Below are 57,671 nucleotides of genomic sequence, written 5' to 3' on the forward strand. Positions count from 1 at the left end.
GACATTAAGCCTGCCCTCCCGGCAGGCTTAATGGCAAAAAACTTTAGGGGCGTAGCTCAGTTGGTAGAGCACCGGTCTCCAAAACCGGGTGTCGCGAGTTCGAGTCTCTCCGCCCCTGCCATATAGAATCCTTTGCTTCGGCAAAGGATTTTTTTTGCCTGCAAAACGGCTGAAAGCCCTTCTGAAGACTAAGCAGCCTGCGTCTCCGCAGGCTTTTGCGTTAATCCAGTATACTGGTTTTTAACAGATCTTTTATCTGCGATTGCTTATCGCTGTTTTGCAGCCAAATGGCATACAGCGGCCTGGAGAGCGTCGTCGAATCGGTAACAACGTGGAGTGCAGATTTATTATCCGCCCAGCGAACAGGTAGCCACGTGCAACCCTTCAGTGCAGGAAGTTGCTGGCAGGCGATCTCCGCAGAGCTTGTCGTAAGCTGCGGGATATCATCGCTGGCAATTAACCCCGTCTCATGCTGCTGAAAGTCAGGTCCCCATTCCAGGCGTAAATAATTAAGGTCGGCCTTCATCATTGCAGGCTCAGATGCATAGAGCGCCAGACTGAACTGCCCAACAATCTGGCTGCTAAATTCGTCCATCTTGGGGGCTTCTGTGGTGATCAGCAGGTCCAGCTGACGTTCATGGAGTTGCTTAACCAGCGACTGACGTTGCGCAATCCTCGCCTCAAATTGCAGATGATTATGTGTACGATATAGCCGCATAAGCCACTGGCTGAGCATGCATTCCCACAGTGATGCGCTGGCACCGATCGAGAATTCATTGTGCCGGGAAGTGTGCGCAACCTCCTTTCGCGCCGCCTGCCAGGTATTCATCAGGGTTTCTGCATACGGCAGCAGTTTTTCACCGGCTGGCGTTAAGCGGATATTGTTGCGATGACGGGTAAAAAGGTTCACACCCAGTTGATTCTCCAGTTGTCGAATACGAAAACTGACTGCTGACTGCGTCAGGTAGAGGGCTTCAGCTGCTCGCCCAAAGTGTCGCGTTCTGCTCACTTCGAGGAAAGTTTTTAGCAATTCCGTATCCACATCTTTCTCCACAAAATTATTTGTCGTTATGATTTAAATGTTTTGTTTTACACTCTGTCAAGCGTAACTAATACTCCGCGCCATAAATAGCTCGGCCAAAGAATTAGGAGCGTGTAGGATGGCGGAAAGCTTTACGACGACTAATCGTTTTTTCGACAATAAACATTATCCGCGCGGGTTCTCTCGTCACGGCGATTTCACTATCAAAGAAGCTCAACTTCTTGAGCGCCATGGTTATGCCTTCAACGAGCTGGATCTGGGTAAACGTGAACCGGCAACCGAAGATGAAAAACAGTTTGTCTCTGTTTGCCGTGGTGAGCGTGAGCCGCAGTCTGATGCAGAACGTGTATGGATCAAGTATATGGCTCGCATCAAGCGTCCTAAGCGTTTCCATACGCTGTCTGGCGGTAAGCCGCAGATGGAAGGTGCAGAAGACTACACCGAGTCTGACGATTAAGAAGAGAAGGGGCTACGGCCCCTTTTTTACGCCAGCATTTTTTGCAGATGCAGCAGCAGTCGATCGATCGCACGGTAGCTTAATGCCTCCTGCAAATGTCGCCTCTCAATTCCGGGGCAGCCTTCTACGTCGGCGACGGTGCGCGCGACCTTCAACAAACGCTGCCACGCGCGAATGGATAGTCCAAACCGCGTCAGCGTCTCCTCCAGCCAGCCTGCATCTTCGGCATTAAGAGAACAAAACTGTCGGATCCCGGCGTTATCCAGCCGGGCATTCAGCCTGTTCTGTCGAGCATACTGCCGCGCCTGTGCTGCAATAACCCGTTCGCGTACCGCTGCTGAGCTTTCGCCTCTAATACCGCTTTGCCTGAGCAGACCGGGCGGTGGCAGGGGGATCTCCAGAGATAAATCAAAACGGTCGAGAAAGGGCCCGGACAGCTTACTCAGATAGCGCAGCGTCTGCTCCGGCGTACAGCGGTTATGGTTTCCCTGATAATGGCCCGTTGGGCTAGGGTTCATCGCGGCGACCAGCTGAAACTGCGCAGGGTAGCTTATTTTGGCGCGTGTACGAGAGAGATGTATCTCGCCGGATTCAATCGGCTCCCGCAATGCATCCAGCACGCGGCGTTCAAACTCAGGCAGTTCATCCAGGAACAGAATGCCGTTGTGCGCCAGAGAGATTTCACCCGGTCCGGGAATCGACCCTCCGCCCACCATCGCGGTAAGAGACGCACTGTGGTGCGGCGAGCGGAAAGGGCGGCGGCGCCACTGTTTATGCAACGATGTAGAACTGACCAGGCTAAATATCGCGGCGCTTTCCAGCGCTTCGTGATTATTGAGGGGTGGCAGGAGGCCGTTCAACCTGCTCGCCAGCATCGTTTTCCCCGTGCCTGGCGGACCTATCAGTAACAGGTTATGCCCGCCCGCGGCAGTGATCTCCAACGCCCGCTTCCCCTGGTCCTGCCCCATAATATCGCTGAGATCCTCAGTTGAATCTGGCGGCTCCTCCTCCTTCTCCTGCGGTTCGGCAAGCTCGTGTCGGCCTTCCAGCCAGGCGCAAACCTCCTGCAAATGTCCCGCAATCAGGCATCCCTTTTCGGCGATAAGGCTTACTTCAGAGGCGTTTTCATTGGCTACAATGATTTGTCTTCCCGCACGTATGGCTTCAAGCGCACCCGATATTGCACCGGGAACGCCCCTTAACGCGCCTGTAAGCGCTAATTCACCCACGAACTCGCACGAGCTTAGCCCTGTCGTGTTGAGCTGTTCAGAAGCCGCGAGAAGCGCTATAGCAATAGGTAAATCATATCGCCCACCCTCCTTTGGCAAATCAGCGGGTGCCAGGTTGATGGTGATCTTCTTCGCGGGAAAAGCATAACCGCTATTGATAATGGCGCTGCGCACACGATCCCTCGCCTCTTTAACGGTGGTTTCCGGTAAGCCGACCAGCGTCAATCCGGGCAGCCCATTGCTTAAATGAACCTCTACAGAGATGAGCGGTGCCTTCACTCCGATAGCCGCGCGTGTATAAACAACTGACAGTGACATAAGCCCTCCTTGGCGGTGACTATGCCAGTCTCGTGTTTTTCTGTTTAGCTTTAAATCGCTGATTTACGACGCGCGTTCATGCTTTTTAGCAGCAAAATGTAAACGTTACATGCTGGCGAAAGCCGCCTCGCAAAAAAGAAATCATGCTCGCCCTGCCTGAAGAATCAGGAAAAAAATGAAAAATCTTCATTTCTATTTTTTCCCTATATAAAACAACGATTTTCAAAGAAATAGTTCGCATGCTAAAGAAATGGGTCATAAAAAAATCTTGTGTCAGATGAAATATCTGTGGTAACTCTTTAGGTATTCCTTCGAACAAGATGCAAAAAGAACTGAAAATGACAGCCCTTCTACGAGTGATTAGCCTGGTCGTGATTAGCGTGGTGGTGATTATTATCCCACCGTGCGGGGCTGCACTTGGACGAGGAAAGGCTTAAGAATCAAGCCTTAACGAACTAAGACCCCCGCACCGAAAGGTCCGGGGGTTTTTTTATGACTAAAAAACTTAAATGAGGAGCAGAGAATGACGACTAGCACAAAATTCTGTTTCTCCAGATTTATGACGGGGAACTGACTATGAATGGGGCACAATGGGTAGTACATGCGTTGCGCGCGCAGGGAGTTGAAACCGTATTCGGTTATCCGGGTGGCGCAATTATGCCGATTTACGATGCACTGTATGACGGCGGCGTGGAACACCTGTTGTGCCGGCACGAGCAGGGCGCAGCGATGGCCGCCATCGGCTATGCCCGTGCCACCGGTAAAACCGGCGTCTGTATGGCAACCTCGGGCCCTGGCGCAACGAACCTGATTACCGGCCTGGCTGACGCACTGCTCGATTCCGTTCCCGTGGTGGCGATCACCGGCCAGGTGGCCTCACCGTTCATCGGCACCGATGCCTTCCAGGAAGTGGACGTGCTCGGTTTATCGCTGGCCTGTACTAAGCACAGCTTCCTCGTTCAGTCCCTCGAAGAGCTGCCGCGCGTGATGGCCGAAGCGTTCGAGGTTGCCAGCTCTGGCCGTCCTGGCCCGGTTCTGGTGGATATCCCGAAAGATATCCAGGTTGCACCTGGCGATCTGGAGCCGCATTTCTCCACCGTGAAAAGCGACGATGCGTTTCCGCATGCAGACGTTGAAGAGGCGCGTCAGATGATGGCGCAGGCGAAGCAGCCGATGCTGTACGTCGGCGGCGGGGTGGGTATGGCGCAGGCTGTTCCGGCGCTTCGCGCGTTCATTGCGACCACGCAAATGCCCGCCACCTGTACCCTGAAAGGCCTGGGCGCAGTCGACGCGGACTACCCGTATTACCTGGGTATGCTGGGAATGCACGGTACTAAAGCGGCAAACCTGGCGGTGCAGGAGTGCGACTTGCTCATCGTCGCAGGCGCCCGTTTCGACGACCGCGTCACCGGCAAGCTGAATACCTTCGCGCCGAATGCCAAAGTGATCCATATGGATATCGATCCGGCGGAGATGAACAAACTGCGTCAGGCGCACGTGGCGTTGCAGGGCGATCTTAACGCGCTGTTACCGGCGCTGGAGCAGCCGCTGGATATCAACGCATGGCGTCAGCACACCGCAGATATGCGCGCTGAGCATGCCTGGCGTTACGATCACCCAGGCGATGCCATCTACGCGCCGCTGCTGTTGAAGCAGTTGTCCGACCGTAAACCCGCCGACAGCGTGGTGACGACGGATGTAGGCCAGCATCAGATGTGGTCAGCCCAGCACATGACCTATACCCGCCCGGAGAACTTCATCACCTCCAGCGGCTTAGGCACCATGGGCTTTGGCCTGCCGGCAGCCGTAGGCGCCCAGGTGGCCCGCCCGAACGATACCGTGATCTGTATCTCCGGTGACGGCTCCTTCATGATGAACGTTCAGGAGCTCGGCACCGTGAAGCGCAAGCAGTTACCGCTGAAGATCGTGTTGCTCGATAACCAGCGTTTAGGGATGGTTCGCCAGTGGCAGCAGCTGTTCTTCCAGGAGCGTTACAGCGAAACAACCCTGACCGATAACCCCGATTTCCTCACCCTGGCCAGCGCCTTCGGCATTCCTGGCCAGCACATCACCCGTAAAGACCAGGTTGAAGCGGCACTCGACACCATGCTGTCAAGCGAAGGGCCATACCTGCTTCATGTCTCAATCGACGAGCTTGAGAACGTCTGGCCGTTGGTACCGCCCGGTGCCAGTAACTCACAAATGCTGGAGAAATTATCATGATGCAACATCAGGTCGCCGTGCAGGCTCGCTTCAACCCGGAAACGTTAGAACGCGTATTGCGCGTGGTCCGTCACCGTGGCTTTCAGATTTGCTCTATGAATATGGAAACGGCCACCGACGCGCAGAACATCAGTATCGAATTAACCGTTGCCAGCCCGCGGCCGGTCGACTTACTGTTTAGTCAGTTATCAAAGCTGGTAGACGTTGCCCATGTTGCCATCTGCCAGAGCACAACCACATCACAACAAATCCGCGCTTAAGCGTGACAGGACGAAAAAATGACGACAAAAAAAGCTGATTACATTTGGTTCAATGGGGAGATGGTTCGCTGGGAAGACGCGAAAGTTCACGTGATGTCCCACGCGCTGCACTACGGTACCTCCGTGTTTGAAGGCATCCGTTGCTACGATTCTCACAAAGGGCCAGTGGTGTTCCGCCATCGCGAACACATGCAGCGTCTGCATGACTCAGCCAAAATTTATCGTTTCCCGGTCTCTCAAAGCGTTGATGAGCTGATGGAAGCCTGCCGCGAAGTGATTCGCCAGAACAAACTGACCAGCGCCTATATTCGTCCGCTGGTCTTCGTGGGTGATGTGGGCATGGGCGTGAACCCGCCGGCCGGTTACAACACTGATGTGATCATTGCTGCGTTCCCGTGGGGCGCCTACCTGGGCGCAGAAGCACTGGATCAGGGGATCGACGCAATGGTTTCTTCCTGGAACCGCGTGGCGCCAAACACCATCCCGACCGCCGCTAAAGCGGGCGGTAACTACCTCTCCTCACTGCTGGTCGGCAGCGAAGCGCGCCGCCACGGCTATCAGGAAGGCATCGCCCTCGACGTGAACGGCTACATCTCAGAAGGCGCGGGCGAAAACCTGTTTGAAGTAAAAGACGGCATTCTGTTTACCCCGCCGTTCACCTCTTCCGCGCTGCCGGGCATCACCCGCGACGCCATCATCAAGCTGGCGAAAGATCTGGGTATCGAAGTGCGTGAGCAGGTGCTGTCCCGCGAATCCCTCTACCTGGCAGACGAAGTGTTCATGTCCGGTACCGCGGCTGAAATCACGCCGGTTCGCAGCGTCGACGGTATCCAGGTGGGTGAAGGCCGCTGTGGTCCGGTGACCAAACGCATCCAGCAAGCCTTCTTCGGCCTCTTCACCGGCGAAACAGAAGACAAATACGGCTGGTTGGATCAGGTTAATCACTAAATATAAATGTGGGACGGCACGCACCGTCCCATTAAATAGTCAGACGGGAGTCAATAAAGCATGCCTAAGTATCGTTCAGCCACCACCACCCACGGCCGTAACATGGCGGGTGCCCGCGCATTGTGGCGCGCCACCGGAATGACCGACGCCGATTTCGGCAAGCCAATTATCGCCGTGGTGAACTCCTTCACCCAGTTTGTACCGGGCCACGTGCATCTGCGCGATCTCGGTAAGCTGGTTGCCGAGCAAATCGAAGCCTCCGGCGGCGTGGCGAAAGAGTTCAACACCATTGCGGTGGATGACGGTATCGCAATGGGCCACGGGGGAATGCTCTATTCACTGCCGTCGCGCGAGCTGATCGCCGACTCGGTGGAGTATATGGTCAATGCCCATTGCGCCGATGCGATGGTCTGTATCTCCAACTGCGACAAAATCACCCCGGGGATGCTGATGGCCTCCCTGCGCCTGAACATTCCGGTGATCTTCGTCTCCGGCGGTCCGATGGAGGCGGGTAAAACCAAGCTCTCCGACAAAATCATCAAGCTCGACCTGGTCGATGCGATGATCCAGGGCGCAGACCCGAAAGTCTCTGACGAGCAGAGCGATCAGGTGGAACGCTCCGCGTGCCCGACCTGCGGCTCCTGTTCCGGCATGTTCACGGCCAACTCCATGAACTGCCTGACCGAAGCGCTGGGCCTTTCTCAGCCGGGCAACGGCTCGCTGCTGGCGACCCACGCCGACCGTAAGCAGCTGTTCCTCAACGCCGGTAAACGTATCGTTGAGCTGACCAAACGCTATTACGAGCAGGACGATGCCAGCGCGCTGCCGCGCAATATCGCCAGTAAAGCGGCGTTCGAAAACGCCATGACGCTGGATATCGCCATGGGCGGCTCCACCAACACCGTTCTGCATTTGCTGGCCGCCGCGCAGGAAGCCGAAATTGACTTCACCATGAGCGACATCGACAAGCTCTCCCGTAAAGTGCCGCAGCTGTGTAAAGTCGCGCCGAGTACTCAGAAGTACCACATGGAAGACGTGCACCGCGCGGGTGGCGTCATCGGTATCCTGGGCGAGCTGGATCGCGCCGGGCTGCTGAACCGCGACGTGAAAAACGTCCTCGGCCTGACGCTGCCGGAATCGCTGGATCAATACGATGTAATGCTGACCAAAGACGACGCGGTGAAAAAGATGTTCCGCGCCGGTCCGGCGGGTATTCGCACCACCCAGGCGTTCTCGCAGGATTGCCGCTGGGACACGCTGGACGACGACCGCGCTGAAGGCTGCATCCGCTCGCTGGAGCACGCCTACAGTAAAGACGGTGGTCTGGCCGTGCTGTACGGTAACTTTGCGGAAAACGGCTGCATCGTGAAAACCGCAGGCGTGGACGACAGTATCCTGAAATTCACTGGTCCGGCGAAAGTGTACGAAAGCCAGGACGAGGCGGTAGAAGCCATCCTCGGCGGCAAAGTGGTGGAAGGCGACGTGGTTGTCATTCGCTACGAAGGGCCGAAAGGCGGTCCGGGCATGCAGGAGATGCTCTACCCGACCACCTTCCTGAAATCGATGGGCCTCGGTAAAGCCTGCGCGCTGATCACCGACGGCCGTTTCTCCGGCGGCACGTCTGGTCTCTCCATCGGCCACGTCTCCCCGGAAGCGGCAAGCGGCGGCAACATCGCAATCATCGAAGATGGCGACCTGATCGAAATCGACATTCCGAATCGCGGCATTCAGCTGAAGCTGAGCGATCAGGAGATTGCGGCCCGTCGTGAAGCGCAGGAAGCACGCGGCGACAAAGCCTGGACGCCGAAAGATCGCCAGCGTGAAGTCTCCTTCGCCCTGCGCGCCTACGCGAGCCTTGCAACCAGTGCAGATAAAGGCGCGGTGCGCGATAAATCTAAACTTGGGGGCTAATGATGGCCGAGTCACAACCCTTATCCGCCGCTCCTGAGGGGGCGGAATACCTGAGAGCGGTGCTACGCGCGCCGGTCTATGAAGCCGTGCAGGTCACGCCCCTGCAAAAAATGGAAAAACTCTCCTCGCGCCTCGACAACGTCATTCTGGTGAAGCGCGAAGACCGCCAGCCGGTGCACAGCTTTAAGCTGCGCGGTGCCTACGCGATGATAGCGGGGCTGACGGACGAGCAGAAAGCGCGCGGCGTCATTACCGCGTCGGCGGGCAACCACGCGCAGGGCGTGGCGTTCTCCTCGGCCCGTTTAGGGCTGAAGGCGCTGATCGTGATGCCGGTTGCCACCGCGGATATCAAAGTCGACGCGGTGCGCGGTTTTGGCGGGGAAGTGCTGCTCCACGGCGCGAATTTTGACGAAGCCAAAGCCAAAGCGATTGAGCTGGCGCAGCAGCAGGGCTTCACCTGGGTGCCGCCGTTCGACCACCCGATGGTGATTGCCGGGCAGGGCACGCTGGCGCTGGAGCTGTTGCAGCAGGATGCCCATCTCGACCGCGTCTTCGTCCCGGTGGGCGGCGGCGGGCTGGCGGCAGGCATGGCGGTGCTGATCAAACAGCTAATGCCGCAGATCAAGGTGATTGCAGTTGAAGCGGAAGACTCTGCCTGCCTTAAAGCGGCGCTGGACGCCGGACATCCGGTGGATCTGCCGCGCGTCGGGCTGTTTGCCGAGGGCGTGGCGGTGAAGCGCATTGGCGATGAAACGTTCCGTCTGTGCCAGGAGTATCTGGACGATATCGTCACCGTCGACAGCGACGCCATCTGCGCGGCAATGAAAGATCTGTTCGAAGATGTACGTGCGGTGGCGGAGCCGTCCGGCGCGCTGGCGCTGGCGGGGATGAAAAAATACATCGCCCAGCACAACATCCGCGGCGAACGTCTGGCGCACGTGCTGTCGGGTGCCAACGTGAACTTCCATGGTCTGCGCTACGTTTCCGAGCGCTGCGAGCTGGGCGAACAGCGTGAAGCGCTGCTGGCGGTGACCATCCCGGAAGAGAAGGGCAGCTTCCTGAAGTTCTGCCAGCTGCTGGGCGGTCGTTCGGTAACGGAGTTCAACTACCGCTTTGCCGATGCCAAAGATGCCTGCATTTTTGTCGGCGTGCGTCTGAGCCGGGGCGTGGAGGAGCGAAAAGAGATCCTCAGCCTGCTGCATGAAGGCGGCTACAGCGTGGTCGATCTCTCCGACGATGAAATGGCGAAGCTGCACGTGCGCTATATGGTCGGCGGGCGTCCCTCGAAACCGCTCCAGGAACGCCTGTTCAGCTTCGAGTTCCCGGAATCACCGGGCGCGCTGCTCAAGTTCCTGCACACGCTGGGCACGCACTGGAACATCTCCCTGTTCCACTACCGTAGCCACGGCACCGACTACGGCCGCGTGCTGGCGGCGTTCGAGCTGGGCGAGCACGAGCCGGATTTCGAAACGCGCCTGAACGAGCTGGGCTATGAGTGCCATGACGAAACCCACAATCCGGCGTTCAGGTTCTTTCTGGCAGGCTAGTGGTTCGGCAATATCTTCCAGAACGCATCAATAAGCGGCTCATGCAGCCGCTTTTTTTGCGCACATACGCCAAGCTCAAACGGCGTTTTCTCGTCGCTGCGCTCCAGAATCATCACGCGGTTGCGCACCGGCTCCGGGCTGTTTTCCAGCACCACTTCCGGCAGCAGCGCCACGCCGCAGCCGAGCGCTACCATTGAGACCATCGCCTCATGTCCGCCCACCGTGGCGTAAATCGACGGGTTGCTGATCTTCTGGCGGCGGAACCATAGCTCAATGCGGCGGCGCACCGGGCCCTGATCGGCCATGATAAACGGCACCGTGGACCAGTCCGGTTTCTCAACAGATATCTGATTACGCACCGGGCAGGGCAGCGCCGGAGCAATCAGCACCACCGCCAGATTCTCCAGCATCGAGAACGCCACCGCGCCCGGCAGCGTTTCGGGCTTCCCGGCAATGGCCAGATCCGCTTCGCCGGTCACCACTTTTTCCATGGCGTCGGCGGCATCGCCGGTAGTGAGTTTAATTTCAACCGACGGATGCTCCGCGCGAAAGCGGTCAAGAATGGGAGGAAGATGGCTATAGGCTGCCGTTACGGAGCAGAAAATATGGAGTTCACCAGAGAGCGACGGCCCCTTCTGGTCGATGGTGTGCCGCAGCTGCTGATACTGCAACAAGGTTTGCTGGGCAAAAACCCGCAGCTCGTCGCCCGCTTCCGTAAGGGTAACGGTACGGTTATCGCGCACGAAAAGCGGCTGGCCGAGGTCTTCCTCAAGGCGCTGGATCTGGCGCGAAAGCGTGGAGGGGCTGACGTGCATCGCCCGGGCGCTGCGGCCAAAGTGACGGCTTTCCGCCAGGTGCAGGAACATTTTTAGATCGCGTAAATCCACCGATTCCACTCCCTCTTTTTTCATTGCAAAAACTGCAATGTGATGTTGTGAATATATCAATTTCCGCAATAAATTTCCTGTTGTAATGTGGGTACATTCTCGCTGAAACGCGAACCGAACAATAAGACACACAACATCACGAGGTATCACCCATGGCTAACTACTTTAATACACTGAACTTGCGCCAGCAGCTGGCGCAGCTGGGCAAATGCCGCTTCATGGCGCGCGATGAATTTGCCGATGGCGCGAGCTACCTTCAGGGTAAAAAAGTGGTCATCGTCGGCTGTGGCGCACAGGGCCTTAATCAGGGCCTGAACATGCGTGACTCCGGGCTGGATATCTCCTACGCCCTGCGCAAAGAAGCGATTGCTGAAAAGCGTGCCTCCTGGCGCAAAGCGACCGAAAACGGCTTTAAGGTGGGTACTTACGAAGAGCTGATCCCGCAGGCGGATCTGGTCGTTAACCTGACGCCGGACAAGCAGCACTCTGACGTTGTGCGTTCCGTACAGCCGCTGATGAAAGACGGCGCCGCGCTGGGTTACTCCCACGGCTTCAACATCGTTGAAGTGGGCGAGCAGATCCGTAAAGACATCACCGTAGTGATGGTGGCGCCGAAGTGCCCGGGTACGGAAGTGCGTGAAGAGTACAAGCGTGGTTTTGGCGTGCCGACGCTGATCGCAGTTCACCCGGAAAACGATCCGAAAGGCGAAGGCATGGCGATTGCCAAAGCCTGGGCAGCGGCCACTGGCGGCCACCGTGCGGGCGTGCTGGAATCTTCCTTCGTTGCGGAAGTGAAATCTGACCTGATGGGCGAGCAGACCATTCTGTGCGGCATGCTCCAGGCCGGCTCTCTGCTGTGCTTCGACAAGCTGGTGGAAGAAGGTACCGATCCGGCCTACGCAGAAAAACTGATTCAGTTCGGCTGGGAAACCATCACCGAAGCGCTGAAGCAGGGCGGCATTACGCTGATGATGGATCGTCTGTCCAACCCGGCAAAACTGCGCGCGTTCGCACTCTCTGAGCAGCTGAAAACCATCATGGCGCCGCTGTTCCAGAAACACATGGACGACATCATCTCCGGCGAGTTCTCTTCCGGCATGATGGCGGACTGGGCGAATGACGACAAAAAACTGCTGACCTGGCGCGAAGAGACCGGTAAAACCGCGTTCGAAACCGCACCGCAGTACGATGGCAAAATCACCGAGCAGGAGTACTTCGACAAAGGCGTACTGATGATCGCGATGGTGAAAGCAGGCGTTGAGCTGGCGTTCGAAACCATGGTGGATTCCGGCATCATCGAAGAGTCGGCGTACTATGAATCACTGCACGAACTGCCGCTGATTGCGAACACTATCGCCCGTAAGCGTCTGTACGAAATGAACGTGGTGATCTCCGATACCGCCGAGTACGGTAACTACCTGTTCTCTTACGCATGCGTGCCGCTGCTGAAAGAGTTCATGACTACCCTGCAAGCAGGCGATCTGGGCAAAGCGATTGCGGAAGGTGCGGTTGATAACGCGCAGCTGCGTGACGTAAACGAAGCGATTCGCAGCCATGAAATCGAGAAAGTGGGCCAGAAACTGCGCGGCTACATGACCGATATGAAACGCATCGCGGTAGCAGGCTAAATACGACGAATCGGGTGGCGCAAGCCACCCGAAGTGTTTCAGCTACGCAGTATCGCGCCGGGATATCCCAGCTGGCGCCACGCCTCATACACCACCACCGACACCGCATTCGACAGGTTCATGCTGCGGCTGTCCGGCATCATCGGAATACGAATTTTTTGCTCGGCTGGCAGGGCATCCAGAATGGTGGCCGGCAGGCCGCGGGTTTCCGGACCAAACATCAGATAATCCCCGTTCTGATAGCTTACGGCGCTGTGCGCTGGCGTACCTTTGGTGGTCAGGGCGAACATGCGCTGCGGCTTCTCGGCGTCCAGAAACGCGGCGTAATCGTGATGACGAACGACGGCAGTAAACTCATGGTAGTCCAGCCCGGCGCGGCGCAGGCGTTTGTCGTCCCACGTGAAGCCCATCGGCTCAATGATGTGCAGACGAAAACCGGTGTTGGCGCACAGGCGGATGATATTGCCGGTATTGGGTGGGATTTCTGGTTCGAATAAGACGATGTTAAGCATGCTGCCCCCTTAATTGCGGGGGGCAGAATAGCAGAAAAGAGAGGGACTACGCGACGCCCGGTTCCTGTATACGGCAACGCAGCATTTTGTAGCAGGTCGCCGCCGCAGCCACCAGAGCGGGCACGCTGAGGATCATTAAAATACTGTCTGCCTGCCACTGCATGGAAAGAAGCTGGGCGCTGGTCATGGTGCCCGCCACGCCACCGAAGCGGCCGATCCCCTGCATCCAGGCGATACCCGTCGCGCGGCACTCGGTAGGGTAAAAGGTAGCGGCCAGAGTTTGCATGCCCGACTGCGCGCCGTTCATCGCGATCCCCATCAGGAATATCAGCCCGCCAAACATGACGATATGGTTATGCTCAATGCCCAGTAAAAGAATAAGGCCCATCGTCAATACGAAACCACCCGCGACCACCTTATGCGCTTCCCAGCGGTCCATCATCCAGCCGGCGAGCAGAATGCCTGCGGTACCGCCGAAGGTAAACAGGGAGGTCAGCCAGGCGGACTCCGCCAGCGCATAGCCCATCCCCTGCATCAGCGTCGGCATCCAGCTAAGCAGGACGTAGTAAATGACCAGCCCCATAAAATAGGTGACCCACAGCATCAGGGTGCCGGGTAGCCAGGGCATGGAAAAAAGCTGCGCCACGCTCCCTTTTTTAGACGCCACCTTTTCTTCCGCCAGGAAAAAGCCCGTGACGCTATCGAGCGTGCTGCGGGCGAACCGGCTGGCGATGCGGCGAACCTGCGCGACGTCTTTCCCGCGCTGAACCAGAAACTTCACCGATTCCGGCAGCAGCAGCGCCAGCAGCACGGTTAAAATCAGCGGCGCAATCGCGCCGGTGAGCAGTACGCTTCGCCAGCCGTGGTGAGGGATAAGCCAGGAAGAGATCGCCCCGCCGCCCGCCGCACCCAGCGGAAAGCCGCAGTACATGGTATTGATCGCCATGGCGCGGCAGCGCTGAGGAGCAAACTCCGAGATCAGCGTGATGGCGTTTGGCATTGCAGCACCCAGCCCGAGGCCCGTCAGAAATCGCCACAGCGTCAGCGTATTCAGGCTTTGCGCCCAGGCCGTACCCAGGCTCGCCAGGCCGAAGAACAGGCACGAGAAGACCAGCACGCGTTTGCGTCCCATGCGGTCCGATACCGGACCTGCAATCAGGGCTCCCAGCGACAGCCCCAGCAGCGCTGCGCTCAGCACCGGCCCCAGATCCTGTTTATCTATTCCCCACTCCGCCGACAGCGTAGGCGCAATGTAACCCATCGCTGCGGTATCGAACCCATCGATCGCCAGCACCAGAAAGCCCAGCACAATAAGAAGCCAGTGAAACCCTGAAAAGGGGCTTTCATCGATCACCTGCTGAATATCCACCCGACCTGAATACGTCATATGCGCCTCTCCGATGTGATGTTGTTTTTGTGTTCTTGTATTTGCTTGTCTATACAATTGCGGAGGGGCAGGGTGTGTCAAATTTTCTTATCCAGAATGTTACGTAGGTGTTATTTTCGATAAAAAAAAGCGCCCGAGGGGGAAACCGGGCGCAGGGAAAAGGTGGGGTAACGGGAGAAGATCAGGCCGCGTCGCCATGTGACAGCGGAGCCAGCGCCGCCGGTAGTTTACTCAGCTCCTGCACCAGCGAATCCTTACTGATTTCGCTAATCGACTTCGCACCGGTCAGGGTCATCGCCACCTTCATCTCTTTCTCGATCAGGTTCAGCAGGTTCGCCACGCCCGCCTGACCGCTGGTGGCCAGGGCATAGAGGTACGCGCGGCCCAGCAGCACGCTGTCTGCGCCCAGCGCAATCATGCGCACCACGTCCAGCCCGTTACGAATACCGCTGTCAGCCAGGATCGCAATATCGCCCTTCACCGCATCGGCAATGGCGGGCAGCGCGCGGGCGGAAGAGAGCACCCCGTCGAGCTGGCGTCCGCCGTGGTTAGAAACGACGATCCCGTCGGCGCCGAAACGCACCGCGTCGCGGGCATCTTCCGGATCGAGGATCCCTTTGATCACCATCGGGCCATCCCAGAATTCGCGGATCCACTCCAGGTCCTTCCACGAGATCGACGGATCGAAGTTATTCGCCAGCCAGCCGATGTAATCTTCCAGGCCGGTCGGTTTACCCAGGTAGGCCGAAATATTGCCCAGATCGTGCGGACGGCCGTTCAGCCCTACATCCCACGCCCACTGCGGATGCGTCACCGCCTGCCAGTAGCGGCGCATCGCGGCGTTCGGGCCGCTCATGCCGGAGTGGGCGTCGCGGTAGCGGGCGCCGGGCGTGGGCATATCGACGGTAAAGACCAGCGTTGAGCAGCCCGCCGCTTTGGCGCGCTCCAGCGCGTTACGCATAAAGCCGCGATCGCGCAGGACGTACAGCTGGAACCACATCGGGCGCTTGAGGGTCGGCGCGACCTCTTCAATCGGGCAGACTGAGACGGTAGAAAGCGTAAATGGAATGCCTTTGGCATCCGCTGCGGCGGCAGCCTGCACTTCGCCCCGGCGGGCGTACATGCCGCATAAGCCAACGGGCGCAAGCGCCACCGGCATGGCGAGCGTTTCGTTAAACAGCTTTGTCTCAAGGCTCAGGTCAGACATATTCTTCAGCACGCGCTGGCGCAGGGCCACCTCAGAGAGATCCTCCACGTTGCGGCGCAGGGTATATTCGGCGTAAGCCCCGCCATCAATGTAGTGGAACAGGAACGGCGGCAAAATGCGCTGCGCCGCGGCGCGATAGTCACTGGCTGCTGAAATAATCATGCTTTGTTCTCCCTGGAAATATCACTCTCGCCAGGCAGACGGGTAATACGCGCCTGTCGGGCCTGATCTTCATCGAATCGTTTAATGGTGGTGTGCACGAACCCGAGATGCGCCATCATCGCTTTACGCGCGGCCTCGGCATCGCCGGCAAGAATGGCGTTGAGCACGGCTTCATGCTGTTCGGTCAGCTGAGCGAAGACCGGCGGGACCAGATACATGCGCTGGCGGCTCTGCTTCACGGAGGATTGCAGCAGGTCGAAGAACCCGCGCATGGTTTGCAGCAGCACGACGTTATGGGACGCCTCGGCAATCGCCAGATGAAAACGCACGTCGGCCTGCGAGGCGATATCCGGGTCGCTGCTTTGCGTGGCGTCAAAACAGGCTTTGAGCTTCTCTTTGTCGGCGTCGGTCGCCCGCATCGCCGCGTGCCACGCGGTGCTGGTCTCGATGGCGTGACGCGCTTCGAGGATGTCAAAGCTGTAGTCCGGGTCGTTTTCCATCAGCGTTTTCAGCGGCTGAACGATGTTTTGTTCGGACCAGTCATCATGCTGCCAGCGCACAAAAGTGCCGCCGCCGCGACGGCTCAGCAGCACACCTTCGCTGACCAGCGTTGCCAGCGCCTCGCGCAGTGAATTGCGCGACACGCCAAGCTGGGCGGCAAGCTGGCGTTCGGCGGGCAATCTCATGCCCGCCTCCAGCTGTTGTTCTTCAATCAGCGCCCGCACGCGAGTGGCAATCTCGTCGGACAGGCGTCTGGGCATCACTATCATGGAATCATCCAGGTTAAGACATAGGCCTGCAATGTGGTGATCACACCCACCATGCAGGTAAATATCAGGCTGTGTTTAACGGTAAAGCGGAACAGATCCGACTCTTTGCCTACCAGTCCCACCGCGGCACAGGCAATGGCGATGGACTGCGGCGAGATCATCTTCCCGGTTACGCCGCCCGTCGTGTTGGCTGCCACAAGCAGGACGTCAGAAACGCCAATCTGTTGTGCGGCCGTGGCCTGTAAGGCGGCAAACAGGGCGTTAGACGACGTATCGGAACCGGTCAGGAACACTCCCAGCCAGCCGAGGAACGGCGAGAAGAAGGTAAATGCGTGGCCGGTGTGCGCCAGCGCTAACGCCAGCGTCGACGACAGGCCGGAGTAGTTCGAGATAAACGCGAACGCCAGCACCATGCCGATGGAGTAGATCGGCAGCATCAGCTCTTTAATCGTTGCCGCAAAAGTCTGCACCGCGGCGGCAGGCTTCATGCGCAGCCACACCACGGAAAGGATAGCCGCAAACAGGATGGCCGTGCCGGTGGCGGAGAACCAGTCAAACTTAAACACGGCCGCATACGGCGTGGCGTCGTGCACCACCGGCGGCATACGGGCGACCATCTTGTCGAGGAACGGCACGGAGATGTTAATCACCATGTCGTACAGCGCGCCGCCCGGGGCGAACAGCGCCTTAAACGGCGGTATGCTCCACAGCGTCACGGTGGCGGTCAGGAACAGGAACGGCGACCACGCGCGGACGATCTGCCCGGCGGTATAGCCGGTGCGGGCGAGGGTCTGATCCACGTGCGATGCGCCCATGTCCGCAAAGCGGAAGATACGTACCGGCTGCCAGCGCTTCAGGAACAGCGTCAGACAGACCAGCGACACCAGGGAAGAGATGATGTCCGGCAGTTCCGGGCCGAGGAAGTTTGAGCTGAGGTACTGGGCAATGGCGAACGAGCCGCCTGCCACCATCACCGCAGGCCAGGTCTCCTTCACGCCGCGCCAGCCGTCCATAATCGCCATGATCCAGAACAGTACGATAATGGTCAGGAACGGCAGCTGACGGCCCACCATCTGGCCAATCTCGAAGCTGTCCAGCCCGGTCACCTGACCCGCCACAAGAATCGGAATGCCCATCGCGCCAAACGCCACCGGCGCAGTGTTCACAATCAGGCACAGGCCAGCGGCATACAGTGGGTTAAAGCCCAACCCGACCAGCAGCGCGGCGGTAATCGCTACCGGCGCGCCGAATCCTGCCGCGCCTTCAAGGAACGCCCCGAAGGAGAAGCCGACAATCAGCATCTGCAAACGCTGGTCCGGGGTAATAGAGAGGATCGACGAACGAATAATGTCGAACTGCCCGGTTTTGACCGAGATTTTGTAGACAAAGACCGCGGCGATGATGATCCACGCAATCGGCCACAGGCCGTAGAAGAAACCATACACCACGGAGGCCAGCGCGCGATCGACCGGCATTTTATAGAAGAACAGCGCCACCAGCAGGGCGATGGCAACGGTATACGTCGCCGCAAGGTAGCCCTTCAGCTTGAGCTTAATCAGCGCAAAGAAGAAGAACAGGATCGGTAGCGATGCGATCAGGCTCGACAGCCAGATATTCCCGGCTGGGTCATAGTTTTGTTGCCAGAGGCTCATGCAGGTCTCCTGAGGACCACACAGCCTGGGTTGCGGGTGAGTCTCCGCTCAACTCTGCGTCACAGTCTGCGTAAAAGTGGTCCATCCAATTTTGTGTTGTAGGGGTTATGGCAATAAATGGTTAATCAAGTGTTGCTTTTCAGCAATGATTTTGTGAAGTGGAGCAGTAAAACTGTGAACGGTGGTTCGCTTTGAAGCGAATTGGTAGGACCAAAAGGTCTGCGCCGTCCGTCCGTTTGCGGCGCGGGCCGTAGCAGTGGGCTGAACATCTTTTCATCAATCGGAGCGGATGGGGCGTGTTAAAGACGATAATAAAAAAGCATCAATGCGGAACTTAGGTTAACGGCGAGATATATTTTTGTTTATATTAAGTGTGTAATTGATGTTTAACGTGTAGATAAAATGGCTTATTTCAGAGAATTATAAATTTTTTTTAGGTAAAAATGCGAAATCCAATATGTAGCAAAAAATTTTAATTAAGATAAATTTCACATATAGATTTTAACAGCGTATTACAAACGATCAATTGCTGATCAATAAGGAAATATCCTGCGTTTGGCTGATTTCGCAGAATAATGTCTAAGCATGGCATCCCGGTTCAACGTTTCCTTCTAATAATAATCCGAAATAAATTGATCAAACATTGATCAGTCAACTCTTTTTTTAATTTAGAAAGGGGATTAGAAGGGCACTAATAGTGTGGTGGGTGAGGAAAACAGGTTAAATTTGTTGTTTTAATGTTAACTTTAAATGAGTTATAAGCGATGCTGCACGCCTTTTGGTGCGTAGACGTTATAAAGCATTTGATTTACTATTTATGAAGATGCTGCGTTACAAAAGAAATGACATTCTTTTTTAACCTTAATGTATTCATTGTTATTTTCTGCCTGAAGCTATTCCTCTGTCGGGGAATAAATGCGTATGGCTCAAAGAAAATAAATGGATTACCACACCGGGATGGACCCCACGTTATTCTATGAGGTCGCGTCACCGCCTCTATTTGTACCCTTTTGTGACGTTTTAATTCCTTATAGCAATGACCGTATTTGGCACGACAATTCTTAATCTGTTTAATGTACAGAGGGGTTTGCTTTCAATGAAAATCAAAAATGTGGCGCTGGCGATTGCTGCGGCGGGGCTGCTGTTATCTTCTCAATCGGTACTGGCAAGCAATGATTCAGGTGTTAATACTAATCTGGATACCGGCGCAGGTACGCAGAGCACGGGCGGGGTAATCAACTTCACAGGCAAAATTACCCTTATTTCCTGTGATATTACTCCAGCGTCAAAAAACAAAACGGTAGACCTTGGGGCATGGGCGAAAAACTACTTCGATGAGCACGTCGAAACCACACCACGTGAGTTCAAAATCAACGTAGAAAATTGTCCGCCAGCGGTTGAATCCGTTGCGGTGCTGTTTGACGGCAATAAAGATGCGCAGGATGACACGCTGTTACAGGTCACGCCGGGTACGGGGATGGCGACGGGCGTCGGGGTAAAGCTTTATAACAGCGATCGCAGCACCTCTATTAAACCGGGCACGGTTTCAAAAACCACCGCACCAGATGGTGAAGGCAATGCAGAATTAACGTTCTATGCCGCACTGGACAAAGATGGAACCGAAATCAATGCGGGCGATGTGAACGCCGTGTCTAACTTCCTGATGGTTTATAACTGATTTCACTTTCAGCCACCTCCAGAGATAATAATGATGAAACGTTTATCGTATATTATGCTCACTGCATTAATGATTAGCTCTGCGTCAGTTTCCGCTGGCGTTGTAATGGGTGGGACACGGATCGTATACCCGCAAAACAGCAAGGAGGTGGCATTTTCTGTTTCTAATATGGAAAGTGCGGTTCCTTACCTTATTCAGTCGTGGGTTGAAGGCGATGTGCAGGATAAAAATAACGCCGCGCCCTTTATCGTCACGCCACCGCTGTTCAGGCTTGATCCGGAGCAGACCAACACGCTGCGTATTCAATATACCGGCGCACCGCTGCCCACCGATCGTGAATCCGTATTTTGGCTGGATATTAAAGCGATTGCGCCCAAGCCAAAAGAGAGCAATAACGAATTACAGGTTAACGTCAAATCGAAATTTAAAATTTTCTACCGCCCGGACAATCTGAAAGGGGACGCCGCCACGGCCTGGCAGAAAATAACATTTTCGCGGACGGAAAATGGGCTTAAGGCCTCCAACCCGACGCCATACTACGTCTCTTTTTATCGGCTGACCGTCGGCGGGCATAAAATTCAGCAGCCAGGTATGATTGGTCCAGGTGAAACCCGCGAATGGCCTGTGGCTGCCTCCGGTGGCGTAAGCTGGTCGGCTATTAATGATTTCGGTGCCATTACCGCCACCCGCTCTCAGCCGCTTTAACACCATGCCTTTTCGCCTGTTTCGTTACGCGCCCCTTTCGGTGCTGCTGCTCAGCTTCAGCCGCGCCGGGATGGCCGAGGATTATTTTGATCCCGCCGCGCTGGAGCTTTCCTCTTCCGAACAGAAAACGGCGGATTTGCACTATTTCTCTGAAAAGGGCGGGCAAATGCCCGGCACCTGGCTCGTAACGCTGGAGATTAATGGACGCGAGGAGCGGCATCAGGAGATCACCTTCGTCAATGAGAAAGGACGCCTGCAACCCGTTTTTAGCCTATCGCTGCTGGAAGCGCTTGGGGTAAACGTGAGTGCGATTCCGGCATTCTCGCGGTTGCACGAGGGAGAGACCTTCACGCACCTCGACGATTTTATACCGGCAGCGCGAACCTCTTATGATTTCAACCAGCAGCGCCTCTTTCTCAGCCTGCCGCAGGCGGCGATGAAACACCGCAGCCGCGGCTACGTGCCGCAGTCGCAGTGGGATGATGGTATCCCGGCGGCATTTGTTGATTACAGCCTGTCGGGCGGCCAGGCCCGCCATCAGAGCGGCGTCACAACGTCCAGCTATCTGAGCCTGCGAAATGGCGTCAATCTGGGAGCGTGGCGATTGCGCAACACCTCGGCCTGGAGCCACAGCGACTCGGGTGGGGATCGTTTCCAGTCACAGAGCAGCTGGCTGACCCGGGATATTCGCAGCCTCAACAGCCAGCTGCGGATAGGTGATGCGTGGACCGCAGGCGACGTGTTCGATAGCGTGGCGTTTCGCGGGGTGCAGCTCTCCTCAAGCGAGAGCATGTTGCCCGACAGCCAGCGCGGATTTGCCCCCACCATCCGCGGCGTCGCACACAGCTTCGCCAAAGTCTCCGTTTCGCAAAATGGCTATGTGATCTATGAAACCTGGGTGGCCGCCGGGCCATTCATCATTAACGATCTGTTCCCCGGCGCGCAAAGTGGCGATCTACAGATTACCGTCACGGAAAGTGACGGCTCGACGCGCGTTTTTACCCAACCCTATTCTGCGGTGCCGTTTATGCGACGCCAGGGCAGCCTGAAATACAGCCTCAACGCCGGACGGTTTCATTCCGGCTCCAGCGATGCGCGTTCCCCCGAATTTGTTGAGGGCGCTTTCTTTTACGGTCTGCTCTCCAGGATGACGGTGTATGGCGGCTTTCGTACGGCAAACAACTATCAGGCCGGTGCGATCGGCATAGGCAGAGGGTTTGGCGCATTCGGCTCGCTGGGCATTGACGATACGCTGGCAAAAAGCCGTTTACCCAACGGCAAAAGCGCGATGGGGCAGGCGTGGCGCATTCAGTACCAGAAAGATTTCAGCGCTACCGGCACCGCCTTCAACCTGGCGAGCTATCGCTATGCCTCGCGCAATTACTACGAATTTAACGAACTGAATCAGTCCGACAGCCAGCAGCTGCAACTTAATAATCGCCGTAGCCGCTCGCAGGTCACTTTTTCACAGACGCTGGGTCAGTTCGGCAGCCTCAACGTCTCGGCGTGGATGCAGGATTACTGGCATACGTCCGGCCAGGATAAAACCATCCACATCGGCTGGTACACCAGCTGGCGGGGTATTTCCTGGGGCGCGGGGTATGACTACACCGACTCAGCGCTTGAGCAGCATCCCGATCGCACCGTGTCGTTTAACGTCAATGTTCCGCTTGGCAACTGGCTACCGGGCAGTTCGGTCAGTTACTACGCCAACCACAACAATCGTGGGATGACCACGCAGCAGGTGTCACTCAACGGCAGCGCGCTGGCGAACCGCAACCTGAATTACAGCGTTCAGCAGAGTAAGACCAGTGAGGGAGAGGCCGACAGCACCAGCCTGGCGCTGCAATACAACGGTGGCTACGGCAACGTCAGCCTCGGTTATGACCACAGCCGAAACGGTAGCAACGCCAGTCTTGGACTCGCCGGAGGCGTCATCGCCACGCAGTATGGCGTCACGCTCAGCCAGCCGCTGGGCGATACCGTCGCCCTGCTGCGCGTGCCCGGCGCGGCGAACGTTGAGCCGGAGGGCTACAACGGGATCCATACCGACAGCCGCGGCTACGCGGTCATGCCAACGCTCTCGGCCTACCGCAAGAATACCGTCAATCTGGATACGGCGACGCTTGGCGAGAACGTCGACGTCGAGCAGAGCGGACTGACGCTCATTCCCACCAGCGGCGCGGTGGTGCTGGCCAATTACACAACCCACATTGGGTATCGCGTCCTGTTTTCCCTGCGCTATCACGGCGAACCGCTGCCGTTTGGCGCGCAGGCTGAAGTGGTGGAGCAGAACCGCCGTTCTGCAAACCGAAGCATGGTCGCTGACGGCGGTCAGGCCTACCTGAGCGGGGTACCGGAGCGCGGCACCCTGCGCGTCACCTGGTATGAGGGTGGGGAACAGCATCAGTGCCAGACACCTTTCAGGCTGGGCGAGGCTCACATGGCCCCCGGCATCGCCACGCTGTCTCTTGCGTGTCATTAGAGGATTATCATGCGTCGTTTTATTCACTGGTTTTTCTATCTAAGCCTGCTTTCGCTTTTTGGCATGCTGAGTTTTCATGCCCATGCTCAGACCTCACCTTGTCGCACCACCCGCGATCAGTGGGTCGTTCAGGTGCCCTACGCCATAGGGTATGCGCCTGGCACGGCAGACTGGACGCCAGTTTCCGCGCCGATACAGTCTACCGGGGCGGATTTCTACAGCTGTGATGGCGGGAATGACGCCTGGCGTAGCATCGGCTTTGTCGACATGGATAACCCCGTCGGTACCGTGGTGGGTGAAGACGGCGCGGCGCGCCACGTTTACAAAACCCAGATCGACGGTATCGGCTACGCGCTGGGGTTCCGGGAGCAGCAGTACTGCGGCTCCGATGCGGTACGCTATATTGACGGCACCAGCCCGGTGGAGGGCAATGAGTCCCGGCGCATTTGCGACGCGTCGCAAAACCCCGCCTTTGCCAGCGCCTCAACGTACAAGATGCAGTTCTGGGTGGTGTTTTACAAAATCCCGACGACCAGCGCCATGCCTGATGATAACGCCAACTCCCTGGAGCAAAATGTCGGATCGCTGATCTTGCAGGCGGGAGAAAATAAAGCCAGCGCCACCAACGTGGCGACACCGGTACAGATCCATCTCGCCAGCTTCACCGTCAGGCGTACCAGTTGTTCAGTAGGCTCTCGCAGCATTCTTGTTCCCATGGGAAGCGTGAGCCAGCGTGAATTTCACGGCCCAGGCTCACGGGCCGGAGGCGGGCGCTTCAGCATTCCGGTGACCTGCGAAAATAATACGGCGGTGAAGATGGGTTTCTTTGGCGATACCACACCGGCCAACGATCGGGCACTGGCACTGACGAAGCAGGAGGATAGCGCCAGCGGGGTCGGAATCGAACTGCTTTACGGTGACAATACCGGTTCGGTTCAGGGGCAGGTGGTGCAGTGGAATACCCCGCAGGTATCAGCGCTTGGCCAGGTGGGGGATAACCAGACGCAGACCTTCTGGTTTGACGCGCATTACATTCAGACAGAAGAGAACGTCTCGGCGGGAAAAGCGGATGCGATGGCGACGTTTAACCTGATCTACAACTGAGTTTCCCCTGCCGCAGGGGCAGGGGAGAGCGATCAGAATTCGGTCTTACAAAAGCCCGTCATCTCTTTCAGGCCCATTTCGCGGCCAAGCTCAGTCATCGGGTGCACCACCACCAGGCCACGGACGCTTTTCTTCAGCTTGCCCATGTCGGCCTGCTCTTTTTTGGTGATCGCGCGGCGATGCGGCATGTTCATCAGCTTCTGTGCTTCTTTACTCAGCTTCTGGCCTTTCACTTCGCGCAGGCGCTCGATTTCCGCTTCCAGCTTCACGGACTCTTTTTCCAGCTCGGCGTATTTCTCGGCGGAATCGACCAGGGAGAGACCGGCCATTTGATGGCGGACCAGATCCAGACGGTCGCTCAGGCGTTTAATTTCGTTTTTTTCGACTTCTTTCATGACAAATAACTCTGAAAACGGGGAATTTACAGGGAAGGATACACCAATGTGTGCGGGCTTACTTCTGAAACGCTTTTTTTAAGCTGATTTTAGAAATCAGCTCAGTCAGGGAAAGCACCATGGTGGAGCGGACAACCTGTTGATAACGTAGCTTTTGCATCGCGTACAGCTCAGGGTCGCTGTTATCAAAAGGAGGTGCAGGAGGCAGCGCGGATACGCAGTGCAGCTCGCCGAAGGGACCGAGGATCTCATCATCGGTAAAGGTGTACTCGTTACCGTCATGATTGAGCTCTTCGCGCAGCGCCATTAACAGCTCGGCGTCTTCATACTCCTGGCGGTTGAGCACGCCAAGACCGTAGATCAGCTTCAGCCGTACCGATAAATCGCCCAGCGGTCCGTCTCCGTCCAGCAACGGTTCAACAGCATACTTTACCGCGTAGTCGTCTTTGCGAAACACCTGAAGCACCAGAATGTTCACCGCCTCGGTTAACAGCTCGACGGCGGCAATCAGAAAGCTTCGTACGGTTTTGCCAGCATTCAGACGCTCAAGCACACGATTTTCAAAGGCCTGGGTTTGTTCCATTGTTGCCTGCATATCTGACAATCTGTTATTCGGGCGCAGGCTCACCTGCGCCGGATTCTGCATCATTTGGTTGCGTTGTATGCGTTAACCGCCTCCGCAACCACGTCACTGCTGGCATCCAGACCGGAAATCTGCGCCAGCGCAGCCTGCGCGCCTTTGTCATCAATCAGCTGAGCCAGCTCAATCGCCTGCGGGTCCTGCTCGCTGCGGTAGTGCATCGCGGCAGCAATCCCTTTCACCAGGTTGGCGTGCGGCAGGCCGTATTCCAGCGTGCCCAGCAGCGGTTTAATCAGGCGGTCGCCCGCGCTCAGCTTACGCAGCGGCTGACGGCCAACGCGCTCAACGTCATCTTTCAGATACGGGTTTTCAAAACGACCGAGGATTTTCTGGATGTATGCTGCGTGTTTATCAGCATCAAAACCGTAGCGTTTGATCAGCACCGCGCCGCTCTCTTCCATTGCGCCTTTGACCACCGCGCGGATGTTCTCATCGAGGATCGCGTCGCGAATGGTCTGATGACCGGCCAATTTTCCGAGGTACGCGGTTATAGCATGCCCGGTGTTCAGCGTGAAGAGTTTACGTTCGACAAATGCCATCAGGTTATCAGTGAGTTCCATTCCCGGAATGGTCGGCAGCGCGCCCTTGAACTGGGTTTTATCGACGATCCACTCGCTGAAGGTTTCCACGGTCACTTCCAGCGGATCGTTGGTGGCGGATTCGGACGGCGGAACGATGCGGTCTACGGCGGAATCCACAAACCCGACGTGCGCTTCAACCCAGGCTTTATCTTCCTCTGCAACGGCGGCAAGAACGTGGCCTTTCAGCTGCGTGGTGCCGCGCACCATGTTTTCACAGGCGATGATGTTCAGCGGTTTTTCAATGCCCTGTGCTTTACGCTTCGCCAGGCCTTTTGCGACAGCCGGGGCGATGCGTTCGAGCACTACCGGCCCTACGGCTGTGGTGACCAGGTCAACGTTTGCGATGAGGTCAATCACGTCGTCGCCAATGCTGCTCACCGCGTTCACGCCAGAAACCGTTTCAACCTGCTCGTTTTCACCGACTACATGTACCTGATAGCTATGACGGGCGTTCAGGGCATCCAGAACCACCTGATTCACATCGGCGAATGTCAGGGTAATGCCCGCGTCTGCCAGCAGTTTACCGATAAAGCCACGACCAATATTACCTGCGCCAAAATGTAATGCTTTCATAGTATTAACCTTCATCAATGTTTTTACCCGAGAGGGCTGGGGTGAGAAACGTTTTCCCCTCACCCTAGCCCTCTCCCCGTCGGGGAGAGGGAAGAGACGCTGTTATTTGTTGAGCAGCGCCAGCACTTCTTCAACGCTGGTGGTATTAGCCAGACGCTCAATGACCGTTTCATCATCCAGGGCGTTGGTCAGGCTGGTAATCACCTGAATGTGCTCGTTGTTGCGAGCGGCGATACCAATCACCAGACGGGCGATGTCGTCTTCTTCTTCACCGAAGCGCACGCCGTCAGGATACTGACAGAACACCACGCCGGTTTTCAGCACGCGGTCTTTCGCTTCAACCGTACCGTGCGGAACCGCGATGGATTCACCCAGGTAGGTTGGCGTCAGCTTTTCACGCTCCAGCATCGCGTCAACGTATTCAGGCTGAACGTAGCCACCTTTCACCAGCTGCTCACCGGCGAAGCGAATCGCCTCTTCTTTATTGGTCGCGGTGCGGCCGAGGAAGATGTTTTCCGCGCCCAGTCTGAACAGATGCGCGTTGCTCTCGTCAAAGCTGTCTTGCAGGCTGGAACGCACCTTCACTTCGTTATCTTCATGGCGCTGGGCCGCAACCAGACGTTCGGTCAGGCTGGTGTACAGGCCGCTGTCCAGGAAGTTGGTCAGGGAAATGTGCTGCGCCTGCGGCACCTGACGCATAGCGCGCTCGGTCAGATCGCGGTGCGTGATCACCAGGTCAACGTCCGGCGGCAGGTTGTTAATCGCGCTGTTGGTCACGGAGATGTTGGTCAGACCCGCATCCTGCACTTTCTTACGCAGCACGCCGGCACCCATTGCGCTGGAACCCATACCGGCGTCGCAGGCAACGATGATTTTACGCACGTGGCTCAGGTCGTTAGAGACATCGCCAGCCGCCAGCGGCGTAGCGCCTTTGGATTCAGCCTTCATGTCGTGCATACGGCGGGTTGCCGCTTCGATATCGTCGTCTTCCTTCACCTTGCTGGTTTTCAGCAGGATAGCGGATGCCACGAAGGAGACCGCCATGGCCGCACAGATTGCCGCGATGTTTGCAAAGTAAGCGCCTTTCGGCGTCATCGCCAGCACCGCCAGGATAGAGCCCGGAGAAGCAGGGGACACCAGACCGCCGCCCAGCACGCTCAGGGTGAACACGCCGGTCATACCGCCGAGGATAACGGCCAGGATCAGACGCGGGTTCATCAGCACGTACGGGAAGTAAATTTCGTGGATACCGCCCAGGAAGTGGATGATAGCCGCGCCGCCAGCAGACTGTTTCGCGCTGCCGCGACCGAAGAACATGTACGCCAGCAGAACGCCCATGCCCGGACCCGGGTTGGCTTCAATCAGGAAGAAGATGGACTTGCCGAGATCGTGAGACTGCTGAATACCCAGCGGGGAGAAGATACCGTGGTTGATGGCGTTGTTAAGGAACAGGATTTTCGCCGGTTCAACGAAGATAGACGCCAGCGGCAGCATGTCGTGCGCCACCATGAAGTTAACGCCCGCCGCCAGCAGTTTGGACAGCACTTCAACCGCCGGACCAATGCCGAGGAACGCCAGAATCGCGAGGATCATCCCGATGATGCCCGCGGAGAAGTTGTTCACCAGCATTTCGAAGCCGGACTTGATCTTGCCATCAACCCAGACGTCGAATTTCTTAATCGCCCAGCCGCCCAGAGGACCGGCAATCATCGCACCGAGGAACATCGGCATATCCGCACCGACGATCACGCCCATGGTTGTGATGGCACCCACGACGCCACCGCGGTCACCGCCCACCAGACGACCACCGGTATAACCGATGAGCAGCGGCAGCAGGTATGTGATCATTGGGCCAACAAGTTTCGCCAGCGTTTCGTTAGGCAACCACCCTGTCGGAATAAACAATGCGGTGATAATACCCCACGCGATAAACGCGCCGATATTTGGCATCACCATGTTGCTGAGGAAACGACCAAAGCTTTGCACTTTGATCTTGAAATCGGATGACATAAAACACCCCTTCTTATGTTTACGCTTAGGCTTATGGCCCGAGGTTTATCGTTAATGTGCGGCGGCAGAGGTAGCCGGGCCCTGTTCTGATGCTGTGAAATCTGGCACTGAATCGTTCAACTGTCCAGACAGCGAAATTTTGTGTGATCGCAGTCACGTAAATGTAGGGGGTGTGGTGATTAATGAAGTGATGGCGATCACATAATGAGTGTGTAAAAAAAATACATCGCGCAAAATTGCGCCAGATTGGCGTGCTTTTTGTGATAATAATCACATTTCTAAGTTGGCGGTTTGTTTCTGGATTGTGATTTGATTCACAAAATATTTTTATACGGATTCCTCCCGTATCGCCTGAGGTCAGGAATGCGATACGCATACCTGCCTTTTTTCACGACGTGATCCATACTGACCTCTTTGTGGGCATTAAGGATAAGCAATGAAACTCATCGGCAGTTATACCAGTCCTTTCGTGCGTAAGATTTCGATTCTCCTGCTGGAGAAAGGGATTGAATTTGAATTCGTGAATGAACAGCCCTACAACGCTGAGAACGGCGTTGCGCAGTACAACCCGTTGGGTAAAGTTCCGGCGCTGGTCACGGACGAGGGTGACTACTGGTTTGATTCCCCGATCATTGCGGAATACATCGAGCTGCTTGGCGTTGCGCCAGCCATGCTCCCGGCGGATCCAAAAGCGGCGCTGGCGGTGAAGCAAATTGAAGCGCTGGCCGATGGCATTATGGACGCAGCGTTAACGTCCGTGCGCGAGCAGGCGAGGCCCGCCGCACAGCAGTCAGAGGATGAACTGCTGCGTCAGCGAGAAAAAATCAGCCGCAGCCTGGATAGGTGTGAACAGCTGATCCGCGACGGTAAAATCCAAAGCGATAGCCTGAATCTGGCGACGATCGCCATCGCCTGCGCCATTGGCTACCTCAATTTCCGCCGGGTCTCGCCTGGGTGGTGCGTGGATCGCCCGCTGCTGGTTAAGCTGGCGGAGACGCTCTTCCAGCGCGAAAGTTTTGCCCGCACCGAACCACCAAAGGCTTGATGCGGGTTATAACACTTCCCGGCAGGAGGCGGTACAATCCCCCCACATGTTAACTCCCTCTCCCGTCGGGAGGGGGGAAGATATTTACTCGCCAGGCGCATTCATGACTACTCATCATTCCCTCTACAGCCAGATCCCCGCAACCGATCGTCTGCTTCGTGACCCGCGCATAGCCGCGGTGCTGGCGCAGTTTGGCCATACTGCAACGGTCGACATGCTACGCCAGCTTCAGGATGACGCGCGCCGTCATATTCAGGCTGAGAACGCGCTTCCTGGCTGGTGCATGGCGTGGGAGCAGGAAGTTAAACGGAGGCTGAATGAGCGCGCGCAAAGCGCGTTGCGCCCGGTCATTAACCTGACGGGCACGGTTCTGCACACCAATCTGGGCCGTGCACAACAGGCAGAAGAGGCGATACAGGCCGTCACCCGGGCCATGCGCTCGCCGGTGACGCTGGAGTACGATCTGGACGGTGCCGGGCGCGGGCATCGAGATCGCGCGCTGGCCGATCTGCTGTGCCAGATCACCGGCGCGCAAGATGCCTGCATTGTGAATAACAACGCGGCGGCGGTGCTGTTGATGCTGGCGGCTACCGCGAGCGGGAAAGAGGTTGTCGTCTCTCGCGGCGAGCTGGTGGAAATCGGCGGGGCATTTCGAATTCCGGATGTCATGCGCCAGGCGGGGTGCACGCTGCATGAAGTGGGCACAACCAACCGTACCCATGCGAAAGATTATCGCGCGGCGGTGAATGAAAACACCGCGCTGCTGATGAAAGTGCATACCAGCAATTACCATATCGAGGGGTTCACCAAAACGGTGGATGAAGCCGAGCTGGCTGCCATTGGGCGCGAGCTTAACTTGCCGGTGATCGCCGATCTCGGCAGCGGGTCGCTGGTGGATATGCGCCAGTACGGTCTGCCGAAAGAGCCGATGGTGCAGGAAATGGTTGCCGCGGGCGTAAGCCTGGTCAGTTTCTCTGGCGATAAACTGCTGGGCGGGCCGCAGGCGGGGATTATCGTCGGCAGGCGCGAGCTGATTGCGCAGCTACAGCAACATCCGCTGAAGCGCGCCCTGCGTGCTGATAAAATGACGCTGGCCGCGCTGGAAGCCACGCTGCGGCTCTATCTTCACCCGGAGAAACTGGCTGACCGCCTGCCCACGTTGCGTTTGCTAAGCCGTAATGCAGCCTCCATCCGCGCGCGGGCGGAAGCGCTACTGCCGCAGGTTGCTCCTCACTACCCTGAATTTGATGTTCGTATCGAGTCCTGTCTGTCGCAAATAGGCAGCGGCTCGCTGCCCGTGGACAGATTACCGAGCGAAGCGCTGACGTTCACCCCGCGCGACGGACGCGGAAGCCAGCTTGAGGCGCTGTCGGCGCGCTGGCGTGCATTACCGACGCCGGTGATTGGCCGTATCGGTGATGGCCGCATGTGGCTGGATTTACGCTGTCTGGAAGATGAAGTGCGGTTTCTGGAGATGATGTTGAAATGATTATTGCCACCGCCGGTCACGTAGACCACGGCAAAACCACGTTATTGCAGGCCATTACGGGCGTAAATGCCGATCGCCTGCCGGAAGAGAAAAAGCGCGGCATGACCATTGACCTGGGATACGCCTACTGGCCGCTGCCCGATGGTCGCGTGCTGGGCTTTATCGACGTGCCCGGCCACGAGAAGTTTCTGTCCAATATGCTCGCGGGCGTGGGCGGTATCGATCACGCTCTGCTGGTGGTCGCGTGCGATGACGGGGTGATGGCGCAAACGCGCGAGCATCTGGCGATCCTGCAACTGACGGGCAGCCCGCAGCTGACCGTTGCCCTCACCAAAGCGGACCGTGTGGATGAGGCGCGTATCGACGAGGTGCGTAAAGAGGTGCTGGCGACGCTCGATGAATACGGTTTTAAGGATGCGTCACTGTTTGTCACCGTGGCGACAGAAGGCCGCGGTATCGACGCCCTTCGCGATCATTTGCAGCAGATCCCGTCTCGTGAGCATGCCAGCCATCACCGTTTCCGTCTGGCGATCGACAGGGCGTTCACCGTGAAAGGTGCTGGGCTGGTGGTGACCGGCACCGCGCTGAGCGGCGAAGTGAACGTGGGCGATACCCTGTGGCTAACGGGCGTAAATAAACCGATGCGCGTGCGCGGACTTCACGCGCAAAACCAGCCGGTGGAACGGGCCCATGCCGGGCAGCGTATCGCCCTGAATGTTGCCGGGGATGCCGGAAAAGAGCAGCTCAACCGTGGTGACTGGCTGATGGCTGACGCGCCGCCAGAACCTTGCGGGCGGGCGATCGTCTCTCTCCAGACCCACACGCCGCTGACCCAGTGGCAGCCGCTGCACATTCACCACGCGGCCAGCCATATCACCGGGCGCGTGTCGCTGCTGGAAAACGATCTTGCCGAGCTGGTGTTCGACTCCCCGCTCTGGCTGGCGGATAACGACCGCCTGGTCCTGCGCGATATTTCGGCGCGGGAAACGCTGGCGGGCGCGCGCGTGGTCATGCTTAATCCGCCCCGTCGCGGCAAGCGTAAGCCCGAGTATTTACAGTGGCTGGGCGCGCTGGCGAAGGCCCGCGATGATAAGTCTGCGTTAGATATCCACCTTGAACGTGGTGCGGTGGATCTGGCTGCGTTCGCCTGGGCGCGCCAGCTCAGCGGCGAAGGATTGCGGCTTCTGACGCAGGAGCCAGGTTTTATTCAGGCCGGTAACAGCCTGCTGAACGCGCCGGTGGCGGCGCGCTGGCAGCGTAAGGTGCTGAGCACGCTGGCCACCTACCATGAACAGCATCAGGATGAGCCAGGCCCGGGCCGTGAGCGTCTGCGGCGCATGGCGTTGCCGATGGAAGACGACGCGCTGGTGCTGCTGCTGATTGAAAACATGCGCGCCAGCGGCGCGATCGCAAGCCATCACGGCTGGCTGCACCTGCCGGAACACAAGGCGGGTTTTACCGCCGAGCAGGACGCGGTCTGGCAAAAGGTGGCGACGCTGTTTGGCGATGAACCGTGGTGGGTACGCGATCTGGCGCGTGAAACCCATACTGATGAGCAGCTAATGCGTCAGGTACTGCGCCATGCGGCCCAGCAGGGCATGATTGTGGCGATCGTGAAAGATCGTTATTACCGCAACGATCGGATCGTGGCGTTTGCGAACCTGATCCGTGAGCTGGATCATGCGCGCGGATCGACCTGCGCCGCCGACTTCCGCGATCGGCTGAACGTGGGACGCAAGCTGGCGATTCAGATCCTGGAGTACTTCAACCGCATCGGGTTTACGCGTCGTCGCGGCAATGACCATGTGCTCCGCGACGCGCAGTTATTTCCGTAAGCGTTAAGCGCTGCGCGCCTGCTTCTGCTTAGCCAGCCAGACCGCACCCAGCCTTCCCGCCTGGTTGCCCAGCTCGCAGGGAAGGATGGGCACCCGGAGCGCCTCCCACTCCTCGAATCGCTGTAAGTATTTATCCAGCAGGAGATAAATTTTCTCCTGCTCGCTAATGCCCCCGCCAATCAGCACTGCCTGCGGATCGAACATAGAGATCACGCTGTAGATGCCGCGCGACAGACAGTGCGCCCACTCTTCAATGGCCTCGCGCAGATGCACGTCGCTGTCCATGCGTTTAAACAGCTCCTCGCCGTCAGGCATTTCGTCTTCCGACACGGCCAGCGCGCGGCGGCAGGCTTTCATCAGGCCGCTGGCGGACGCCACTTCATGCATCGGTTCGCCCTCATTGCCCACGGGCAGCACGCCAAATTCACCCGCCCGATAGTGCGATCCGCGGTAAAGATCGCCCTCCATGACGATACCGCCGCCGATGCCGGTACCGATGGTGATGCAGACGAAATGCTCATAGTCCTTGCCCGCGCCCTGCCAGCGCTCGCCCAGCGCCGCGCAGTTGGCATCGTTTTCGATTGTCACGGGGAGATCGGTCAGCTGTGCGAACAGTTCGCACAGGTTTTCGCCGTCAAGATAGTCCAGCGCCCCGGCTTTGGCCGCTTCGCCGGTGTGGTGATTGATGTGTCCCGGAAAACTCACGCCAATGCCGGCGATCTCGTGCTCCTGGCAGTACTTATCCACCACCGCTTTCCACTTCTCTTTGAAGGTGCTTTCATCGTCCGGCGTATCATATTCATCGGATATCAGTTCTTCGCCGTTTTCGTTAATTACGCCGTGTTTGATGTGGGTTCCACCCACGTCAAAGCCGATAAATAGCTGCATTGCATCGTTCCTCATGTGCCCCTGAACTATTAAGTATGGCTCCGGCGGCAGAAACGAAACGTAAAGTACGGTAATCCGTGATGCGGCTCGTAAACCCGCTACCCGCTGGCGAGAAAATCACCAGCCGGAACTACCCTTGTTGTACACCTACTGCAAGGAGACGGTCATGACAAACAATCCTCCCTCATCGCGTATCCAGCCTGGCGAGTATGGTTTTCCCCTTAAGCTCAAGCCCCGCTATGACAACTTTATCGGTGGCGACTGGGTGGCACCCGTCGACGGTGAATACTATTCCAACCTGACGCCCGTCACCGGCCAGCCGTTATGTGAAATTGCCAGTTCGGGCAAGCGGGATATTGATTTAGCGCTGGATGCGGCACATAAGGTGAAGGATAACTGGGGACAGACCTCCGTGCAGGACAGGGCGGCCATTTTGTTCAAAATCGCTGACCGGATGGAGCAGAATCTGGAGCTGCTGGCAACGGCAGAAACGTGGGACAACGGCAAGCCGATCCGCGAAACCATGGCGGCAGACGTCCCGCTGGCGATTGACCATTTCCGCTATTTTGCCTCCTGCATTCGTGCTCAGGAGGGTGGGATCAGCGAGGTCGACAGCGACACCGTGGCGTATCACTTCCACGAGCCGCTGGGCGTGGTGGGGCAAATCATTCCCTGGAACTTTCCGCTGCTGATGGCGAGCTGGAAAATGGCCCCCGCGCTGGCGGCGGGCAACTGCGTTGTGCTGAAACCCGCGCGCTTAACCCCGCTTTCGGTGCTGCTGCTGATGGAGGTGATTGGCGATCTGTTGCCGCCGGGCGTCATTAACGTGGTCAACGGAGCTGGGGGCGAGATTGGGGAGTATCTTGCCACCTCAAAACGTATCGCCAAAGTGGCGTTCACCGGCTCAACGGAAGTGGGTCAGCAGATTATGCAGTACGCGACCCAGAACATCATTCCGGTCACGCTCGAGCTGGGCGGCAAATCGCCGAACATCTTCTTTGCCGACGTAATGGATGAAGAAGATGCCTTCTTCGACAAAGCGCTGGAAGGGTTTGCGCTGTTCGCGTTCAACCAGGGTGAAGTCTGTACCTGTCCGAGCCGCGCGCTGGTGCAGGAATCCATTTATGAGCGCTTTATGGAGCGGGCGATCCGGCGCGTGGAGTCGATCCGCAGCGGTAACCCGCTGGATAACGTCACCCAGATGGGGGCACAGGTATCGCATGGCCAGCTGGAAACCATCCTCAACTATATCGATATCGGTAAAAAAGAGGGGGCCGATGTGCTGACCGGCGGTCGCCGTAAGGTGCTGGGCGGCGATTTACAGGAGGGCTACTACCTTGAGCCGACCATCCTGTTCGGTCAGAACAACATGCGTGTATTCCAGGAGGAAATTTTTGGGCCGGTGCTGGCGGTCACGACGTTTAAAACCATGGACGAGGCGCTGGAGCTCGCCAACGACACGCAGTATGGCCTGGGGGCGGGCGTCTGGAGCCGTAACGGTAATCTGGCCTATAAAATGGGCCGCGGCATTCAGGCCGGTCGCGTGTGGACCAACTGCTATCACGCCTATCCAGCTCATGCGGCGTTTGGCGGCTACAAGCAGTCGGGCATCGGGCGTGAAACCCATAAGATGATGCTGGAGCACTACCAGCAAACGAAATGTCTGTTGGTCAGCTACTCCGAAAAACCGCTGGGGCTGTTTTAAACTTCCGGCTCAGGCCGTCCTGAGCGGCCTGAGCCGGGTTAAAGCCGGGTGGCGGCTTCGCCTTACCCGGCCTACTTTTTACACCCTCTCCCGTGGGAGAGGGTTGGGGTGAGGGCAACAGGCCGCAGTTAATCAGCCTTCATCCACACATATCCGCATTTACCCTAAGCTAAAAGTATCCGCGCCCGCTCTTTGACCCACAGCATCCTTAACGATTCGCACGCAAGGTATGATGCGCTAACGATAATTCAACGGAACTGACTTTTAACCTGCGCGAGGCGTTATCCATGAACCGATTTATCATGGCGGATCCTGAAAAATGCATCGGATGCCGCACCTGCGAGGTGGCTTGCATGATGTCGCATGAAAGCACCGCCGTGCCAGACGCGTTTACGTCGCGGATCCGGGTGGTTAAAGGGAACGCTTTCACCACGGCTGTAGGTTGTCATCAGTGTGAAGATGCGCCCTGCGCCAATGTCTGCCCGACGCAGGCCATTCGCCGCGCTGCGGGAGCGTGGCTCGTTGAGCAATCGCGCTGTATCGGCTGCAAAAGCTGTATGGTGGCGTGCCCGTTCGGGGCAATGCAGGTTCGGGTCGTGGAAGGTCGCGTTCAGGCGCTGAAATGTGATTTGTGCGCGCATCGCGAGGGTGGGCCAGCCTGCGTTGAAGCCTGTCCTACCCACGCGCTGCGCTGCATCGATCCCGCCAGATTACGCGCGGAACGGGTGCGTAATCTGGCCTGAGGTCTTATTAACCCGCCTCGTGCCAGGCGTTCTCGATCTCTTCGGCGAGAATTTTCACTCCCGCTTCGATTTTTTCCGGGTCCGGGACGTAGTTCATGCGCATGCACTGGTGCGTGTGCGGCCACGGCTTATCCAGCCCCGGGAAGAAGTAATCCCCCGGCACCATCAGCACGCCACGCTTTTTCAGGCGCTGATAAAGCAGCTCTGTCGTAATGGGCAGATCCTTAAACCACAGCCACAGGAAAATTGCCCCTTCCGGTTTATGGATCAGACAGCGTTCTTCCGGTAAGTAGCGGCGAAGAATGGCGATGGTTTCCTGAACGCGCTGAGCGTAAAACGGCTTGATCACCTCATTCGACAGGCGCAGCAGGTCGTTGCGTCTGATCATCTCGCACATCATGGCCGGACCGATCCCGCCAGGCGAAAGGCTGATAATGCCGTTCATGTTGGTAATGGCGGTAATGATCTTTTCGTTGGCGATAATGATACCGCAGCGGCTGCCCGGCAGGCCCAGCTTGGAAAGGCTCATGCAGAGGATGATGTTCGGGTTCCACAGCGGACGCGCTTCGCTGAAGATAATCCCCGGGAACGGGACGCCATAGGCGTTATCGATCACCAGCGGGATACCATGCTGATTCGCCAGCGCATCCAGCTTCATCAGCTCGTCGTCGGTGATCACGTTGCCCGTCGGGTTAGTAGGGCGTGACACGCAGATCATGCCCGTCTCTTCACCGATATGCAGATGTTCAAAATCAACGTGATATTTGAACTGGCCCTCTGGCAGCAACTCGATATTCGGGCGTGCGGAAACAAAAAGATCTTCTTCAAGGCCGGCATCGGCATAGCCGATATACTCCGGTGCCAGCGGGAACAGCACTTTTTTCGTGCTGCCGTCGGCGCGGCGTCCGGCAAACAGATTGAACAAGTAGAAAAACGCGCTCTGACTGCCGTTTGTCAGTGCAATATTCTGTGGTTCGATATCCCAGCCCAGCGCTTCCCGCAGCATCGATGCCAGAAGCGTCAGCAGTTCTGTTTTACCCTGAGGGCCGTCGTAATTACACAGCGCATCGGTTGCTTTACCGTTTTCCAGCATGTCTGCCAGTAGCGCCTGGAAGTAGGTGTTCATCTCCGGAATCTGAGCCGGGTTTCCGCCGCCGAGCATGATAGCACCGGGGGTGCGCAGCCCGTCGTTGAGGTCCTCCATCAGGCGGGTAATGCCTGAATGGCGGGTAAATTTATCGCCGAATTGTGAAAACGTCATAGCAGGTGATCTGTCGGGCTTAATATGAAAGGCAGTAACCATAACGCCAGCACCGTGTTGGTGCAAATCGGCGGATGTGGTCGGATTTGTTGTTTTGTATGGCGGAGCGGGATTCATGTAGTGAATTGTTCTACTGATTACCCGCCCACACCACCATCACCTTATCGCCCTTATGCTCGCGTACAAATCCGTACCCCTCTTTCAGCGACAGCGTGGTTTGCTTGCCTTCACCCAGTGCCGGATGACGGGCGCGGAACTGTCCCAGAAGCTGCCAGTGGGCGACAGTTAACGCCTGTTTACCCGTTACGTCCTGCCAGTTCATATCCGAACGGGTTCCCTGTAGCGGATCGGACCCCGTCGGACCAAATGGACGCTCTGATTCATCGCCGTAATAGATTTGCACGCTTCCCGGTGCCAGCAGCAGTAGCTCAGCGGCGCGCTGGCCTCCTTCACGGAACAGTCGCGTATCGTGGGAGGAGAGATAGTTCAGCACGTTAAAGCTTTGCAGTTTTTCGGCCATTTGCTGCCAGGTCAGATCCATATCCGCCAGACAGTCCACCGCTTTCGCCGCCTGCTCCTGATAGTCAAAATTGATCATCGCATCAAAGCCGTGGCGATAATAATCGCTCTGCATCACGCCGTGACCCCAGGATTCACCAGTCATCCAGAATGGCGCATCGTCGAGTTTTTTGTCCGGGTTGGCGGCTTTCCACGCGACCAGCGCCTGGCTGGCCTGGTCCTTCAGCTGCTGCCAGGCTTCAGGCTCAACGTGTTTAGCGGTATCGACCCGGAAACCGTCGATGCCGTAGTCACGTACCCACTGGCTGAGCCAGTGGGTCAGGTAATCTCGCGGCGTGAAGTTCGTCATCACTTTCGCGTTGGTGTCGGGTTTGTGTTGATAAAAGTTCGGCAAACCTGACGGGATCTTAGATTCCGTTTTCAGATCCGGCAGAAACGCCAGGGACATCGTTAAATCGTCAAAGCCGGGGTTGTCATAATCGCCGATATCGGTGCGGATCCATTTTTTTCCCCACCATTTTTCCCATGCGGCTTTATCACTGAAGTTGATGTAATCGTTGAAGCTGTGCCAGCTTTGACCCGCGCCTGGCTTCCAGTCAGTCCAGCGTTCGCCGAGCGTTTTCTTCAGCTCATCCCCCTGCAAATACAACGCGCCAAACTGATATTCCTGCATATCGGCAAGCGTCGCATAGCCCGCGTGGTTCATGACAACGTCAAACAGGACGCGGATACCGCGCCGGTGCGCTTCGTCGACAAGCTGGCGCAAATCCTCTTCGCTGCCCATGTTGGCGTCGAGCTTCGTCCAGTCCTGAGTGTAATAGCCGTGATAGGCGTAGTGAGGGAAATCCCCTTTGGTGCCGCCGCCCACCCAGCCGTGGATCTGCTCCAGCGGAGAACTTATCCAGAGCGCATTCACGCCCAGTTGCTGAAGATAATCCAGTTTGCTGGTAAGCCCTTTAAGATCGCCGCCGTGGAACGTTCCTATCTCCTGCATACCGTCTTTATGGCGGCCATAGCTGTTATCGTTGGCAGGGTCGCCATTCACGAAGCGATCGGTCAACACGAAATAGACGGTGGCGTTTTGCCAGCTGAACGGCGCGGGTTTGTCCGTCTCGGCGCGCTCAAGCAGCAGCAGGCCATTGCTGTTGGCGGCTGGCTGAAGCGTGACGTTGCCATTTTCAACGGTCGCGGTCTGTTTGCTGTAAAAATCACGCACCACCGTTCCTTCCGGGAAGGTGTTTGCTACGTCGAGCGTAAGCGGTTTACCGTCCCACTTCGGGCACTGGCGGGTGACGTCAGCGACAGGCTGTGGCGCCGCGCTTTGTACCGTCAGCATCAGGGTTGGCGTTCCCGAGCGCGTATCAATACGCATCTGATAAACGCCGTCACGGAATAACCGCCACTGTGGCGGAGTGCCTTCGCACGGTTTGAGCGACAGCATCTCGTTGAGCTTAATGGCCTCTGTCGGCTGCCAGCACGCGTTGTCAAGACTCAACGTCAGTGGACGGGTACCCTTCGCAAGCTTTGCCTGGCTGGTAAAGACGCCGGTACCTTCAGCGTTAAACGCGTCAAATCCCGGCGATGACCAGTCGGCATGCGCGAGTGCGGGTAACATCAGAACAGCTAATGCAGTGCGTTTCATTCCATTTTCCTGTCGCGGCATTTTTGACCAGTGTGCCATTCGGCTCAGGGGAAAAACTCCTCCTATGAGGCTTTCTGCCAGGAGGACGCGAAGGGATGAGTGATCCCGCGCAAAATTAGGCTGTTATCTGCGATATCGCACACATTTTTCCAGTGTTGATGCTTTAATGAGCACGTTTCGAATGACATAGTTTCGGAATTGGACTATTTATATACGTGCTCTTGAAGACTATTTTTGGTACGATTTGAGATTCCGCTCTCAAATTTTGAAGAAAATAAGGTGTTGGAATGCTTATATCCGACCAGGAGACCTAATGATATCGACTCCCATTCGACGATATGGGGCCGCGATACTCATGTTACTCACCATGGCATTTTCAGGTGAGGTGCTTGCAAAGACGCACGCGGATACAACGAGTAAGAAAGCCCACGTAATAAAGACGACAAGCAGTAAGGTTAGCAGTAAACAAGAGTATTCTCGCAATAGTGCAAAGAGTAGTTCACTTCCTGATTTGCGAAAATACCCTTCCGGGACACCACGAAAAAAAGCGTTTCTCCGGACGGTCATGCCTTACATTAAAAGTCAAAATGCCGCGATTACTGCGGATCGTAACTGGCTGATCTCCAAACAGTACGATAGCCGCTGGTCGCCGTCTGAGCGCACGCGCCTGAAAGACATCGCCAAACGCTATAAAGTGAAGTGGAGCGGAAACACGCGTCGCGTGCCGTGGAACTCACTGTTAGAACGTGTGGACATCATTCCAGGCAGCATGGTGGCGACAATGGCCGCCGCCGAAAGCGGTTGGGGGACCTCGAAGCTGGCCCGCAACAACAACAATCTGTTTGGCATGAAGTGCGCCAAAGGTCGTTGTACCAATGCACCCGGCAAGGTGAAGGGTTATTCACAGTTTGAATCGGTGAAAGATTCCGTGAATGCCTACGTGGTGAACCTGAACACCCACCCGGCCTACTCCTCGTTCCGTAAGTCACGCGCCCAGCTGCGTAAAGCGGATCAGGAAGTGACGGCTACGGCGATGATCCACAAGCTGAAAGGGTATTCCACTCAGGGACAGCGTTATAACAACTATCTGTTCTCGATGTACCAGGATAACCAGCGTCTGATTGCCGCGCACATGTAATGAAAAACGCCTTCCACTGGAAGGCGTTCTCTTTTCTAGAGCAGGACTTCACTGTACCGTTCCCGGTACTCCTTCGGCGTGGTGTCATACTCTTTCCTGAACACCGAATAGAAATACTGTAGCGACGGGTAGCCGCACATCTGTGAAATCTCGTTGATGGACAGCGAGGTGGAGATCAGCAGACTGCGCGCTTTCTCCAGCTTTTCCGCATGGATCACGGCATGTATCGTCTCACCCACTTCCTCTTTGAAGCGCTTCTCCAGATTCGAACGAGAAATCCCGACCGAATCCAGCACCTGATCGACCTTAATACCTTTGCAGGCATGATTGCGAATGTAGTGCATCGCCTGAATCACGGCCGGATCGTTTAAGGAACGGTAGTCGGTAGAGCGGCGCTCGACCACGCGAACGGGCGGAACCAGCAGACGCTGGAGCGGAAGGGATTCGTTGTCTAACAGTCTGTGCAGCAGCTTCGCAGCCTGATAGCCCATCTGCCGCGTACCCTGCGCCACGGATGACAGCGCCACGCGCGACAGATAGCGCGTAAGCTCTTCGTTATCGATACCAATCACGCACAGCTTTTCAGGCACCGGAATATGCAAATGCTCGCACACCTGCAATACGTGGCGAGCGCGGGCGTCCGTCACGGCGATAATGCCTGTCTGGGGCGGCAGCGTTTGCAGCCAGTCAGCCAGCCGGTTTTGCGCGTGCTGCCAGTTTTCTGGCGCGGTTTCCAGTCCCTGATAAACGACGCCGCGATACTTCTCCTGGGCAACCAGCTGGCAGAACGCATACTCACGCTCCATTGCCCAGCGCTTGCCGCTGGTGGCGGGCAAACCGTAAAACGCAAAACGGTGTACGCCTTTCTCCTTTAAATGGAGGAAGGCAGTCTCGACCAGGGCATGGTTATCGGTGGCGATGTAGTGAACAGGGGGATAATGTTCCGGTGAATGGTATGAGCCGCCAACGCCCACGATAGGAACGTCGACGCCACTCAGCAGCTGTTCAATGACGGGGTCGTCAAAGTCAGCAATGACCCCGTCTCCCAGCCAGTCCTTAATGTTCTCCAGACGGGTACGGAAATCTTCTTCGATGAAAATATCCCATTCGGATTGCGACGCCTGCAAATATTCACCAACCCCTTCAACCACCTGACGGTCATAGGCTTTGTTGGCATTGAATAACAACGTAATGCGGTGACGCTTTTCAAACATGGCTCACTTTCCCAAATTAGTCACGATACGGTTCTCAGGCGCGCCGCTTGGTGGCAGAGTCCATCCAGACTGCCAGCAAAAGAATGGCTCCCTTGACGATATACTGCCAAAACGTCGGCACGTCCATCATACTCATCCCGTTATCCAGCGAAGCCATAATAAATGCGCCCATCACCGCACCCGCCACGCTGCCAATGCCCCCGGCGAGGCTGGTTCCGCCAATTACGCAGGCGGCGATGGCGTCCAGCTCGGCAATATTACCGGCAGACGGAGAACCCGCACCCAGTCGCGAGCTGAGGATCAGCCCCGCGATGGCTACCATCAGACCGTTAATGGCAAAGACGGCGAGTTTGGTGCGCTCCACGTTAATGCCGGACAAACGCGCGGCTTCCAGGTTGCCGCCGATGGCATAAATGCGGCGGCCGAAAGCGGTACGTGTGGCCATAAACATCCCACCTAACAGCAGCAGCGCCAGCAGCAGAACGGGCGTCGGGACGCCGCGATAATCGTTAAGCAGCCAGATGGCACCCAGCACAATCACGGCGGTAAGCGCCTGACGACCCACCACCGAGGTAGAAGCAGGCGAGGCCAGACCCAGCGCCTGGCGACGCATGCGCCCCCGCCATTGCCACGCGACAAACGCCATCAGCCCAACCACGCCGATCGTAAAACCGACGCCATCAGAGAGGTAGCTTTGGCCAATCTGGGACATAGAGGCGCTGGTGGGGGAGACGGTAGTGCCGTTGGTGATACCAATTAAAATGCCGCGGAAGGCCAGCATTCCCGCCAGGGTGACGATAAACGACGGGACTTTCCGGTAGGCCACCCACCAGCCGTTCCACGCCCCCAGCAGCAGACCCAGTACCAGCGTGACCGCAATCGTCAGCGGCAGCGGCCAGCCGAGCCAGACGTCAAAAATCGCCGCCACACCGCCGAGCAGGCCCATCATCGACCCTACCGACAGGTCAATTTCCGCTGAGATGATCACGAAGACCATCCCCACCGCCAGAATGCCGGTGATGGCGGTCTGACGCAGCAGGTTAGAGACGTTACGTGCGCTCAGATAGGAGCCGTCGGTCATCCAGGTAAAGAACAGCATGATGACGATGATGGCCGCAATCATCACGAATACTTGTAGATTCAGCGATTTAAGTCCTGCGAACGCACCGGGCGTCGGAACAGCGACTTTGATATCAGACGGGTTGCTTTTCGACATGGCGTTCGCTCCTTAGGGCAGCTTCCATCACCTGCTCTTGCGTCAGGTTCTGGTTGTTCAGGTTGGCTTTGAGTTTCCCTTCATGCATGACCAGCACGCGGTCGCTCAGGCCCAGCACTTCAGGCAGTTCGGACGAGATAACAATGACGGCAATCCCTTGCTGCACCAGTTGATTAATCAGCTTGTAGATTTCGTACTTCGCGCCGATATCGATTCCTCGCGTGGGTTCGTCCAGAATTAAAATGCGCGGATTAAGCAGCAGGCAGCGCGCCAGAATCGCCTTTTGCTGGTTGCCGCCGCTCAGGCGTCCTATCGCCAGCTCTGGCGAGGACGTTTTCACCTTAAGCCTTGCGAGCGACTGGAGTATGCACTGCTGTTCTGCGGCATCGTCCAGGCTGCTCAGCGCGCCGGAAAACTGGCTGAGCGCCGCCAGCGTGATATTTTTTCCCACCGCCATAACCGGCACGATGCCGTCTTTTTTGCGGTCTTCGGGCACCATGGCAATGCCTCTGGCAATGGCCTGCTGGCAGTTGTCGATTTTTACCGGCTGACCGTCGACATAAATCTTGCCTTCCCAGCGCCCTGGCCAGACGCCAAACAGACACTGTACGGCCTCGGTTCTTCCGGCACCCACCAGGCCCGCAATGCCGAGAATTTCGCCTCGGTGCAGCGAGAAGGAGAGGTTATTCACGCGCTTGATATGGCGGTTAACGGGGTGCCACGCCGTCAGGTTTTCCACGCGCAGGATCTCTTCGCCAATCGCGTGCGGCTCGTTGGGATACAGCGCGGTGAGTTCGCGGCCCACCATCATGGTGATGATGTCATCCTCACTCATGCCTTCTGCCTCACGCGTACCGATGTGCTGCCCGTCGCGGATGACGCAGATGGTGTCGGAAATGGCTTTCACCTCGTTAAGCTTGTGCGAAATATAGATGCAGGCGATACCGTGGTTTTGCAGGTCGCGGATGATATTGAGCAGTACGGCCGTTTCCTGTTCGGTGAGCGAGGCGGTCGGCTCGTCGAGGATCAGCAGGCGTACCTGTTTATTAAGCGCTTTGGCGATCTCCACCAGTTGCTGCTGGCCCAAACCTAAGTCGCCCACGCGCGTATCCGGTGAGATAGCCAGGCTCACCTGAGCCAGCAATTTTTCGCAGCGCAGCGTCATGGTGTCGTAATCCAGCACGCCGTGGCGTGAGAGTTCGGCCCCAAGAAAGATATTTTCCAGCACGCTTAGGTGCTTCACCAGCGCCAGCTCCTGGTGAATGATAGCGATGCCTTTACGCTCGGTATCGCGAATGTGCGTGGCCTGGAGCACCTCTCCGGCGAAGACGATTTCGCCCTCGTAGCTGCCGTGCGGGTAGATCCCACACAGCACCTTCATCAGCGTGGATTTCCCCGAGCCGTTTTCGCCGCACAGCGACATGACTTCGCCGGGATTCAGCCGCAGGCTGACGTTGTCGACCGCTTTCACCGTCCCGAAGGCTTTGGTGATGCTTTTCATTTCAAGTAAATAAGACATAACTGCTCCGCATAGCCCGACAGATGAACAGGGCAGGTCGATGCGCCCCCGCCGGGCAGGGGCTGCGCTGGATTACAGTTCACTCTTCTTATGGAAACCGTCTTTCACCACCGTGGCGTCAATGTTCTCTTTGTTGACTTCGATAGGGGTAAGCAGGCGAGCCGGTACGTCTTTCAGGCCGTTATTTAACGTTGCGTCTGCTTTAGGCTGTTGGTCATTGCCCAGCTCAACGGCAATTTCAGCAGCCGTATTGGCAAGCTCGGTAATGGGTTTATACACCGTCATGGTTTGGGTGCCCGCGATAATGCGTTTAACACCCGCAAGATCGGCATCCTGTCCGGAGATAGCGACTTTTCCGGCCAGACCCTGCGCGCTCAGCGCCTGAATGGCGCCACCCGCGGTGGCATCGTTAGAGGCCACGACCGCATCGATTTTGTTGTTATTTGCGGTTAACGCGTTTTCCATAATTTTCAGCGCGTTTTCCGGTAACCAACCGTCAACCCACTGGTCGCCGACGACCTTAATTTTGCCCTCGTCGATATATGGCTTAAGCACCTTCATTTGTCCCTGGCGGAACAGCTTGGCGTTGTTATCCACAGGCGAACCGCCCATCAGGAAATAATTTCCTTGCGGCACCTTAGCGACCAGGCTTTTAGCCTGTAACTCACCCACTTTTTCATTGTCGAACGAAATATAATAATCAATATCCGCATTATTAATCATGCGGTCATAGGCCAGGACTTTTATGCCTTCCTGTTTAGCCTCTTTCACCACGTTGCTTAATACCTGGCCGTTATACGGGATAATGACCAGCACATCGACGCCACGGTTGATCATATTCTCGATTTGCGACATTTGCGTCTCTTCGTTGCCGTTAGCGGACTGAACGAACACCTCCGCGCCGAGGGATTCCGCTTTTTTAACAAAGATATCGCGATCTTTTTGCCAGCGTTCAAGACGTAAGTCATCAATCGCCATGCCGATTTTGACCTCTTTGGCGTGGCCGGCAAAGCTTGCAAGCAGGAGAGTAGTGCAGAGCGTTAGGGTCAGGTTCTTTATCTTCATAATTATTAGGCCTTTTTGTAGGGGTATGTGTCGCTGAGATAAAAGAAACGTTCACTGCTGAGACGCAGCAAATTTTTAACGTGGAAAGGCCTGCTGGCAATTACAGATTTTTATCTTCTCATTACGATATTTGGTTTATTTCTGAATTTATGACCGCGATCGGATTTTAAAAAGCGTAACCTATTAATTACATTTGATTCTGGAATATGCGCCGAAAAATAGTTTGTCTGCACATTATTTTGCGAGCCAGCGCACAATTGTGCATTCTCTCAATAGCAGTGTGAAATAACGTAATTGAGCAACCCCCAATGTCTATTCACTATTACTCCAGAAGCAAGACCACGCCGCATACCCTGATTATGGAGCTCAATATGCAAGCTTATTTCGACCAACTCGATCGCGTTCGTTTCGAAGGCACGAAAACGACCAATCCTTTAGCATTTCGTCACTACAACCCGGATGAGCTGGTGCTGGGTAAGCGCATGGAAGATCACTTGCGCTTTGCCGCCTGCTACTGGCACACCTTCTGCTGGAACGGTGCTGATATGTTCGGCGTGGGCGCTTTTGACCGTCCATGGCAGCAGCCGGGCGAGGCCATTGAGCTGGCGAAGCGTAAAGCCGACGTCGCGTTCGAGTTCTTCCATAAGCTGAACGTGCCGTACTACTGTTTCCACGATGTGGACGTGTCGCCTGAAGGGGCATCGCTGAAAGAGTATCTGAACAATTTCGCGCAGATGGTCGATGTACTGGCTGAAAAACAGCAGCAGAGCGGCGTGAAGCTGCTCTGGGGGACGGCTAACTGCTTTACCAACCCTCGCTACGGTGCGGGTGCGGCAACCAACCCCGATCCGGAAGTCTTCAGCTGGGCGGCAACTCAGGTCGTGACTGCGATGAACGCTACGCATCAGCTGGGCGGCGAAAACTATGTTCTCTGGGGTGGTCGTGAAGGTTATGAAACGCTGCTGAATACCGACCTGCGTCAGGAGCGCGAGCAGATTGGTCGCTTTATGCAGATGGTTGTGGACCACAAACACAAAATCGGCTTCCGCGGCACGCTGCTGATTGAGCCTAAACCGCAGGAGCCAACCAAGCATCAGTACGACTACGATGTTGCCACCGTGTATGGCTTCCTGAAGCAGTTTGGTCTGGAAAAAGAGATCAAAGTGAATATTGAGGCTAACCACGCTACCCTGGCGGGCCACTCCTTCCATCACGAAATTGCCTCTGCGATTGCGCTGGGCATCTTCGGATCGGTAGATGCGAACCGCGGCGATCCGCAGCTGGGCTGGGATACCGACCAGTTCCCGAACAGCGTGGAAGAAAATGCGCTGGTAATGTACGAAATCATCAAAGCGGGCGGTTTCACCACCGGCGGCCTGAACTTCGACGCCAAAGTCCGTCGCCAGAGCACTGACAAATACGATCTGTTTTACGGGCATATTGGCGCGATGGACACCATGGCGCTGGCGCTGAAGGTGGCGGCCCGTATGATTGAAGACGGCGAGCTGGATAAACGCGTGGCGAAGCGTTACGGCGGCTGGAACAGTGAGCTGGGCCAGCAAATTCTGAAAGGTCAGTTATCGCTTGCGGAAATCGCGAAGTACGCTGAACAGCATCAGCTGGCCCCGCAGCATCAGAGCGGGCATCAGGAACTGCTGGAAAACCTGGTCAATCATTACCTCTTCGATAAATAACAGTATGCAGCATGCAGGCCCGGTAAGCGCATCGCCACCGGGCATTTCTGTCAAAGGAGCCACCACAATGTATATCGGGATCGATCTTGGCACGTCGGGTGTGAAAGCCATTCTGTTAAGCGAGCAGGGCGATGTGTTAGCAACCCAGACTGAAAAGTTGCAGGTTTCACGCCCGCATCCGCTTTGGTCGGAACAAGATCCGGAGCAGTGGTGGCAGGCGACGGACCGCGCGATGAAAGCCTTAGGCGAGCAGCACAGCCTGCGCGACGTAAAGGCGCTGGGCATTGCCGGGCAAATGCATGGTGCAACGTTGCTGGATAGCCAGCATCGCGTTCTGCGCCCGGCTATTCTCTGGAACGATGGCCGCTGTGCGGAAGAGTGTGCAATCCTTGAAGCGCGTGTGCCCACGTCCCGCGAGATTACGGGCAACCTGATGATGCCCGGTTTTACCGCGCCAAAACTCCTGTGGGTGCAGCGCCATGAACCCGATATTTTCCGTCAGGTAGCGAAGGTGCTGCTGCCTAAAGACTACCTACGTTTTCGCATGACGGGAGATTTTGCCAGCGACATGTCTGACGCCGCGGGCACGATGTGGCTCGACGTGGCGAAACGGGACTGGAGCGAGGCGATGCTGGATGCCTGCCAGCTGACGCGCGACCATATGCCCGCGCTGTTTGAAGGCAGTGAGATCGCGGGCACGCTGCAATCCTCCATTGCTGAACGCTGGAATATGCCGGCCGTACCGGTTGTTGCTGGCGGCGGCGATAACGCGGCGGGCGCTGTTGGCGTGGGGATGGTGGAAGCAGGGCAGGCAATGCTATCGCTCGGCACCTCCGGCGTCTATTTTGCCGTCAGTGACGGGTATCGCAGTAACCCTGAAAACGCCGTACACAGCTTCTGCCACGCGTTGCCGGGCAAATGGCATTTAATGTCGGTGATGCTGAGTGCCGCTTCCTGCCTCGACTGGGCGGCAAAGCTGACCGGAATGGCAGACGTACCGGCGCTTATCGCAGCGGCACAGCAGGCGGATGGTAATGCCGGTGCGGTCTGGTTTTTACCGTACCTTTCCGGCGAGCGCACGCCGCACAACAACCCGGAAGCGAAAGGGGTGTTCTTCGGGCTTACCCATCAGCACGGCCCGGCAGAGCTGGCGCGCGCGGTGCTTGAAGGGGTCGGCTATGCGTTGGCGGACGGCATGGATGTCGTGCATGACTGTGGCCTGACGCCATCCAGCATTACCTTAATTGGCGGCGGGGCGCGAAGCAGCTACTGGCGGCAAATGCTTTCTGACATCAGCGGGTTGCCGCTGGACTATCGTACGGGGGGAGAGGTTGGACCGGCGCTCGGTGCGGCACGGCTGGCGCAAATCGCGGTGAACCCGGATAAACCACTGAACTCGCTTTTGCCCCAGCTTCCGCTTGAACAGCAGCATCGTCCTGATGCGAAAACCCATGCTCGCTATGCTGAACGACGAGTCGTGTTCCGTAAAATCTATCAGCAGCTTTTACCGCTGATGTCCTGAACATCCGCCGGGTGGCGCTGCGCTGACCCGGCCTACAACTCCCCGTCCATCTGGCTAGCTTACAAACCTGCGCGTATCGATTCTTTGCAGCAACATGGACAGCAGCAGGCTGACAGCCAGCGTAGCGGTAAATATCCAGATAATATCCAGCACCGGCCAGCTTTTCAGCTCAACGCCGCGGGTGCGCAGGGCGTGGATCACCAGCGCGTGAAAACCGTAAATACCCAGCGAGTGGCGAGAGATAAAGCCCAGCACCGGAAGCGGACGTTCGTTGAGGGTGTTTTTCACCAGGGTCAGCAGAGAAATCGCGCAGATAAAGACCATCGGGCCGCAATACAGATACCAGGTATCGGCAAAGTTGCCGCGCCATTGCAGCTCGTGCAGCGTCCCGCGAGAGATAATAAACACACCGGTGATAAACGCAGCCGCGCAAAGCCAGTTCATTCCTCGCTTTTGCGTCTCCATCATGCCGATGGCGCGGCCCAGCATGCCGTACAGCACATAATAAAACGTGTCGCCGTTGATATAGAGGTTGACGGGAAGCCATTCAAAGCCATCAACTTTTTGTGAGAGAGTATTCGGGTTTGCCACAATCCCGATGATCGCCATCAAGGCCAGCAGCATTTTACCGCTGACGTTTTTTACCTGAATTAACGGAGAAACCAGGTAAATAACGATTATCGCGAAGAAAAACCACAGATGATAGAACACCGGTTTTTGCAGCACATTGAGCAGGGAACGTTCGGCGTTAATGGACGTGCACAGGATGATATAGATTAGCGAAATGGCGCTGTAAAACAGCAGACAGGAGACAATACGGATGAAATGTCTCGGCTGCGCGCTACGCTCACCAAAAAAGAGAAAACCGGAAATCATAAAGAACAGCGGGACGCTCACCCGGGAGGCCGAGTTCAGAATATTGGCGACGTCCCAGTTAACGGGGCTGATACTGTGCGCGTTCGTGACATACCAGGTCGTTGTGTGGATCATCACCACCATCAGACAGGCTATTCCCCGCAGGTTATCAATCCAGTTAATTTTTGACTGCATCAGTTCCTCTGTATTCCTGATAAAGAAAGTGTGACTGCGGTAGCGTAAAACTTTTCCCTTGGAAAATTCTGAGTTTAGCCAGGCTGTCTTGTCGCGAGCTGGCGAGATTCGCAGAATGTTGAACATTAATCTATAAACGTGTTGCTACTAAAAATAACAGCCACTGACCGGGGCGGTAATAAAAATGATGATGAAGCGTGGGGCGTCACTCTTTCTGCTGCTTTTATTAGCAGGGTGCAGTGCTTCTCAGGAGGCCCCTGTCCAGAAAGCGCAGCAGGGGAAAATGAGCCCGGAGCGTTCCCTAAATATGGAACAGCTGTGCATAGGTGAGGCGGCTCATCGCTATAATTCCGAGGCGCAAAAAATTCATATTAACGGCTTCGAGCGCTTTCAGGGCAGCTATGAACTGAAAGGCTATACTGCGCGTAAAGAGGGCTTTGTCTGCTCTTTTGATGCAGACGGCCAGTTTTTACATCTCTCGATGCGCTAAATTGCTCGGATAATCAGCAACCAGAGCCTTCACCGGTTCTGGCGGTAGACCTTATTCCCCAATTTTCCCTAAACAACCCCGTTTCGTACTGTATATCTTGCAGCCAGCGGGTATACTGATCCCTTCCATTTAAAACCACACGTATCCAGCACGAAATACTATGCAAAAGTTTGATACCAAGACCTTCCAGGGCCTGATCCTGACCTTACAGGATTACTGGGCTCGTCAGGGCTGCACCATTGTTCAACCTTTGGACATGGAAGTTGGCGCAGGCACCTCACACCCGATGACCAGCCTGCGCGCGTTAGGGCCAGAGCCAATGGCAACCGCCTACGTGCAGCCATCCCGTCGTCCGACCGATGGCCGTTACGGCGAGAACCCGAACCGCTTGCAGCACTACTATCAGTTCCAGGTGGTGATTAAGCCATCACCCGACAATATTCAGGAACTGTACCTCGGGTCACTGAAAGAGCTGGGTATGGATCCAACCATTCACGACATTCGCTTCGTGGAAGATAACTGGGAAAACCCAACGCTGGGTGCCTGGGGTCTGGGTTGGGAAGTGTGGCTGAACGGCATGGAAGTGACCCAGTTCACTTACTTCCAGCAGGTCGGCGGTCTCGAATGTAAGCCGATCACCGGTGAAATCACCTACGGTCTGGAACGTCTGGCAATGTACATTCAGGGCGTAGACAGCGTTTACGACCTGGTCTGGAGCGACGGCCCGCTGGGTAAAACCACCTACGGCGACGTGTTCCATCAGAACGAAGTGGAGCAATCCACCTATAACTTCGAATACGCGGACGTGGACTTCCTGTTCACCTGCTTCGAGCAGTACGAGAAAGAAGCCCAGCAGCTGCTGGCGCTGGAGACTCCGCTGCCGCTGCCTGCTTACGAGCGTATTCTGAAGGCTGCCCACAGCTTCAACCTGCTGGACGCCCGCAAAGCCATCTCCGTGACTGAACGTCAGCGCTACATTCTGCGAATTCGTACCCTGACCAAAGCCGTTGCAGAAGCTTACTACGCGTCCCGTGAAGCCCTTGGCTTCCCGATGTGCAACCGAAACAAATAAGAGGCGGCCATGTCTGAGAAAACTTTCCTGGTGGAAATCGGCACTGAAGAGCTGCCACCAAAAGCCCTGCGCAGCCTGGCTGAATCTTTCGCTGCGAACGTCACTGCCGAGCTGGATAACGCTGGCCTGGCGCACGGTAAAATTGAGTGGTTTGCTGCGCCGCGTCGTCTGGCGCTGAAGGTGGCAAACCTGGCGGCGTCTCAGCCGGATCGTGAAGTTGAGAAACGTGGCCCGGCCATTGCTCAGGCGTTCGACGCGGAAGGCAAGCCGAGCAAAGCGGCAGAAGGCTGGGCGCGCGGTTGCGGTATCACCGTTGACCAGGCCGAGCGTCTGACCACCGATAAAGGTGAATGGCTGCTGTATCGTGCCCACGTCAAAGGCGAAAGTGCGGAAGCGCTGCTGCCAGATATGATCGCGACTTCGCTGGCTAAGCTGCCGATTCCTAAGCTGATGCGCTGGGGCGCGTCCGACGTACACTTCGTGCGTCCGGTGCACACCGTGACCCTGCTGCTGGGCGATACCGTTATTCCGGCAACCATTCTGGGCGTAGCGTCCGATCGCGTGATCCGCGGCCATCGCTTTATGGGCGAGCCAGAGTTCACCATCGACAATGCCGACCAGTACCCGCAGATCCTGCTGGAGCGCGGTAAAGTGATTGCTGACTACGAACAGCGTAAAGCCAAAATTAAAGCGGACGCAGAAGAAGCGGCGCGTAAGATTGGCGGTAATGCCGATCTGAGCGACAGCCTGCTGGAAGAGGTAACTTCTCTGGTGGAATGGCCGGTTGTGCTGACCGCGAAATTCGAAGAGAAATTCCTGGCCGTTCCGGCAGAAGCGCTGGTTTACACCATGAAGGGTGACCAGAAGTACTTCCCGGTTTACGCCAACGACGGCAAGCTGCTGCCAAACTTCATCTTCGTGGCGAACATCGAATCGAAAGATCCGATCCAGATTATCTCCGGTAACGAGAAAGTGGTGCGCCCACGTCTGGCGGATGCCGAGTTCTTCTTCAACACCGACCGTAAAAAACGTCTGGAAGATAACCTGCCGCGTCTGCAAACCGTGCTGTTCCAGCAGCAACTGGGTACGCTGCGCGACAAGACCGACCGTATCGCGGAGCTGTCCGGCTGGATTGCCCGTGAGATTGGCGCGGACGTGAACCACGCTACCCGTGCGGGCCTGCTCTCCAAGTGCGACCTGATGACCAACATGGTGTTCGAATTCACCGACACCCAGGGCGTCATGGGCATGCATTACGCGCGTCACGATGGCGAAGCGGAAGACGTGGCGGTGGCCCTGAACGAGCAGTATCAGCCGCGCTTTGCCGGTGACGATCTGCCGTCCAACCCGGTTGCCTGCGCCGTGGCGATTGCCGATAAGATGGACACCCTGGCGGGTATCTTCGGTATCGGTCAGCATCCGAAAGGCGATAAAGACCCGTTTGCGCTGCGTCGCGCCGCGCTGGGCGTGCTGCGTATCATCGTTGAGAAGAACCTGAACCTCGATCTGCAAACGCTGACTGAAGAAGCGGTGCGTCTGTACGGCGATAAGCTGACCAACGCGAAGGTTGTGGATGATGTTATCGACTTTATGCTCGGTCGTTTCCGCGCGTGGTATCAGGACGAAGGTTACTCCGTTGACACCATTCAGGCGGTGCTGGCGCGTCGTCCGACCCGTCCGGCAGATTTCGATGCGCGTATGAAAGCGGTATCCCACTTCCGTACGCTGGAAGCGGCGTCAGCTCTGGCTGCGGCCAACAAGCGTGTATCTAACATCCTCGCGAAATCCGACGAGACGCTGAACGAGCGTGTAAACGCCGCGACGCTGAAAGAGCCGGAAGAGATTGCTCTGGCGATGCAGGTTGTGGTGCTGCGCGACAAGCTTGAGCCGTACTTCGCGGAAGGCCGCTACCAGGAAGCGCTGGTGGAGCTGGCGGAGCTGCGTGACATCATCGACGCCTTCTTCGAGAAAGTGATGGTAAACGTGGAAGATAAAGAGCTGCGTATTAACCGTCTCTCTATGCTCGAGAAACTGCGTGAGCTGTTCCTGCGCGTGGCGGATATTTCGCTGCTGCAATAATGTAAAAAACCCGCCCCTGACAGGCGGGAAGAACGGCAACTAAACTTTATTCTTCGTAGGCCGGGAAAGCGCAGCGCCTCCCGGCAAAAGCCCGATGGCGCGAAGCTTATCGGGCCTACGTTATAGCCTTACACTCTCTCAAACACCGTCGCGATCCCCTGACCCAACCCGATACACATCGTTGCCAGCCCGAACTGGGCATCTTTGCGTTCCATCAGGTTGATCAGCGTGGTGCTGATACGCGCCCCGGAGCAGCCCAGCGGGTGACCGAGGGCGATCGCGCCGCCGTTGAGGTTAATCTTCTCGTCGATCTGATCCATCAGGCCCAGATCTTTAATGCACGGCAGGATCTGTGCGGCGAAGGCTTCGTTCATCTCGAACAGATCGATATCACTTGCGCTCAGCCCCGCTTTTTTCAGCGCCAGTTTTGACGCCGGAACCGGACCGTAGCCCATGATCGACGGATCGCAGCCCACCACCGCCATCGAACGCACGCGGGCGCGTGGCGTCAGGCCTAATTCGCGGGCGCGGCTTTCGTTCATCACCAGCATCGCGGCGGCGCCGTCGGACAGGGCAGAAGAGGTGCCCGCCGTTACCGTGCCGGTGACCGGATCAAAAGCCGGACGCAGGGTAGAAAGCGCGTCGACCGTGGTTTCAGGACGGATAACTTCGTCGTAGCTGAACTGCTTCAGTACGCCGTCCGCGTCATGTCCGCCGGTCGGGATGATCTCATTCTTAAAGGCACCGGACTGCGTGGCGGCCCAGGCGCGGGCGTGAGAGCGCGCGGCAAAAGCATCCTGCATTTCACGACTGATGCCGTGCAGGCGGGAGAGCATTTCGGCGGTCAGGCCCATCATGCCTGCGGCTTTCGCCACGTTGCGGCTCATGCCAGGGTGGAAATCAACCCCGTGGCTCATCGGCACGTGGCCCATGTGCTCAACGCCGCCGACCAGACAGGCCTGCGCATCGCCGGTCATAATCATACGCGCCGCATCGTGCAGCGCCTGCATCGACGAACCGCACAGGCGGTTGACGGTAACGGCCGGAACCGAATGCGGGATCTCCGCCAGCAGGGAGGCGTTACGGGCGATGTTGAAGCCCTGCTCAAGGGTCTGCTGCACGCAGCCCCAGTAGATATCGTCCAGCGCAGCGGGGTCCAGCGCCGGATTACGCGCCAGCAGGCTACGCATCAGGTGCGCGGAGAGATCTTCCGCGCGCACGTTACGGAACGCGCCGCCTTTTGAACGGCCCATCGGGGTGCGAATCGCATCAACAATGACAACCTTTTCCATTGTGACTCCTTAAGCCGTTTTCAGTGCGCCAACCGGACGGGCTGGCTCAACTGCTGGGTAGTAGGGTTCGTTATGGCGCGCTTTGTTACGCAGGCCTTCCGGCACGTTGTACAGCGGGCCGAGGTGCTGATACTGCTGCGCCATATCGAGGTAGCGGGCACTGCCGAGCGTATCCAGCCAGCGGAACGCGCCGCCGTGGAACGGAGGGAAGCCGAGGCCGTATACCAGGGCCATGTCGGCTTCTGCCGGGCTGGCGATAATGCCTTCTTCGAGGCAGCGCACCACTTCGTTGATCATCGGAATCATCATGCGGGCAATAATTTCGTCGTCGGTGAAGTCGCGTTTCGGCTGGCATACGTCCGCCAGCAGGCCATCCACCGCCGGATCTTCCTCTTTCTTCGGCTTGCCTTTGCTGTCTTCTTTATAACGCCAGAAGCCCATGCCGTTTTTTTGCCCGAAGCGGTTGGCGTCGAACAGGGCGTCAATCGCGTCGCGATAATCTTTCTGCATGCGCTGCGGGAAGCCCGCTGCCATCACCGCCTGAGCGTGATGCGCGGTGTCGATCCCGACCACGTCCAGCAGATAGGCCGGGCCCATCGGCCAGCCGAACTGTTTTTCCATCACTTTGTCGATCTTGCGGAAGTCCGCGCCGTCGCGCAGCAGCTGGCTGAAGCCGGCAAAGTAGGGGAACAGCACGCGGTTAACGAAGAAGCCCGGGCAGTCGTTAACAACGATTGGCGTTTTGCCCATTTTGCTGGCCCACGCCACCACTTTGGCGATGGTGTCGTCGGAAGTTTTTTCCCCGCGGATCACTTCGACCAGCGGCATGCGGTGCACCGGGTTAAAGAAGTGCATTCCGCAGAAGTTTTCCGGACGCTTCAGCACGCTTGCCAGCTCGCTGATAGGAATGGTGGAGGTGTTGGAGGCCAGCACCGTCTCAGGACGCACCTTCTCTTCCGTTTCGGCCAGCACTGCTTTTTTGACTTTCGGATTCTCAATGACCGCTTCAACCACCACGTCCACGCGGTCAAAGCCGCTGTATTCCAGCGTTGGCTGGATGGTGGAGATCACGCCGGAGAGTTTCATACCGTCAATTTTGCCGCGCTCAAGCTGTTTATTCAGCAGCTTGGCGGCTTCGGTCATGCCCAGCGTCAGGGATTTTTCGTTGATGTCTTTCATCACCACCGGCACGCCTTTCCAGGCCGACTGGTAAGCAATACCGCCACCCATAATGCCGGCGCCGAGCACCGCCGCGTGTTTTGGCGTTTCAACGTTTTTGGTCAGCTGCTTAGCCTTGCCCTTCACGAACTGATCGTTCAGGAAGATGCCAACCAGCGCGCGGGCTTCATTGGTATGCGCCAGCGGGACAAAGCTCTGGTTTTCAAGCTTCAGGGCTTCATCACGGCCCAGACGGGCTGCCGCTTCAATGGTTTTCACCGCCGTGATTGGCGCCGGGTAGTGTTTACCCGCCGTCTGCATCACCATGCCTTTGGCGATAGTGAAGCTCATGGTGGCTTCAATCTTGCTGAGCTTTAACGGCTCCAGCTTCGGCTGGCGTTTGGCTTTCCAGTCGAGATCGCCATTAATCGCCTGACGCAGGATGGCGACAGCGCCTTCAGTCAGTTTTTCAGGCTTAACTACGCCGTCCACCAGACCGATTTTCTGCGCCTGTTCCGCGCCGACATCTTTGCCGGCAGCGATGATTTCCAGGGCGCTGTCGGCGCCCAGCATGCGCGGCATACGCACGGAACCGCCAAAGCCCGGCATGATGCCCAGCTTGGTTTCCGGCAGGCCGATACGCAGGTCCGGCGTTGCCAGACGATAATCTGTCGCCAGCACGCATTCGCAGCCGCCGCCCAGCGCGTAGCCGTTAACGGCGGAAATCGTTGGCACAGGTAAATCTTCCAGACGATTAAAGACGCTGTTGGCAAAGTGCAGCCACTGGCTCAGCTGCTCCTCAGGAACCTGGAACAACGACAGGAATTCGGTGATATCCGCACCAACGATAAAGGCCGCTTTGTTGGAGCGCAGCAGCAGCCCTTTTAAATCTGATTGCTTTTCAAGTACATCCAGCGCCTGGCCAAGACTGGCCACCGTCGCGGTATCAAGCTTGTTCACTGAGCCGGGGGCATCGAACACCAGTTCGGCAATGCCATCTTCCAGCCAGTCTACGTACAGGGTGTCGCCTTTGTAGAGCATGTCGGTCTCCTGAATCCAGCAATTGGATCTGGTCATACCAGATGAGACGGAGTGTGGAATTTATGTTAATAAAATGCAAATTACTCATTAAGAAATTGCTGCGCTGATCACGGTCGGTGGAAATCACGCAGCCGGAGTGAGGTGTGCTAAGATGCGATGACTTGAGGTCAAAAAAACGAAAGGAAGAATGATGGACTCACTGGCTTCGCTTTATAAAAATCATATCGTTACCCTACAGGAACGTACCCGCGATGTACTGGCCCGCTTCAAGCTGGATGCTCTGCTGATCCACTCCGGCGAGCTGATGAATACGTTTCTTGATGACCATGCTTATCCCTTCAAGGTTAACCCGCAGTTTAAAGCCTGGGTGCCGGTGACACAGGTTCCAAATTGCTGGCTGCTGGTGGATGGCGTGAACAAGCCGAAACTGTGGTTCTACCTGCCGGTCGATTACTGGCACAACGTGGAACCGCTGCCGACCTCATTCTGGACCGAAGAAATTGACGTGATTGCGCTGCCAAAAGCGGACGGCATTGGCAGCCAGCTGCCAGCGGCGCGCGGCAACATCGGCTACATTGGTCCGGTTCCCGAGCGTGCGCTGGGTCTGGATATTCCGGCAGATAAACTTAACCCTAAAGGCGTGCTGGATTATCTGCACTACTATCGCGCCTACAAGACTGACT

Annotated in this window: 47 protein-coding genes and 1 tRNA gene (1 of these 48 running past the window's edge); 26 read left to right on the plus strand and 22 right to left on the minus strand. The window is 56.7% G+C overall.

The features are described 5' to 3' along the window. Positions 1–45 precede the first annotated feature (45 nt). Positions 46–121, plus strand: a tRNA-Trp gene (locus tag E0L16_RS20030). A gap of 99 nt (positions 122–220) precedes the next feature. Here the strand turns inward: E0L16_RS20030 and hdfR are convergent. Then, entirely contained in the window at positions 221–1,042 is an 822-nt protein-coding gene (gene hdfR, locus E0L16_RS20035) for an HTH-type transcriptional regulator HdfR (protein ID WP_063449988.1), read from the minus strand. A 118-nt stretch (positions 1,043–1,160) separates the two neighbouring features. Between hdfR and E0L16_RS20040 the strand changes: the two genes are divergently transcribed. Continuing rightward, a complete protein-coding gene (locus tag E0L16_RS20040; protein ID WP_006808641.1) occupies positions 1,161–1,499 on the plus strand; it encodes a MaoP family protein in 339 nt (112 codons plus the stop codon). 26 nt (positions 1,500–1,525) lie between these two features. Here E0L16_RS20040 and E0L16_RS20045 read toward each other — a convergent pair whose 3' ends face one another. After that, positions 1,526–3,046, minus strand: coding sequence for a YifB family Mg chelatase-like AAA ATPase (locus tag E0L16_RS20045; protein ID WP_131638037.1), 1,521 nt, complete (start codon positions 3,044–3,046; stop codon positions 1,526–1,528). A gap of 338 nt (positions 3,047–3,384) precedes the next feature. Between E0L16_RS20045 and ilvL the strand changes: the two genes are divergently transcribed. From ilvL to ilvA, 7 genes are all read left to right on the plus strand, one after another. Next, on the plus strand, positions 3,385–3,483 hold the full coding sequence (ilvL, locus tag E0L16_RS20055) for an ilv operon leader peptide (RefSeq protein ID WP_001311244.1): 99 nt from the start codon (positions 3,385–3,387) through the stop codon (positions 3,481–3,483). An 86-nt stretch (positions 3,484–3,569) separates the two neighbouring features. After that, on the plus strand, positions 3,570–3,620 hold the full coding sequence (gene ilvX, locus E0L16_RS22130; protein WP_166792073.1) for a peptide IlvX: 51 nt from the start codon (positions 3,570–3,572) through the stop codon (positions 3,618–3,620). Positions 3,621–3,622: 2 nt separating this feature from the next. Then, positions 3,623–5,269, plus strand: coding sequence for an acetolactate synthase 2 catalytic subunit (ilvG, locus tag E0L16_RS20060; RefSeq protein ID WP_131638041.1), 1,647 nt, complete (start codon positions 3,623–3,625; stop codon positions 5,267–5,269). After that, entirely contained in the window at positions 5,266–5,529 is a 264-nt protein-coding gene (gene ilvM, locus E0L16_RS20065; protein ID WP_003860184.1) for an acetolactate synthase 2 small subunit, read from the plus strand. Before ilvG ends, ilvM begins: the two co-directional genes overlap by 4 nt. A gap of 18 nt (positions 5,530–5,547) precedes the next feature. Further along, a complete protein-coding gene (gene ilvE / locus E0L16_RS20070; protein ID WP_003860182.1) occupies positions 5,548–6,477 on the plus strand; it encodes a branched-chain-amino-acid transaminase in 930 nt (309 codons plus the stop codon). Between the two features lie 60 nt (positions 6,478–6,537). Then, entirely contained in the window at positions 6,538–8,388 is a 1,851-nt protein-coding gene (ilvD, locus tag E0L16_RS20075; RefSeq protein ID WP_028014820.1) for a dihydroxy-acid dehydratase, read from the plus strand. A gap of 2 nt (positions 8,389–8,390) precedes the next feature. Beyond that, on the plus strand, positions 8,391–9,935 hold the full coding sequence (gene ilvA, locus E0L16_RS20080) for a threonine ammonia-lyase, biosynthetic (protein WP_131638043.1): 1,545 nt from the start codon (positions 8,391–8,393) through the stop codon (positions 9,933–9,935). On the opposite strand, the gene ilvY is transcribed toward ilvA, so the two are convergent. Next, a complete protein-coding gene (ilvY, locus tag E0L16_RS20085; RefSeq protein ID WP_063449990.1) occupies positions 9,932–10,822 on the minus strand; it encodes an HTH-type transcriptional activator IlvY in 891 nt (296 codons plus the stop codon). The two genes, ilvA and ilvY, sit on opposite strands and share 4 nt — an antisense overlap. A 152-nt stretch (positions 10,823–10,974) precedes the next feature. Here ilvY and ilvC point away from each other — a divergent pair, with 152 nt between their 5' ends. Further along, positions 10,975–12,450, plus strand: a complete 1,476-nt coding sequence (gene ilvC / locus E0L16_RS20090; RefSeq protein ID WP_063865878.1) for a ketol-acid reductoisomerase — start codon at positions 10,975–10,977, stop codon at positions 12,448–12,450. Between the two features lie 38 nt (positions 12,451–12,488). Here the strand turns inward: ilvC and trmL are convergent, their stop codons facing one another. The 5 genes from trmL to lldP form a co-directional block, all read right to left on the minus strand. Further along, positions 12,489–12,962 (minus strand): tRNA (uridine(34)/cytosine(34)/5-carboxymethylaminomethyluridine(34)-2'-O)-methyltransferase TrmL, encoded by a 474-nt coding sequence (trmL, locus tag E0L16_RS20095; RefSeq protein ID WP_131638045.1) that lies wholly within the window; start codon positions 12,960–12,962, stop codon positions 12,489–12,491. 46 nt (positions 12,963–13,008) lie between these two features. Next, positions 13,009–14,349: an MFS transporter gene (locus tag E0L16_RS20100; protein WP_063865877.1), complete on the minus strand. Its 1,341-nt coding sequence runs from the start codon at positions 14,347–14,349 to the stop codon at positions 13,009–13,011. 181 nt (positions 14,350–14,530) lie between these two features. After that, positions 14,531–15,718, minus strand: a complete 1,188-nt coding sequence (gene lldD / locus E0L16_RS20105) for an FMN-dependent L-lactate dehydrogenase LldD (RefSeq protein WP_131638047.1) — start codon at positions 15,716–15,718, stop codon at positions 14,531–14,533. Beyond that, entirely contained in the window at positions 15,715–16,488 is a 774-nt protein-coding gene (gene lldR, locus E0L16_RS20110; protein WP_063865871.1) for a transcriptional regulator LldR, read from the minus strand. The genes lldD and lldR overlap by 4 nt, the downstream gene beginning before the upstream one ends. Beyond that, positions 16,485–18,140, minus strand: coding sequence for an L-lactate permease (lldP, locus tag E0L16_RS20115; RefSeq protein WP_003860175.1), 1,656 nt, complete (start codon positions 18,138–18,140; stop codon positions 16,485–16,487). Before lldP ends, lldR begins: the two co-directional genes overlap by 4 nt. Before the next feature lie 1,096 nt (positions 18,141–19,236). On the opposite strand from lldP, the gene E0L16_RS20120 reads away from it, so the two are divergent. Genes E0L16_RS20120 through E0L16_RS20135 form a run of 4 tightly spaced genes read left to right on the plus strand, consistent with a single transcriptional unit; the run spans position 19,237 to position 24,112 of the window. After that, complete coding sequence (locus E0L16_RS20120; protein ID WP_063865869.1) at positions 19,237–19,818, plus strand: fimbrial protein; 582 nt, start codon at positions 19,237–19,239, stop codon at positions 19,816–19,818. A gap of 30 nt (positions 19,819–19,848) precedes the next feature. Next, positions 19,849–20,523, plus strand: a complete 675-nt coding sequence (locus E0L16_RS20125) for a fimbrial biogenesis chaperone (protein WP_131638049.1) — start codon at positions 19,849–19,851, stop codon at positions 20,521–20,523. Next, a complete protein-coding gene (locus E0L16_RS20130) occupies positions 20,489–23,008 on the plus strand; it encodes a fimbria/pilus outer membrane usher protein (RefSeq protein ID WP_242672238.1) in 2,520 nt (839 codons plus the stop codon). The genes E0L16_RS20125 and E0L16_RS20130 overlap by 35 nt, the downstream gene beginning before the upstream one ends. Positions 23,009–23,017: 9 nt before the next feature. Next, positions 23,018–24,112, plus strand: coding sequence for a fimbrial protein (locus tag E0L16_RS20135; RefSeq protein WP_131638051.1), 1,095 nt, complete (start codon positions 23,018–23,020; stop codon positions 24,110–24,112). Between the two features lie 32 nt (positions 24,113–24,144). Here E0L16_RS20135 and E0L16_RS20140 read toward each other — a convergent pair whose 3' ends face one another. The 4 genes from E0L16_RS20140 to E0L16_RS20155 all read right to left on the minus strand — a co-directional run bounded on the left by E0L16_RS20140 (position 24,145) and on the right by E0L16_RS20155 (position 28,311). Next, complete coding sequence (locus tag E0L16_RS20140) at positions 24,145–24,507, minus strand: YibL family ribosome-associated protein (protein ID WP_063449976.1); 363 nt, start codon at positions 24,505–24,507, stop codon at positions 24,145–24,147. A 58-nt stretch (positions 24,508–24,565) separates the two neighbouring features. Then, positions 24,566–25,156, minus strand: a complete 591-nt coding sequence (mtlR, locus tag E0L16_RS20145) for a mannitol operon repressor MtlR (RefSeq protein WP_063865860.1) — start codon at positions 25,154–25,156, stop codon at positions 24,566–24,568. After that, positions 25,153–26,301, minus strand: a complete 1,149-nt coding sequence (gene mtlD / locus E0L16_RS20150; RefSeq protein ID WP_107534200.1) for a mannitol-1-phosphate 5-dehydrogenase — start codon at positions 26,299–26,301, stop codon at positions 25,153–25,155. Before mtlD ends, mtlR begins: the two co-directional genes overlap by 4 nt. Positions 26,302–26,403: 102 nt before the next feature. Then, positions 26,404–28,311 (minus strand): PTS mannitol transporter subunit IICBA, encoded by a 1,908-nt coding sequence (locus E0L16_RS20155; protein WP_063865856.1) that lies wholly within the window; start codon positions 28,309–28,311, stop codon positions 26,404–26,406. A gap of 436 nt (positions 28,312–28,747) precedes the next feature. On the opposite strand from E0L16_RS20155, the gene E0L16_RS20160 reads away from it, so the two are divergent. The 3 genes from E0L16_RS20160 to selB all read left to right on the plus strand — a co-directional run bounded on the left by E0L16_RS20160 (position 28,748) and on the right by selB (position 32,680). Beyond that, positions 28,748–29,356: a glutathione S-transferase gene (locus E0L16_RS20160; protein ID WP_063449973.1), complete on the plus strand. Its 609-nt coding sequence runs from the start codon at positions 28,748–28,750 to the stop codon at positions 29,354–29,356. A 103-nt stretch (positions 29,357–29,459) separates the two neighbouring features. Beyond that, positions 29,460–30,845: an L-seryl-tRNA(Sec) selenium transferase gene (gene selA, locus E0L16_RS20165; RefSeq protein ID WP_131638054.1), complete on the plus strand. Its 1,386-nt coding sequence runs from the start codon at positions 29,460–29,462 to the stop codon at positions 30,843–30,845. Next, positions 30,842–32,680 (plus strand): selenocysteine-specific translation elongation factor, encoded by a 1,839-nt coding sequence (selB, locus tag E0L16_RS20170; protein WP_063865849.1) that lies wholly within the window; start codon positions 30,842–30,844, stop codon positions 32,678–32,680. Before selA ends, selB begins: the two co-directional genes overlap by 4 nt. Before the next feature lie 3 nt (positions 32,681–32,683). On the opposite strand, the gene E0L16_RS20175 is transcribed toward selB, so the two are convergent. After that, positions 32,684–33,568 carry an ROK family protein gene (locus E0L16_RS20175; protein ID WP_131638056.1) on the minus strand — a complete coding sequence of 295 codons (885 nt, stop codon included), beginning with the start codon at positions 33,566–33,568 and terminating at the stop codon, positions 32,684–32,686. Positions 33,569–33,734: 166 nt separating this feature from the next. Here E0L16_RS20175 and aldB point away from each other — a divergent pair, with 166 nt between their 5' ends. Together aldB and E0L16_RS20185 are read left to right on the plus strand one after the other, a co-directional pair. After that, on the plus strand, positions 33,735–35,273 hold the full coding sequence (gene aldB, locus E0L16_RS20180; RefSeq protein ID WP_131638058.1) for an aldehyde dehydrogenase AldB: 1,539 nt from the start codon (positions 33,735–33,737) through the stop codon (positions 35,271–35,273). 287 nt (positions 35,274–35,560) lie between these two features. Next, a complete protein-coding gene (locus tag E0L16_RS20185; RefSeq protein ID WP_131638059.1) occupies positions 35,561–36,016 on the plus strand; it encodes a 4Fe-4S dicluster domain-containing protein in 456 nt (151 codons plus the stop codon). Between the two features lie 7 nt (positions 36,017–36,023). Here E0L16_RS20185 and avtA read toward each other — a convergent pair whose 3' ends face one another. Then, entirely contained in the window at positions 36,024–37,277 is a 1,254-nt protein-coding gene (avtA, locus tag E0L16_RS20190; RefSeq protein ID WP_063865841.1) for a valine--pyruvate transaminase, read from the minus strand. A gap of 130 nt (positions 37,278–37,407) precedes the next feature. Further along, a complete protein-coding gene (locus E0L16_RS20195) occupies positions 37,408–39,438 on the minus strand; it encodes an alpha-amylase (RefSeq protein ID WP_131638061.1) in 2,031 nt (676 codons plus the stop codon). Between the two features lie 313 nt (positions 39,439–39,751). Between E0L16_RS20195 and E0L16_RS20200 the strand changes: the two genes are divergently transcribed. Then, positions 39,752–40,576 carry a protein bax gene (locus E0L16_RS20200; protein WP_071888809.1) on the plus strand — a complete coding sequence of 275 codons (825 nt, stop codon included), beginning with the start codon at positions 39,752–39,754 and terminating at the stop codon, positions 40,574–40,576. A gap of 35 nt (positions 40,577–40,611) precedes the next feature. Here the strand turns inward: E0L16_RS20200 and xylR are convergent, their stop codons facing one another. The 4 genes from xylR to xylF all read right to left on the minus strand — a co-directional run bounded on the left by xylR (position 40,612) and on the right by xylF (position 45,590). Next, positions 40,612–41,790, minus strand: coding sequence for a D-xylose utilization transcriptional activator XylR (xylR, locus tag E0L16_RS20205; protein ID WP_063449964.1), 1,179 nt, complete (start codon positions 41,788–41,790; stop codon positions 40,612–40,614). A 34-nt stretch (positions 41,791–41,824) separates the two neighbouring features. After that, the gene (xylH, locus tag E0L16_RS20210) at positions 41,825–43,006 is read right to left on the minus strand and encodes a xylose ABC transporter permease XylH (protein ID WP_003860151.1); all 1,182 of its coding nucleotides are present in this window, start codon (positions 43,004–43,006) and stop codon (positions 41,825–41,827) included. Continuing rightward, entirely contained in the window at positions 42,984–44,525 is a 1,542-nt protein-coding gene (locus E0L16_RS20215; RefSeq protein ID WP_131638063.1) for a xylose ABC transporter ATP-binding protein, read from the minus strand. The genes xylH and E0L16_RS20215 overlap by 23 nt, the downstream gene beginning before the upstream one ends. Before the next feature lie 72 nt (positions 44,526–44,597). Continuing rightward, positions 44,598–45,590 carry a D-xylose ABC transporter substrate-binding protein gene (xylF, locus tag E0L16_RS20220; protein WP_063865834.1) on the minus strand — a complete coding sequence of 331 codons (993 nt, stop codon included), beginning with the start codon at positions 45,588–45,590 and terminating at the stop codon, positions 44,598–44,600. A gap of 371 nt (positions 45,591–45,961) precedes the next feature. Between xylF and xylA the strand changes: the two genes are divergently transcribed. Both xylA and xylB read left to right on the plus strand, forming a co-directional pair. Next, positions 45,962–47,284: a xylose isomerase gene (gene xylA / locus E0L16_RS20230; protein WP_063449989.1), complete on the plus strand. Its 1,323-nt coding sequence runs from the start codon at positions 45,962–45,964 to the stop codon at positions 47,282–47,284. A 67-nt stretch (positions 47,285–47,351) separates the two neighbouring features. Beyond that, positions 47,352–48,806 carry a xylulokinase gene (gene xylB, locus E0L16_RS20235; RefSeq protein ID WP_131638065.1) on the plus strand — a complete coding sequence of 485 codons (1,455 nt, stop codon included), beginning with the start codon at positions 47,352–47,354 and terminating at the stop codon, positions 48,804–48,806. A 54-nt stretch (positions 48,807–48,860) separates the two neighbouring features. Here the strand turns inward: xylB and E0L16_RS20240 are convergent, their stop codons facing one another. Beyond that, a complete protein-coding gene (locus E0L16_RS20240; RefSeq protein WP_131638067.1) occupies positions 48,861–49,856 on the minus strand; it encodes an acyltransferase in 996 nt (331 codons plus the stop codon). Between the two features lie 184 nt (positions 49,857–50,040). Here E0L16_RS20240 and E0L16_RS20245 point away from each other — a divergent pair, with 184 nt between their 5' ends. From E0L16_RS20245 to glyS, 3 genes are all read left to right on the plus strand, one after another. Then, on the plus strand, positions 50,041–50,346 hold the full coding sequence (locus E0L16_RS20245) for a YsaB family lipoprotein (RefSeq protein ID WP_063865825.1): 306 nt from the start codon (positions 50,041–50,043) through the stop codon (positions 50,344–50,346). A 160-nt stretch (positions 50,347–50,506) separates the two neighbouring features. Beyond that, entirely contained in the window at positions 50,507–51,418 is a 912-nt protein-coding gene (gene glyQ, locus E0L16_RS20250; RefSeq protein WP_003860141.1) for a glycine--tRNA ligase subunit alpha, read from the plus strand. 9 nt (positions 51,419–51,427) lie between these two features. After that, positions 51,428–53,497 carry a glycine--tRNA ligase subunit beta gene (glyS, locus tag E0L16_RS20255; protein WP_063449957.1) on the plus strand — a complete coding sequence of 690 codons (2,070 nt, stop codon included), beginning with the start codon at positions 51,428–51,430 and terminating at the stop codon, positions 53,495–53,497. 128 nt (positions 53,498–53,625) lie between these two features. Here the strand turns inward: glyS and fadA are convergent, their stop codons facing one another. Together fadA and fadB are read right to left on the minus strand one after the other, a co-directional pair. Further along, positions 53,626–54,789, minus strand: a complete 1,164-nt coding sequence (gene fadA / locus E0L16_RS20260; protein ID WP_131638069.1) for an acetyl-CoA C-acyltransferase FadA — start codon at positions 54,787–54,789, stop codon at positions 53,626–53,628. 9 nt (positions 54,790–54,798) lie between these two features. Continuing rightward, positions 54,799–56,988 (minus strand): fatty acid oxidation complex subunit alpha FadB, encoded by a 2,190-nt coding sequence (fadB, locus tag E0L16_RS20265; RefSeq protein WP_131638071.1) that lies wholly within the window; start codon positions 56,986–56,988, stop codon positions 54,799–54,801. A gap of 190 nt (positions 56,989–57,178) precedes the next feature. On the opposite strand from fadB, the gene pepQ reads away from it, so the two are divergent. Then, positions 57,179–57,671, plus strand: the 5' portion of a protein-coding gene (pepQ, locus tag E0L16_RS20275) for a Xaa-Pro dipeptidase (RefSeq protein ID WP_022649738.1). 839 nt of this gene lie beyond the right edge of the window; only the first 493 of its 1,332 coding nucleotides appear in the window; its start codon is at positions 57,179–57,181; its stop codon lies off the right edge, out of view.

Origin of the sequence: Enterobacter quasihormaechei (genome assembly GCF_004331385.1) — a bacterium.
Lineage (GTDB): Bacteria > Pseudomonadota > Gammaproteobacteria > Enterobacterales > Enterobacteriaceae > Enterobacter > Enterobacter quasihormaechei.

Coding starts and splice junctions, on each gene's coding strand:
- glyS (WP_063449957.1), top strand. CDS start 51,428: ATGTCTGAGAAAACTTTCCTGGTGGAAATCGGCACTGAAGAGCTGCCA.
- ilvD (WP_028014820.1), top strand. CDS start 6,538: ATGCCTAAGTATCGTTCAGCCACCACCACCCACGGCCGTAACATGGCG.
- E0L16_RS20245 (WP_063865825.1), top strand. CDS start 50,041: ATGATGATGAAGCGTGGGGCGTCACTCTTTCTGCTGCTTTTATTAGCA.
- fadA (WP_131638069.1), bottom strand. CDS start 54,789: ATGGAAAAGGTTGTCATTGTTGATGCGATTCGCACCCCGATGGGCCGT.
- lldP (WP_003860175.1), bottom strand. CDS start 18,140: ATGAGCCTCTGGCAACAAAACTATGACCCAGCCGGGAATATCTGGCTG.
- E0L16_RS20040 (WP_006808641.1), top strand. CDS start 1,161: ATGGCGGAAAGCTTTACGACGACTAATCGTTTTTTCGACAATAAACAT.
- ilvL (WP_001311244.1), top strand. CDS start 3,385: ATGACAGCCCTTCTACGAGTGATTAGCCTGGTCGTGATTAGCGTGGTG.
- glyQ (WP_003860141.1), top strand. CDS start 50,507: ATGCAAAAGTTTGATACCAAGACCTTCCAGGGCCTGATCCTGACCTTA.
- xylA (WP_063449989.1), top strand. CDS start 45,962: ATGCAAGCTTATTTCGACCAACTCGATCGCGTTCGTTTCGAAGGCACG.
- E0L16_RS20045 (WP_131638037.1), bottom strand. CDS start 3,046: ATGTCACTGTCAGTTGTTTATACACGCGCGGCTATCGGAGTGAAGGCA.
- lldR (WP_063865871.1), bottom strand. CDS start 16,488: ATGATAGTGATGCCCAGACGCCTGTCCGACGAGATTGCCACTCGCGTG.
- E0L16_RS20155 (WP_063865856.1), bottom strand. CDS start 28,311: ATGTCATCCGATTTCAAGATCAAAGTGCAAAGCTTTGGTCGTTTCCTC.
- selA (WP_131638054.1), top strand. CDS start 29,460: ATGACTACTCATCATTCCCTCTACAGCCAGATCCCCGCAACCGATCGT.
- aldB (WP_131638058.1), top strand. CDS start 33,735: ATGACAAACAATCCTCCCTCATCGCGTATCCAGCCTGGCGAGTATGGT.
- mtlR (WP_063865860.1), bottom strand. CDS start 25,156: ATGATGCAGAATCCGGCGCAGGTGAGCCTGCGCCCGAATAACAGATTG.
- selB (WP_063865849.1), top strand. CDS start 30,842: ATGATTATTGCCACCGCCGGTCACGTAGACCACGGCAAAACCACGTTA.
- mtlD (WP_107534200.1), bottom strand. CDS start 26,301: ATGAAAGCATTACATTTTGGCGCAGGTAATATTGGTCGTGGCTTTATC.
- xylR (WP_063449964.1), bottom strand. CDS start 41,790: ATGTTTGAAAAGCGTCACCGCATTACGTTGTTATTCAATGCCAACAAA.
- ilvC (WP_063865878.1), top strand. CDS start 10,975: ATGGCTAACTACTTTAATACACTGAACTTGCGCCAGCAGCTGGCGCAG.
- E0L16_RS20195 (WP_131638061.1), bottom strand. CDS start 39,438: ATGAAACGCACTGCATTAGCTGTTCTGATGTTACCCGCACTCGCGCAT.
- E0L16_RS20185 (WP_131638059.1), top strand. CDS start 35,561: ATGAACCGATTTATCATGGCGGATCCTGAAAAATGCATCGGATGCCGC.
- E0L16_RS20200 (WP_071888809.1), top strand. CDS start 39,752: ATGATATCGACTCCCATTCGACGATATGGGGCCGCGATACTCATGTTA.
- ilvG (WP_131638041.1), top strand. CDS start 3,623: ATGAATGGGGCACAATGGGTAGTACATGCGTTGCGCGCGCAGGGAGTT.
- ilvA (WP_131638043.1), top strand. CDS start 8,391: ATGGCCGAGTCACAACCCTTATCCGCCGCTCCTGAGGGGGCGGAATAC.
- avtA (WP_063865841.1), bottom strand. CDS start 37,277: ATGACGTTTTCACAATTCGGCGATAAATTTACCCGCCATTCAGGCATT.
- xylF (WP_063865834.1), bottom strand. CDS start 45,590: ATGAAGATAAAGAACCTGACCCTAACGCTCTGCACTACTCTCCTGCTT.
- E0L16_RS20120 (WP_063865869.1), top strand. CDS start 19,237: ATGAAAATCAAAAATGTGGCGCTGGCGATTGCTGCGGCGGGGCTGCTG.
- E0L16_RS20135 (WP_131638051.1), top strand. CDS start 23,018: ATGCGTCGTTTTATTCACTGGTTTTTCTATCTAAGCCTGCTTTCGCTT.
- E0L16_RS20100 (WP_063865877.1), bottom strand. CDS start 14,349: ATGACGTATTCAGGTCGGGTGGATATTCAGCAGGTGATCGATGAAAGC.
- E0L16_RS20240 (WP_131638067.1), bottom strand. CDS start 49,856: ATGCAGTCAAAAATTAACTGGATTGATAACCTGCGGGGAATAGCCTGT.
- xylH (WP_003860151.1), bottom strand. CDS start 43,006: ATGTCGAAAAGCAACCCGTCTGATATCAAAGTCGCTGTTCCGACGCCC.
- lldD (WP_131638047.1), bottom strand. CDS start 15,718: ATGATTATTTCAGCAGCCAGTGACTATCGCGCCGCGGCGCAGCGCATT.
- ilvE (WP_003860182.1), top strand. CDS start 5,548: ATGACGACAAAAAAAGCTGATTACATTTGGTTCAATGGGGAGATGGTT.
- E0L16_RS20125 (WP_131638049.1), top strand. CDS start 19,849: ATGATGAAACGTTTATCGTATATTATGCTCACTGCATTAATGATTAGC.
- E0L16_RS20175 (WP_131638056.1), bottom strand. CDS start 33,568: ATGCAGCTATTTATCGGCTTTGACGTGGGTGGAACCCACATCAAACAC.
- E0L16_RS20160 (WP_063449973.1), top strand. CDS start 28,748: ATGAAACTCATCGGCAGTTATACCAGTCCTTTCGTGCGTAAGATTTCG.
- trmL (WP_131638045.1), bottom strand. CDS start 12,962: ATGCTTAACATCGTCTTATTCGAACCAGAAATCCCACCCAATACCGGC.
- E0L16_RS20140 (WP_063449976.1), bottom strand. CDS start 24,507: ATGAAAGAAGTCGAAAAAAACGAAATTAAACGCCTGAGCGACCGTCTG.
- fadB (WP_131638071.1), bottom strand. CDS start 56,988: ATGCTCTACAAAGGCGACACCCTGTACGTAGACTGGCTGGAAGATGGC.
- xylB (WP_131638065.1), top strand. CDS start 47,352: ATGTATATCGGGATCGATCTTGGCACGTCGGGTGTGAAAGCCATTCTG.
- E0L16_RS20215 (WP_131638063.1), bottom strand. CDS start 44,525: ATGTCTTATTTACTTGAAATGAAAAGCATCACCAAAGCCTTCGGGACG.
- ilvM (WP_003860184.1), top strand. CDS start 5,266: ATGATGCAACATCAGGTCGCCGTGCAGGCTCGCTTCAACCCGGAAACG.